This is a genomic window from Roseburia sp. CLA-AA-H209 (assembly GCF_020687575.1).
Lineage (GTDB): Bacteria > Bacillota > Clostridia > Lachnospirales > Lachnospiraceae > Roseburia_C > Roseburia_C amylophila.
This window is the reverse complement of record NZ_JAJEQU010000007.1, coordinates 1-57,671: the sequence shown is the minus strand read 5'-3', so window position 1 is coordinate 57,671 and position 57,671 is coordinate 1. Positions and strand designations below refer to the sequence as shown.

Sequence of the window (57,671 nt, the reverse complement as noted above, 5' to 3'; positions counted from 1 at the left end):
CCATCCACATGATATTCCATCACCCAGAAGCGCAGGGCTTCTAACATCAGATTCTGATTGATGGTATCAGGAAAATAAATTTCCATAATACATTCCATGTCATTTTTATGCAATGCCTTAATTAATGATTTCAAGGCATGCTCCGGCTGTCTGCTTTTGGTAAATGCAGCCTTCGGCGCAAAATAATTGCCTTCGGTATAGCCCCAGCAATTTATCTTCTCAACTTCCGGCAGCTTCTTTGTATCCGTCTTCTGTTCTTCCTTCCAGGTCACATAATCCGGCAGTTCACAGGTTTCCGGTATCATCAGCTCTTCAAATTCATAAAAAGGCATAAATTCAACGGTTGTAACGCCCATATCACGAAGATATCCTATCCGGTTCTCTACTGCTTCAAAAGTTCCTTTTCTTGCTCCGCCATTACTACCCTCCATGGTAAAATTTCTCACATGAAGTTTGTACATGACCATATCCTTTTTGGCAATTTCCGGTGCCACATCCTCTTCCCAGTCAAAAACATCTGTGGAGAAACCGCTTTTCACCTGATAATCCATACCAAAGCGTTCCTTTTCTCCCCACTTTTCCCTGCCTACAATTCTTCTGGCATATGGATCTGTCATAACCTTACCGTCTATTTCAAAATTATAATCAAAAGAAGCCGGTTCAATGCCCATTACCATAATTGAGCGCAGTGCACCCACATAGTAAGTATCCGGAACCGGTATTTTCCCAATTTTCCCTGTTTTCTTTTCATACAGTACAATACTGCATTTCTGCTCTTTTCTCCCCTCAAAGGTAAATACAACCCCATCACTACGCACAACTGCTCCCATGGTTCTGTAATCGCCTTCCCGAACATTGTATTTCATTTCATCATCCTGCACTTTCCTATATTCAAGTCTCTTGAAAAGATTATAACACGATTCATTGACAATTGATATGTAAATTTTTATAATTATAGTGTAGTGTATTGTTAATTAGTGATATAAGAGGTATATTCATGCATACAGTTGCAACAAAGGATTTACACCCTGGCATGGTGACTGCCACTCCTGTCATGAGCAGGCATGGGCAGATGATTGTAGAAGCACACAAAATGCTGACAACTCAGATGATTGCACACCTTGAGTTTTACGGAATTGAGAGTGCCAGAATAATAGACGGTGCTCTGCCTGTTGATGCCATTCAGTCAATGGCTGAAGAAAAGGAAGCAGTTGACCGGTATTCTGAACGGGTAAGAAACAGTAAAGAATTCAAAGTTTTTAAAGCAAATTACGAAAAAAAAGTACCTTTTTTAGAAAAATCCATCAATGATTTTGTCACAAAAAACATTCCTTTAGATCAGGAGGCTCTTTTATCCTGCGCTTTAGATCTTTTTGCCAGACATTCCACTACAATTTCCATGTTCGATATGTTGCACAATATGCGCAAAATTACCGATTCCACTTATGCCCACAGTCTGAATGTTTCTTTAATCAGCCGAATGATTGGTATGTGGCAGGATTATAATGCAGATGATTTAGAAACTCTGACTCTGGGTGGTCTCTTACACGATATAGGAAAAAGTAAAATTCCACCTGAAATCATTAACAAGCCAGGGCGCCTGACCCCGGAAGAATATGAACTGGTGAAAAAACATTCCGAATATGGTTATGAACTGCTGAAAAATCAGAATGTATCTGTCCGTATCAAAAAAATTGCTCTCACCCATCACGAACGCTGTGATGGAAGCGGCTATCCAATCGGACTTATCGGAGATGATATTGATGATTTTGCCAATATCGTTGCTATTGCAGATGTCTACGATGCCATGACTGCTGACCGCTGTTATCGCCGCGGCGTCTGCCCGTTTGAGGTCATTGCCACTTTTGAGCGGGAGGGTCTGGGTAAATACAAACCCCAGTTTATTACCAGCTTCTTGGAGCATATTGCCAATACATATATTAACAATGATGTCATGCTAAGTAATGGCATGACCGGTAAAATTGTGCTGATTAACAAGCATCGCCTGACCCGTCCGGTGGTTCGGTTAGAAGACGGTAAATTTATCAATCTGGAAAAACGTCCGGAACTCTACGTTCAGACAATTATATAAAGAAAGAGGTATTTTATGGAAAACAAACAGTTAAAAGATGAAGACGATATCATGGTAACATTGAATTTAGACAATGGGCAGGATGTGGAATGCAAAATTCTTACTATCTTTGAAGCAGGAAAACAGGATTATATTGCGCTGATGCCCTTAGATGAAATGGGAAATGAAAATGCAGATGGTGAAGTATATATCTATCGTTACTCCGAGGATGAGGATGGAAATCCTTCTTTAGATAATATTGACAGTGACGAAGAATACGAAGTTGTCTCCGACCGTTTTGATGAATTATTAGATGAAGCAGAATTTGACGCAATGGACAACTAATCATCCATTACGTTTCCTGCAATTCTTTTAAGAACCGGGATGGTTCTGCACTGTGATTATTCAACAGCTCTACCGAGAAGAGGTAGAGCTGTTTTTTTGCTCTGGTCATCCCCACATAGAACATTCTGCGTTCCTCTTCCAGATCCGCATCTAAAACAGCTTTCTTATAGGGCATGATTTTCTCATTTACATCAATCAAAAATACCACATCATACTCTAATCCCTTCGAGCTATGTAGGGTTGATAAGACAACGCCCTCTCCCTTCGTCCGCTGCTTCTCCATGGCACGCTGTAATTCTTTTAAATATTTCTCTTTCTGTTTCTGCCAGTCATCAAAGCTATCGAACTCTTTGGTCATATCGGTAAGCTGTTCTAGAATATCCAAAAGTTCTTCCTCATTCATACCTCTCTGATCTGCATATTCTTTGATATAGTCATCGTAGCCGATTCCCTTGCGGATATAATTCACCGCTGCAAAAGGCTTCATTCCGGCTAACATTTTGCAGTCATGATAAAGCCGGTCGATTCTTCGTGCAATCCAGGACTGCTCCATTTTATCATAATAATCTGCCCAGACATCAAATGCTACGGTATCCTCTTCCAGACTGTCCCGCCCAATATAACGGTTCGGCCGGTTCATAATCTGTAAGAAGTCTGCCCTTCTTCTGCTTCCATGGGCAATCCGAAGATAACTTTCCATATCTTTTGCAATCCAATGCTCATAAATATTAGGAATATTATCCCTTGTACGGAAAGGAATATTATATTCCATCAACTGCTGCATCAGAAGTCTTGGCTGTGTATTAGTGCGAAACAGCACCGCTGCGTCCGACCAGTCACCACCAGCTGCGGTATATTCCTTAAGTGCATGAATCAATCCTAAATTTTCTTCCCGCTGCGTCCGGTAAGTCTTACATACTACCGCTTCCTTTGCCGGATGAAATGCCTTAATATCCTTTGCAAACCGCCCTGTATTGTGGGCAATCAGTCTTCCTGCCGCTGCCACAATATTTCCATCGGAACGATAATTATAATTTAATACAATCCGCTTTGCATCAGCATAATCCTTCTCAAAGTTCAGCATAATCTCCGGTCTTGCCTGGCGGAACCTGTAAATAGACTGGTCATCATCCCCTACCACAAAGAGATTATTTTCCGGTGCTGCAAGCATCCTTATAATCTCATATTGTAATCCATTGATATCCTGAAACTCATCAATTAAAATATATCGGAACTTCTTCTGCCAGAGTGCTAAGATATCCTTCCGCTGGCTGAAAAGTTCATAGGTATAAACTAACATATCATCAAAATCAATCAGCCGGTTCTTCTGCAGCATCTTCTGATAATTCATAAATACATCCCGGAATGTATGCTCTGGAAAATTAGAAGAATAATAATGTTCAATGGGAATGTTCGAATTCTTTACACCGCTGATTTCAGATAACAGAGTCTGGATACATTCATTTTCATCTTCATAGTCAATCGGAAAATGACGTAAAAGATTCCGGATAAATACCACCTTCTGCTCATCTCTTATAATATTTTCTGCCCGATAATGATAAGCATACTTTAATACCGTAAAAAACACCGCATGAAAAGTACCAAAAGTAGCCGTTGTGGATGTCTGATTCGTCAGCGAAAGAAAACGCTCCTTCATCTCCATAGCGGCTGCTTTTGTAAATGTCACCACCAGAATCTCTGATGGTGACACCCCATATTTTTCTATCAAATTTTTCGTTCGATGGGTAATTACGGCAGTTTTGCCTGAACCGGGCCCCGCCAGTGTAAGGCAGGGACCCTGATAAAAATCAACAGCTTCCTGTTGTGCTTCATTAAATTGCATGAAATGCCTCGTAACTTTTATTTCTCAAGTGCTTTCGTAAGAAGTGCAATTCCGGTACGGATACGTTTTAAGGACTCTTCCTTACCAATAATCTCCATAATTTCAGTTGCACCTGCCGGTGTCATCTGTTTACCGGAAACCGCTGTACGAACCGGCCATAATACATAACCATTCTTGCAGCCCTTCTCTGCCACAAAATCACAAAGTGTCTGATATAGTGCATCATTACTGTAATCCTGTTGAGCCTCTAATACCGGAAGAATCTCTGTCAAGACTTCCAAAGAGCTCTCTTCTGTGGTCTTCATCTTCTTATGGGTATACATTGCGGTATCATACTCTGGAAGTTCCTCAAAGAAGTCAATCAGATTCTCAATATCCGGGAAGATTTCAATTCTGGTCTTCACCATCTCTGCAATCTTGCGGATATCATAATCCCTGGTAATTACTTTCCGGATATATGGCTCTGCCATTTCAAAGTACGAATCAAAATCCATTGCCTTGATGTATTCGCCATTCATCCATTTCAGCTTTGTATAGTCAAATACAGCCGGTGATTTGCTCATATGATGATAATCAAAGGCTTTTACCAGCTCCTCTAAAGAAAAGATTTCCCGGTTATCTGCCGGACTCCACCCCAGTAATGCCACAAAGTTTACAACTGCCTCTGTTAAAAATCCCTGTTCAATCAAATCTTCGTAGGAAGAATGTCCACAACGTTTACTTAACTTCTGATGCTCTTCGTTGGTAATTAACGGACAGTGTACATACACTGGCACATCCCAGCCAAAAGCTTCATACAGACGGTTATACTTTGGAGAAGAAGAAAGATATTCATTTCCTCTTACTACATGTGTAATTCCCATCAAATGGTCATCTACTACGTTGGCAAAGTTATAAGTCGGATATCCGTCTGATTTAATCAGAATCATATCGTCCAGCTCCGCATTATCAACGGTAATATCTCCATAGATTTCATCATGGAAGGTTGTTGTTCCTGTCTGAGGATTGTTCTGACGGATAACGTATGGGACACCTGCAGCAAGCTTTTCTTCTATTTCTTCCTTGCTTAAATGCAGGCAATGCTTATCGTAAACAATAATCTCTTTACCTGCAACAGTCTGACGCAGACTCTCTAAACGCTCCTTATCACAGAAACAATAGTATGCTTCTCCTTTTTCAATGAGTTTCTTCGCATACTCCAGATAAATTCCCTGTGCCTGACGTTCACTCTGCACATATGGGCCAACACCGCCATCCTTGTCCGGACCTTCATCATGTAACAATCCAGTCTTCTCAAGGGTACGGTAGATAATATCTACCGCTCCCTCAACATAACGTTCCTGGTCTGTATCTTCAATTCTTAAAATAAAATCTCCGCCCTCATGCTTTGCAATTAAATATGCATAAAGTGCTGTACGCAGATTTCCTACATGCATTCTTCCTGTAGGACTTGGTGCAAATCTGGTTCTAACCTTGCTCATTCTATTAACCCGCTTTCTTACTATTAATTTAATTCGATTTCCCGTAATTCCTTTGGAGGAAGCTGCTTGGTAGAAGCTTTCTTAATCTTCTCGATTTCCTGTTTTGCTTTCGGAATCGGAAGAATAGTTCCTGCTCCGGCGATACATCCGCCAGGACATCCCATTCCTTCAATCATACATCCATTCATCTTACCAGCCTTGGCAAGCATCAGCATCTTCTTACATTCAGCAAGACCTTCTGCATGTTCAATCTTAACATCCACATCCGGATAATATTCATGTACACATTTTTCAATGGCATCTGCAACACCACCGGCACATGCATATCCACGACCTGCAGCAGTTGCATCATGCATGGAGCTTTCACCCTCTGTCTGGTTCGGATCAATTCCTTTTGCTGCAAACATAGCGTCTAACTCTTCAAATGTGATTACAAAATCAACATCGCTTCGTACAGTTCTTCTGCTTGCTTCCAGTTTCTTAGCAGCACACGGTCCGATAAATACTACTTTTGCATTCGGATGTTCTTTCTTAATGCTTCTTGCTGTAGCAACCATAGGTGTAAGCTCAGAAGATACGCTCTCGATTAAATCCGGGAACTGTGTCTTTGCAAGCATGGACCATGCAGGACAGCAGGAAGTAAGTAAGAACGGAAGCTCTCCTGTTGCAACATGATTTGCATAGTGATGTGCTTCTGCTACTGCACCGATATCAGCTCCAAGTGCAACCTCTACAACCTCTGAAAAACCAAGTTCTAATAAAGCTGCCTTTACATGCTTTGGAGTAGCTCCAGGTCCGAACTGACCTACAAATGCAGGTGCAATTTCAGCGATAACTTCTCCGCCTTCTTTCATACACCGGATCAACTGGAAAATCTGTGATTTATCTGCAATTGCTCCGAATGGGCAGCTTACCATACACTGACCACAGGATACACATTTATCTGCATCAATCTTTGCTCTTCCGTATTCATCTGTTCCAATTGCTCCAATTCCACAAGCCATGGAACAAGGTCTTTCTTTCTTGGAAATTGCATCATATGGGCAGGCTGCTTTACATCTTCCACATTTGATACATTTCTCCTGGTCGATTACAGATTTGCCATCTACCTGGGAGATTGCTCCCTTTGGACATACCTCCATACATGGATGTGCAATACATCCCTGACACATATTGGATACTTCATATTTCTTTTCTTCGCACAGATTACATGCAGATGGAATTACCTGCATAAGAGGTGGCTCATAATATTTTTCTGCCACATTGCTCTCTTCGAGGCCACTGGTAACATGTACCGGTTTATCCTGTGGCCGTAAAGACATACCCATAGCAAGTCTTACTCTTTCTGCTGCAATCGCACGTTCTCTATAAATACTTTCACGGTATGTAGGAACATCTCCAGGGCAAACTGTATATGGAACTGCCTCAACGGCATCGTTCAGGTTTGCACTGTCTGCTTCATAAGCAATTTTTGCTACCTCCGTAAAAATGCTTTTTCTCAAATCTGATACTGGTGTACGTAGTCCTCTCATCGTTTCCTCCTAGAAAAAAATTGTATTATATCATTGTTCATAACCACGCACAGTATTATCAATATATAACACTATGCTAACAATAATCTAGCACACCACTTTCAATAATACAAGTAGCCTGCTCCTATGTTCTAAAATAAATACTTCTTACTACTTTTTCCTCTGGGAACATTCTTTGCAGACCGCATCCGTATCTGTCCTTCCACTACATCCGCTGCAGCCAATGCAGCCTCCCTCTTTTTTCTTTTTCATCATAGCATATACCGCAAAGGCGCACCAGCAAAGAATCAGTAATAGCAAAATAATATCATTAACGCCCATAATATCTGCCTCCTAAAAAATCAGGCTGCCAATCTGAAAGACAACAAATGCTGCAATCCATGCAACCACGCACTGCATTACCACAACACCAAGTGCCTGAAGCTTTGAACCCATCTCCCGTCTGATTGCTGCAATCGCTGCTACACATGGTGTATAAAGTAACGTAAACACCAGGAAGCTGACTGCTGATACCGGCGTAAACAGAGTTCCAAGGCTGTTGCCCAAAGCAGTCACACTGGTTCCAAGAAGTACACTCATGGTACTGATTACTGCTTCTTTTGCAGTAAATCCGGTAATCAAAGAAGTGGATACTCTCCAGTCCCCAAATCCAAGCGGCGCAAAAACCGGTGCAATCACACGGCCGATTAATGCCAGCAGGCTGTCTGCGCTGTCAGATACTACATTCAGTCTGGTATCAAAAGACTGTAAGAACCAGATAATAATCGTTGCAAGGAAAATAACGGTAAATGCCCTCTCTAAGAAATCCTTTGCCTTGTCCCACATCAGGAGTACCACGCTCTTTAAAGATGGCAGCCGGTAATTCGGAAGCTCCATGACAAAAGGCATCGGTTTTCCACGGAATGCGGAATGCTTGAATAAAAGTGCCACCAGAATTCCCATTACCATTCCACCAACATAAAGTGCAATCATAACAAGCGCCTGATATTTTTCAAAAAATGCTGCTGTAAATACCGCATAAATCGGAATTTTTGCCGAACAGCTGATAAATGGTGTCAGCATAATGGTCATTTTCCGGTCTCTTTCGGATGCTAAAGTTCTGCTTGACATTACTGCCGGAACCGTACAACCAAATCCAATCAGCATTGGAACAAAGCTTCGTCCGGAAAGTCCGATTTTACGCAGCAGTTTATCCATAACAAAGGCAACTCTTGCCATATAACCGGAATCTTCCAGAATAGACAGGAAGAAAAATAAAACCACAATAATCGGCAGGAAGCTTAATACACTTCCGACTCCGGCAAATACACCGTCAATAATCAGGCTGTGTACCACCGGGTTAATTCCATAAGAAGTCAACCCCTTGTCAGCAAGATTCGTTATGTATGCAATAAAAACTGCAAGATAATCACTTAAAAATGCTCCGATAACACCGAAGGTCAGCCAGAATACCAGCAGCATAATCAGAAGGAACAGCGGGATAGCAAGATATTTATTCGTTAATACGTTGTCTATCTTTACACTACGGATATGTTCTTTGCTCTCATGGCACTTTGTTACTGATTTACTGCACACCTTTTCAATAAAGGTATATCTCATATCCGCCAGAGCGGCATTTCTGTCCATATGATGGTCTGTTTCCATTTCTTCAATACTGTGTTCCATCATATCCAGTTCGTTCTGGCTCAGCTTCAGTCTGTCAATAATGTCTGTATCCTGCTCTACAATCTTCGTTGCTGCAAAACGTGGTGACATTCCGATATTCTGTGCATGGTCTTCTACCTGATGGGATACCGCATGAATGCAGCGGTGCACAGGACCTTTCTCGCAGAAATCCGTTACCTTTGGATATATCTTCTGTCCTGCCATCTTCATGGCGCTGTGTACCAGGTCTTCCACTCCCTCTCCCTTTACCGCACTGATTGGAATAACCGGAATTCCCAGTTCTAAAGACATCTGTTTTACATCAATACTTCCGCCGTTGTTACGCACCTCATCCATCATATTCAGAGCTAATACCATCGGAATATGCATTTCTAACAACTGCAGGGTCAGATAGAGATTTCGCTCAATATTTGTTGCATCTACAATATTGATAATTCCATCCGGCTTTTCATTTAAAATAAAATCTCTTGTTACAATCTCCTCACTGGTATATGGACGCAGAGAATAGATTCCCGGCAGGTCAACTACCGACGCATCCTTATGCTCTCTGATTTCTCCCATTTTCTGGTCAACCGTTACACCCGGGAAATTTCCAACATGCTGGTTGGAACCGGTGAGCTGATTAAATAATGTGGTCTTACCACAGTTCTGGTTTCCTACTAATGCAAATATCATTCTAGTTCTCCTCCGGTTCTACTTCAATTTTTCCGGCATCTTCTTTTCGTATGGTCAGTTCATATCCACGAATCCGGAGTTCAATCGGGTCTCCCATAGGTGCTACTTTACGCACCTGCACCTTTGTCTTTGGAATCAGCCCCATATCTAAAAATCTACACCGCAGTGCTCCTTCTCCCCCTACTTTGGTTATTACCGCTTCTCTTCCAATTTCAAGTTCATCCAGTGTCATCTATTTTCCTCTTCTCTTGTTATTGATATTTTTTCTCAATTAATTATTTTACCGCAGGATTCTTTTTTTCACAATATAAAATCTCACATTCCTTTTCATCTGCACATATATTAATATGAATATTTTTATTGAGGTCAGCATATGAACAACTGTAATTGTCAGCCACAAAGCAGCCGTCCGGCTGTTCCGACACCTTATACGAAACAGTTTGCCTGTAATCAGGAACTTGCCATGGCTTATGTTCCATGGCAGCAGTTCGGCAATCTGTACGAACCTGACCAGGCTCTGCGTAATGGCACAGTCTTTCAGGATTTAAATAAGCCTTTCCATGGTTCCATGAAAGGAGGCAGATTCTGATGAATAATATGCCAATGGACCAGTCCCAGCTTTTAGACTGGATTAATCAGGTCAGCTTTGTAGCTTATGATACTGCCCTTTACCTTGACACCCATCCTTATGATGAAGAAGCACTTTCCTTCTATAACCACTACCGTACCCTGCGGTTAAAAGCAGTGAAAATGTATGAAGAAAAATATGGTCCCCTGACTTTAGACGGTGCCGACACAGACGGTCACTGGAGCTGGGGAAGCATGAGAAATCCATGGGAAGGGGGAAATTGTTAAATGTGGCAGTATGAAAAAAGACTGGAATATCCGGTCAACATCAAACAGACCGATCCGAAAACCGCACAGTATATCTTAAGCCAGTACGGAGGTCCTGACGGAGAAATCAACGCATCCTTACGTTATCTCTCCCAGCGCTATTCCATTCCTTACCGTGAAGTAGCCGGACTGCTTACCGATATTGCGACAGAAGAAATTGCCCATTTTGAGATGATTGCAACCATCGTACACCAGCTTACCAGAGACCTGACTCCGGAGGAAATCAAAGCCTCTAACTTCGGTCCTTACTATATTGACCACACCCTTGCCGTATGGCCACAGGCTGCCGGTGGTGTTCCACAGAATGCCTGTGAATTCCAGTCCAAAGGCGATCCGATTACTGATCTTATGGAAGATATGGCTGCAGAGCAGAAAGCCCGCACCACTTACGATAACATTCTTCGTGTCGTAAAAGACCCGGACGTTGTAGATCCGATTCGTTTCCTGCGTGCCAGGGAGGTCGTACACTTCCAGCGTTTTGGCGAAGCACTCCGGATGGTACAGGAACACCTTGACTCCAAGAACTTCTATGCATGTAACCCGGCTTTCGATAAGAGCTGCGGCTGCAAATAAAACTGTGAGCGAAAAGAATGTGCCTTGGCACATTCTCGCGCCTGCGGCGGTTGCTTGCGACATCTACCTTATACGCCGCAGTGTGCATCCTCGCGGAGCGTTTTTAACTTTACAGGAAAGCAATTTCCTGTAAAGTTAAAAATAGCGTATCACCGATATTTTCTATCGATGATACGCTATTTTCATTCTCCGGTTCCGCAGAGCCGGTCCACAGAATTAATAATCTCACGGACTTCCGGGATTTCCTCATGATACTCTTTCATGAGTTTTTCAATTTCTTCCTTCTGTTCTAATACTACATCCATGTTATATTCAATGGATGCCCGGATTTTCTGCCGCCGGCTCAATAATTCATGCTTGATTTCCACCATTTCACGCTTATCTACCAGTGCATTGGGCTGACTAATCCAGACCTTTGCATCATAAAGTTCATATTTTTGCAGCATGTGTACTAACTTTCCATTAAAATATTCCAAGTCATCACTGTTCCGCTCAAATTTTTCTCTTTCCCGTTTGGCTTCTAAGTACTGCTCCCAGAGATAGGTCAATTCATAGGAATTATGCACATGGTATTTCTCGCAGGCATAATCCACCGCATTCGTAGAATTTACATACTTTATTTTAGTATGGTTCAAAAGAGTAATGGCATGATTCATGTTCACTTCTGCCCGCTTGATTTCTCTTGTATTATTCTGATTCCGGTACAGCATAAAGAATCCACTGGCTGCCGCAGCTACCATCAGAATCGTAAATAGAATCCGTACATCCATTTCCAATGTCACATGAAGAACCAATATGACTGCAAGGAATGCCAGTACCATGCCAAATACTACATAGGATGCCTTCCGCAGAATCTTCTGTTCTTCCATTAACTCTTCCCGGTAATAGGCCCATTCATTCTTCTCCCCTTCCAGGTAATTCATATCACGCTTTACGGCCGCCTGATACATCTCATTTGCCTGCAGGGTCCGGATGGATTCCGTCAGAGTCTCCTCTTCCTGTTCCATCTGTGCATACTGCGTATCTGTCAGCTTCTTGGTTGCTTTCAGATAATCGGAACGGGACTGATCCAGTGTAAGAATACTGTTTGCAGTATCTCTTAAAGCAGCTGCCTCATCTTCCGGCAGTTCTTCAATAATCTGGATATCCTTTAAATAAGAAGTCACCACACGATATTCAGACTTTTCATTTTCCAGGGTCTTTGTGGTGTCAATCATCTGTTCACAGTGACCCAGAACATAATGTTGTACTTTATGTTCATCCTTCCGGTCTTCTTCCGATAACGTATCCTCTGTGATACATTCTAAGACCTCTTCAATTGTTTTCTTTGGTTTCCTTTTTCTTCTAAAAAATTTAATCAATGTTATGCCCACCGTCCATTGCTTTCGTAAATATATTTTTTCTTATCCAGCACATCCCGAAATGCTTCCAGTACTTCTTCCTCATCATTCCATTGCTTATGAATATCCTCTAATGTCTTTTGCAGTTCTTCTGATACTTCATAAACCTGTTCCTTTTCATCCGGTGCTGCCATCCGCCATGCTTCTTCCATCTCCCGCATACATGCCGGATTGTTATTATAGTCATAAGCTTTCTTAAAGCATCGTGCCGCATCCCGGTACAGGAATAATCCGGTATGTGCAACTCCAATATTATTCCATATATTTCCTATGACAGAAGCAGCCAGCTTCCCCGCCTCTTCCTTCTGCAGCAGACGCATATATTCCCTGATAGCCATGACATACCGGTGATTCATAAGGCTTCTGTCTGCCCTGATTTTCATACATTCAATTTCTGATTTATTTTCTATTTCTGCCAGTGCATATTCGATTTCATCTTTTTCTTTCTTTGTGCAAAAGCCGCAGTCATCCATCAGAAGCCGGACTTTCTTTGCCAGCGTCATTTTCTTTCGGACAGCCTCTTTTAACTGCCCGGCTAACTCCAGGTCTTTTAACTCCTCTGCAATCCAGCTGATTAAATCATCCGACACAAAAGAATCGTCAAGATATTCCGTGTGGTTTAAAATATACCAGTTCAATTCCTCCAGGGAATAGATATTTATCATATTCTGTTCTAAATAATATGGCACATCGGTTTCTTTCCGATTGCATAAAATCAATTCTCCCATGAGTTCTCCTCCTACAGTTCCATTTTATATTCCCACACTTTTTCAGAGCTTTTATAAATCTCTCCAAATCCAAGGTCCCGTATGGTAACCTTTACAGCGGAATCCGACAGTGCTTCTGTCATAACAGAAAGTCTGGTCATACGTTCCGGCCGTTTGGGAATATCCGTAAGCTCTAAGGATTCTATCTTTGCTTCCCTGCTGTCCGGAAGCTGCAGCCAGAAATCAACGGTATTCGTACCTGCCAGTAAAATCTCGCACTGATTCTTTGCTTCATACCAGTTTTCTCCTGCACTTACCAGTGTATGGAAAATAAGTTCTTCCCGATCTTTTACTTTAAGGCTGATATTTACCTTCATCTCATTCTCGCCAATATAGACAAACTGCCATGGCTGCATTCCGGTATGGATGCAGGATGCATAACAGGCTCCCTTAGCATAAAGATTTTTGCCCAAGAAAACATGCCTTCCGTTGCAGAGAAATTTTAAGGATTCTCTCATCCATTCTCCATCAAAACTATCCCCGGTCAGATATACCGAAGAATAAATTTTACGGGAAACGGCATCTGTTACTACATCTAAAAACGCAGTGTCTTTATTGCCAATCAAAGGACCATAATCTTTCAGATAAATATGAACCAGCTGTGGTGTGGAATTCAGATTACGCTCCATGTAATAAAAGCGCATACTGTTCTTGGAATAATCAAAGAGAACTGCATCATGCAGCCACAGTTCTTCCTTCTGGCTTAAAGCATAGTAATAAAAGCTTTCTGCATAATCGATGACATGATACTGCTCTTTTGTCCACTTCATCCGTCCGGCTATTTTTTCAATCAGTTCCATCTTCTCCCGGTTTAAAGTATCCATGGTAATGGTAATTCTTGCCAGCTTCATGGATGTGCCGAATTTCTGCGGTACCGTAAGAATTTTACGGACAAAGAGACTTAACAGTTCTACCGTATCATAAGTTTCCCCTTCCACGGTAACCTGTTCGCCTGCCAGTGCCCGGCCAAAGAGCCGGTCACAGCCGCTTCCTTCGCCATTTTTCATGACAGTCTCTGCTTCTTTTCCGTAATACCACTGTCCGATTCCTCTCCGCTTACAAAGGCTTAATGGAATCTGGTACAATTCACTGCCTGCCACGGTACTGATGGTATCCGGCTCTGACATATCGGATGTACAATATGATACTAATGCGTATTTTTTTCCAAAATCAAGTCCTATTGAAAGGCTTTTTTCCTTCATACCATCACCCTGTTATTGTTTTCCCTGTTATTACATCAGTTGAAAACGTTCTTCATTCCTTTTCTTCATGCTGTCATATTTCCGTAAAAGCCGCTCTAACTTCTCATAATCCTTTAAGGTATATTCTAATTCCATTTCATTCAACATATCATAGGTGCTTCCGTTTTCCCTGCCACAGACATCCTTACAGGAAAGCCGTCCACTCTCAGTCACAACGGACTCCCGTGGTGCTTCCTCTGAAATATAATACGGAATTTCTTCTCCAAAGAATACGATAAATTCTTTTACGAAAATGCCCTCATACATCTCATTCATATCTTCATCCACATAGGATTCACCCTTCTGATAGTGAACCACCACACGCTTACTTGGGTTTGTCCGGTATTCCAAAAACTTCCGGTCGTAAAAATGAAATCGATAACGGATCTCTTCCGGCATCTGCTGATAAAATGCAAAATAAAGATTCTGTGCCAGCTGCTCCTGTAGAAGCTGCTCTGTCATCTCCATTACACCTTTTTCTTCTATGGACAAATCCCTCTTCGCCACTGCATAAAGCAGTGCCAGCTTCATCACCTGGCTTAATTCTTCCTGTTCCTCATAATTTTTCTTTAAGCCTCTAATGACATTTTCCGGTACAATGCCCTGATGCACAAAATAGAAATGTGCGAAATAATTTACATATGCTTTTTGCAGAAGATGAGGTGCTCCGTGTGACACAAAGCTTTCATAAATGCTCTGCACCTGTTCTACAAATTCTGCTGTATATAACATCTGCATCAATAACCGTTCTTCCAAGTCTCTGGTATCTATATCAAAAGTCTGCGCTGCTGACCAGACCGCCGCCATTACACGGGTCGGACCGCAGTAGAACTGTGCTAAATACTGCAGCATCTCTTTACTGTATTTCTTCGCCTGAAAAGTCACTGCACAAAGTGCCAGCAGGAAGTCATCACTTTCATAATCCACTTCTTCTATTTCATAAGTCAGAAGTGCTGTCAGTTTCTCCAGCCGGATGCCTTCCCAGCCAAATTCCCGGATATCCGGATATGCAATCTCATATAACCGGTATTCCAACATCAGATTCAAAAGATAGGCTCTGTCATCCCGCTTCATAGAAGAAAGCGGTGCATGACGCAGACACTCTTCCACCAGTTCCTGATTATCTTCCTGCTCATAGAAATGTACTGCCTTTGCATAAAGCTCTGCCCGGTAACTTTCCCGCAATGCTTCCTCTTTTAAGAAGATGCGTAAATACTCACTATCCTCTGGCATAAATGCAAGGTGGGTATCCCTGGATGTAAAATGATACAAAAGATACGAAATCTCATATGGTGCATATTCCATGCAGGTACGGTAAAAGGCACCAGGCCTCATCAGCTTTTCCAGCTGGTATGAAATCTCACTGCCATACCGGTATCCCTTCGTATCCTCAAATACAATGACATAGTCCTTGCTGTATAACTCAAAATAAGCACTGCCATTTACAATCGGCACACACTGCACTTTTCGCAGCTGGTCATGCAAAACATACATCCGCACAATATTCGGTGCAAAGCAGTTCATTTTATGGGTAAAGAGAATCTTCGCCAGTGGTCCTGCCATCTCTTTTTGTATCATGCCTTTATTTAATAAATCAGAATAGATAATCGCCAGATTATCATCAATATGACCTTCTTCTATCTGGGCAATTGCGAATTCTTCCATCCGCTTCCGGTAACTGGAATATACCTCCGGCTCTTTCTCCTTTAACGCTGCTACATTTGCAAGCAGAGCCGCCTTCTGTTTGTATGGAATGCTGCTGTTATACTGAAAATACATCTGTATCATCCGTGGAATTTTCTTAATGGCAAGTAAATCCATGGACATTAAATATGCTTCATTTAATCCTGCCAGCCGCAAATCTTCTTCCACGCCACGTTCAAACCAGATATGATAATGCAATCCAAAACGCTGTCCTCTTATCAGGTAAGCACAGATTGCTGACAACATCTGATTATTCTGAAATTTATCATATGCCACGCACATAGTCTTATAAAGCAGCGGATGAAATACCCGTTTTTCCGATACCAGCGTCGTAATCTGCATGGCAAGGTCACTGGTCAACACACCTTTTTTTGCCGCCCAGTAAAGAATGCGGATTTCAAAATCAGTAAGTCTCGTTAAAAGATACGGATTCTGCCAGTATAAATAGAATCCTTCGATATAGAAAAACGGACTGTTACAGCCGTCTAACATCTGGCTCTCAATTGCCCGGATTTTCCTGGTATCATTCTCACAATATTCTTTCTTTAAGAAAAGCAGCATCCAGAACACCCGGATATCATCGGTTTTCTGATAAATTTCTTCAATCTCTGCAGTCAGCCGGTTCACATAGGATTCTTCACGCTCCCACAACGTACGGAGATAGAGAAAATATGCATAAAGCGGTGTATCTTTTGCTTCCTCTTTCCGCCGGAACTCATCAAATAACCACTCTGCCTCCTGCTTCTGTCCGCTTACCAGTAATGCCTGTATTTTCATCAGAAGATACCAGTCATTTTCCGGCCGCATTGCAATCAGATGATTCAGTGCATCTAACATTCCTGATGCAAAAAGTCCTGCGCCAATCTTTTTCATACGATAATTGAGATAGATTCCGGTGATATGTGCAAGTGTTCTCTGCTCTTCCAGATAATCGATATGCTCCTGTTCTCTGCGCTCCGGCGTCCTGATTATGGTAATCTCATAAGTAAGATGCTGATAAATATTTTCTAAAGTAATTCTTCCATAATTTTTTCCGGTATGAAGTTCTGCCGGGTCAATATAATAAATAAGGTCGCAGATACTTCCGGTAAAATCATCTGAAGTATAAACATTCTTTTCCAGTTTTAAGAAGCTGCTGTCTGTCTGTGCTTCAAAGCTTATATACCCCCAGCCATTCTTCTGCACAAAAAGCGTTTCCTTCTGCTCCTCTTTGATATCCCGATAGGTAATTTCCTGTTCTTTTAACGCAAGTTCAATGCGTGGCTTGGCATTAATCGTAACCAAGAACTCCTCCATACCGGAAATCAATGCTCCCGGTCCGCCAAAGCCGGCATACCATAATAGTTCTTTTCCTTTTTCTTCTTTTAATACATGTTGAAAGCCCTGGGAAGCAAACAGATGGTAAGCTTCCATATAATCCGTCTGTGCCAGTTTGATAAAATCACTGAGATTTCGGATTCTTCCGGTAGACGCATTTCCATAAGGCCGGATTATAGACACAACAAAAGAAAGGCTGTATTCCAACTGATTACAAATAATACAGAATTCACCCTTTTGTATATCGCCAACCCGGAAACCCTCACTATGGAACTGAAATCCGATTCGGACTTCTTCCCCTTCAAATTCCGGTGTCAGACATTCCATATATGGATTAGAGGAATAAATCAGCCCCTTTACCGGAACATGGTTGGATACTTCAATCACAAATTCTCCCGTATAACCCTGTCCCTCTAATACCTCAATTTCAATCTTCTCTTCCGAAAGAGATAAAACCGGCTGTTCCTGTTCAAATTTTCCTGCTGCAAGTCTCTGAATCCGTCTACGCAAAATGTCACCTGCTTTTCCTTCTCCGATATGAGATTTTGTTGCTTTTTCCCTCATTACAGTTATAATAGATTATAAACTATTTAAAACACACATGCAACTTTCTTTCCGTTGTATTTTAACAGGAGGTCTTTTTCATGATAACACCAAAAGAACATTTTCACGGAAGTGATTTAGAGAAAATAGAAGCCGTTTACGGTATCAAAAAAGAGGATATTACAAGCTTTTCCGCCAATGTCAATCCCTTAGGCGTATCTCCGTTACTGCGAAGTACTTTGGCTTCCCATATTGATGCCATTACATCCTACCCGGACCGGGAATATACTTCTTTAAGAAAATGTATTGCTGCCTATACCGGCACCGATGCCAGCCAGGTCATTGTAGGAAATGGTTCCACGGAATTAATCTCTCTTTTTATTCAGATTGAGCATCCGAAAAAAGCCATGATTCTCGGTCCGACTTATTCGGAATATGAGCGCGAAATTTCCTTAGGCGGCGGTACTACACTCTACTATCCACTCCGGGAAAAGGATGATTTCGTCCTTGATGTGGATGATTTTACCGCTCACTTAAATGAAAGCATCGACCTTTTAGTACTCTGCAATCCCAATAACCCTACCTCATCCTGCATCAACCGGACGGATATGCGCCGGATTTTAGATATCTGCAAGCAATATGATATCTTTGTCATGGTGGATGAGACTTATGTGGAATTTGCCGATAACATGGATGAAATTACCGCAGTTCCACTGACCCACTACTATAACAATATTATTATCCTGCGTGGAACATCCAAATTCTTTGCTGCTCCGGGGCTCCGCCTTGGCTACGCTATCAGCGGCAATCAGGATTTAATCAAATCCATCAATACAAGAAAAAATCCATGGACCATTAACTCTCTTGCCGTAATTGCCGGAGAATTGATGTTTACCGATGAGGAATACATCCAGCAGACAAAATCTCTTATTTCTTCAGAGCGTGCCCGGATTTATGAAATCTTTAAAAATCACCCGGATTTCAAACCATACAAGCCATCCGGCAACTTCATGCTTCTTAAAATCTTAAGGGAGGACATTACTTCTGCGGATTTATTTGATAAAGCAATCCGGAAGAATATGATGATTCGCGACTGCTCTACTTTTCCTTTCTTAGATAACAAATACATCCGCTTCTGCTTTATGATGCCGGAGATGAATGATAAGCTGATTGACTGTCTTCTTTCGAAGTAATTTCTTATTTTTTCTCCGCTAATCTGTGCCAGCCGAAACTGCCACTGGCAGTTTCTATGGAATTCATGGCGACGTAAAAAGGCGAAACCAGTCTATTTTTGATTGGTTCCGCCTTTTCTTACTTTACAGAAAATTGCTTTCCTGTAAAGTGAAAAACGCTCTGCGAAGATACGCAACAAGTAGTTTTCTCATTTACTCCAGATTTAATTTCTTATGGGTAATCAATGCTGTTATGATATAGCATACAATTGATACACCGATGTAAAGTACCATGCTCTTTGAAAATATATTTCCATACATATTTGCAATCGTTATGCTAAAGAAGCTGTCATCTCCCATTGCAGCCTGTTTCTCAACAAATCCATTTGCTGAATTAATGGATATCACAAAAGATATGATCTGAAGAATCGCATAAAGCACACCATACATCACAATCGACATTGCAACTTTGTGGCGGAACAACTGACCGATTGCCATGCTGGCATATACCATAAGCATAGCGGAAAACGCAGAAATCACACTATATAATATTGCCCAGCCAAAGAGTGCCGGAATCGAAATTCCTATCATATCTCCCAGCTGCTGCAGTAATTCTTCCAGCTTGATTCTTTCCCCTTCATTACCCAGATTCAATCCAGCTGTCACTATCAATGAAAATGCCGAAACATAAACAAGTATTGATGTAATTGCATGCCAGAATACCGCCACCAAAAGCTTTCCATTAATCAAGGAAAAGGTGGTTACCGGAAGGGTATGTGACAAATAACCTTCTGCACCATACATGCTGTGGTAAAACCGAACCAGCAGAAAAATAAATGCCGTAACGCTCAATGCAATCAGCCCAATGATATACAAGAGAAGCATTGCCAGCCCGACCAAGGCTCCTATATCTGTTTCGAAAACCTGCATTTTCATCATCAGCATGCCAATTAACGTAACGCCGACCAAAACCATTGCCAGTGGAAATAATACTTTCCAGGTTGCTTTCATTTCATGTTTCATTACTTTTCCTAACATCTAAACACCTCCCGGAACAAAGCATCCACCGATTTACCCTGATTAATTCTAATATCATCTACTGATGAAGTCAGGCTGATTGTTCCATTCTGAATAAAGACTACCTCATCTAATACATTCTCAACATCTGCAATCAGATGGGTTGAAATCAGAATCGTTGCATTCTCATCATAGTTGGTAAGAATCGTCCGCAATATATAATCTCTTGCCGCCGGGTCTACTCCTGCAATCGGCTCATCCAGAACATATAAGTCCGCACGACGGCTCATTACTAAAATAAGCTGCACCTTTTCTTTGGTTCCCTTGGACATGGATTTTAATTTATCATTGGGATTAATGGATAATTTTGCCAGCATATCATAAGCTCTTACCACATCAAAATCCTGATAAAAATCTTCAAAATAATCTAAAATATCACGTACCCGCATCCCCATGTTAAGATATGTATGGTCTGGCAGATAAGAAACCACCTTCTTTGTCTCTACGCCAATCTTCATTCCTTCCACCAAAATCTCGCCCTCATCCGGAGTAAGAATTCCGTTAATCAGCTTAATCAGTGTTGTCTTTCCACTTCCGTTCGGTCCTAAGAGGCCAACAATATGTCCGCTCTCTAAGGTCAGGTTCAGATGGTCAAGCGCAGTTTTCTTTCCATATCGCTTGCATACATCTTTTACTTCCAATAATGTACTCATGCCTGCTCTCCCTCCAAAATCTCCTGAATCAAAGATAAGGTTTCTGATTTCTTATAGCCAAGCTTGCTCATATTTTCCAAAAATTCCTTAATCTGTTCCTGTGCCAGATTATTCTTTAACTCCTCAATCATTTTTGCATCCTCCGTTATAAATCTCCCGCTTGTACGCTGGGAATACACAAGTCCTGTCCGCTCTAACTCTGTCAGTGCTTTCTGCATCGTATTCGGATTTACTGCAGCTACCGCCGCCAGATCCCTGACAGAAGGTAACTTATCTCCCGGACTGTATTTACCGGATATTATTTCCATCTGAATCCGCTCCACAATCTGAATAAAAATAGGACGATCCGAATCCAATTCCCATGCCATGCAATCACCCCTTTCCGTATTTTTGTACTATATAAGTAATACAATATATTCTTACGACGGATTTGTCAAGAGGATTTTCATTACCAATCCTTAATTTATTCCTCATGTCAGAAATAGTGGCCACCAGGTGGACACCAGTAACAAATAAGGTGGTCACTTAGCCACCAGCTTATAAAAACTTCCCACATTGGTCCATCTTTTCGTAAAGTTAAAAATGAAATGTACACCAGACACGAAGACAACAAAACTGTTACTGAAACTATTCCTGCTTTGGGCTTCATCCAGAAACTGATTGTCCACATCCCTGAAAAACATTTCAAAATGCTTCGCTACTATGGGGTATATGCAAAACATCACAAACAGGAAAAGAAACTTCTGGTTTTAGAAATTTACCACAAAAAACTGCACTATTTGAACAATATCGAAAGGTTATGAAATATGGATAAATCCATGCTCATAATAATTCTTTCTCCATAGTCAGATAGTGCAGCTACCCTAAACCAAAACAAAAAACGTCATAAACAACGTCATGGCGAATCTAACATTCGCTCTTTTGTCATGTCATTTTTTATTTCCAGTTTATTATACACTATTTCTGACGATTTGAGAAATTTCCTATAAAGCAAGAAAAAGAGCTTCCCATGATGGAAAGCCCTTAAAATTTACACACTGATGCCCCTTGTTGCAAACTATGTCAAACAGTCGGTGGCCTTAGCTTAATCGTTAACTAGAAGTAAATCATACAGAATTATTCTACTGTGTATGTAAGATTATTACTTTCTGCATATTCTTTTGCATACTGTTCAGCATATGAACCTGCTTTTACAATAAGATGAAAATCTCTTAAATGCATTTCAGTAACACTTTCTGGTATTTTTAAATCCATACCAATATTTTTAGATGGTGCATCAACCGTATTATTTATGTCATCTTCGCCAATCTTTTGAAGTCCATCATTAAGAGTAACTTCCTGTATATTCGTATTAAGAAACGGATTACATCCAATCGTCTTAACAGAATCACCTAAAACAACATATCTTAAATTTTCACAATTTCCAAATACTCCCTCACCTAAATCCTTTATATTATTTCCAATTTTGATAGCAACTATATTCTTATCGTTAGCCAAAGCATACGTTCCTAAACTAACAACTTTTTTTCCATTTATTTCATCTGGAATAACCATTATCGGATCTTTTCCAATATACTTATCTATTACTATCTCATCTGTACCATCATTGAACTCAAAATCCTCTGCCGGTGTCTCATCATGACTCATCAAATCATCCATTGTGATTTCATCTGCTGATTTATAATTAGTATCATTCTTATCATCAGACTTATCACTTGAAGATGTGTCTTTCTGGCTGTCCTGCACATCTGCTGTTTGTTTTGTTTGGTCTGTCTTACCTGCATTGTCTGATGACGAACTGCCACAGCCTGCTGATGACACAGCCATTGTAAAAATCATTCCTAGAATTAATAGTCTCTTTTTCATTTCTTTCTCCTTTGAAGTTAATTATTTTATATTACTTTAGTAAATGGCGCAATAGGTCAGAATTACCATTAATCAGATAATTTCTGTAATAAATATGGATTTTGCTTACAGTAAAAAAGTGACTTCGACACGCTCAACACCCCTATTCTAGCACCATTATGAATATATTACAATCTATCTTTACCGATTATTATGAACATATCATTTACAAACTTCATCCTCGTCCTTCTGTTATCGAAAATGTCAACAAGATGATTCATTGTGGTGACTCTTCTCACGGTGGTGCCATGTATGGCTGTCCTCACTGTGGAAATCTTAAATTTGTTCCCTTTCGCTGTAAAAGCCGTTTTTGCCCTTCCTGTGGAAACAAATACAACCAGCTTCGTTCTTTTCATATGTCCTGTAAGCTTGTTTCTTGTGTTCATCGCCATTGTGAAATGGAATCCTCATATCCACGCTCTCATCTCCGAGGGTGGGGCTGGTAACATCACTCCCTGGCGTCCTGTCAAACACTTTGATTACAATTTCCTTCGTAATGCCTTCCGTAAAGTTCTCCTTGAACAGCTTACTTCCAGCATTGGTCCATCTTTTCGTAAAGTTAAAAATGAAATGTACACCAAACACGAAGACAACAAAACTGTTACTGAAACTATTCCTGCTTTGGACTTCATCCAGAAACTGATTGTCCACATCCCTGAAAAACATTTCAAAATGCTTCGCTACTATGGGGTATATGCAAAACATCACAAACAAGAAAAGAAACTTCTGGTTTTAGAAGTTTACCACAAAAAACGTCATAAACAACGTCATGGCGAATCCAACATTCGCTCTTTTGTCATGTCATTTTTTATTTCCAGTTTATTATACACTATTTCTGACGATTTGAGAAATTTCCTATAAAGTAAAAAAGGGACGCAGAAAAATCCTGCGTCCCTTAAGCATATATTATTATGCTTTATTCTTTATTTATTGCGTAAGAATTCATCAATTCCCTTTGCTGCAGTTTTTCCTGCACCCATGGCAAGGATAACGGTTGCTGCTCCGGTTACTGCATCTCCACCGGCGTATACGCCATCTTTGGAGGTTGCTCCAGTCTCTTCTTCTGCAATGATACATTTTCTGCGGTTGATGTCCAGACCCTTGGTAGTGGATGAAATCAATGGGTTTGGAGAGGTACCAAGAGACATGATTACGGTATCTGCCTCGATTTCGTATTCAGAACCTGGAATCTCTACCGGGCTTCTTCTTCCGGATGCGTCCGGCTCACCTAATTCCATCTTAATGACACGACAACCTTTTACCCAGCCGTCTTCGTCTACTAAGATTTCAGTAGGATTCTGCAGAAGGTCAAAGATAATGCCTTCTTCTTTTGCATGATGTACTTCTTCTTTTCTTGCCGGAAGCTCTTCCTCGCCACGACGGTATACGATATGTACCTCTGCGCCGAGACGTTTTGCGGTACGGGCTGCATCCATTGCAACGTTACCACCACCAACTACAACAACTTTTTTGCCGGCTTTGATTGGCGTATCATAGTCATCACGGAATGCTTTCATCAGGTTATTTCTGGTTAAGAATTCGTTTGCAGAGAATACTCCCATTGCCTGCTCGCCAGGGATTCCCATAAATCTTGGAAGTCCTGCACCGGAACCGATAAATACAGCTTCGAATCCTTCTTTTTCCATTAATTCATCAATGGTAACTGCTTTACCAATGACAACGTTGGTCTCAATCTTAACGCCTAAAGCTTTTACATTTTCTACTTCTGCTGCAACTACTTTTGACTTTGGAAGACGGAATTCCGGAATACCGTAAATTAATACTCCACCGGCTTCATGTAAAGCTTCAAAAATAGTAACATCATAGCCAAGCTTTGCCAAATCACCGGCACAGGTAAGACCTGCAGGGCCGGAACCGATAACTGCTACTTTATGTCCATTTAATTTTTCTGCTTTCTTAGGCTTGATTCCATGCTCTCTTGCCCAGTCAGCTACGAAACGCTCTAATTTACCGATTGCAACCGGCTCACCCTTGATACCACGGATACATTTTCCTTCACACTGACTCTCCTGTGGGCATACACGGCCACATACAGCAGGAAGTGCAGATGATTCACTGATAATATGATAAGCTTCTTCGAAGTTGCCTTCTTTCACCTGTGCAATAAATGCCGGAATATTAATGGAAACCGGACATCCTTTCATACACTGTGCATTTTTACAGTTTAAGCAGCGTTTTGCTTCTGCTACTGCTTCTTCTTCATTATAGCCAAGACAAACTTCTTCAAAGTTTGCTGCACGTACCTCTGGCTCCTGTTCACGTACAGGTACTCTTGTTAATCCTTCCATTATTTGTCACCTCCGCACTGACCGCATCCACCATGATGGGTATTGCCTTCCTGCAATTTTAACATTGCACGGCCTTCTTCTGTCTTATACTGAAGCTGTCTCTTCATTGCCTGGTCGAAATCTACCTGATGTCCGTCAAATTCCGGTCCATCCACGCATGCGAATTTTACTTCGCCGCCAACCACAAGACGACATGCTCCACACATTCCGGTTCCGTCTACCATAATCGGATTCATGGATACAACAGTTGGAATGCCAAGCTCCTTGGTCAGTTTACAAACGAATTTCATCATAATCATTGGTCCGATGGCAACACAATGATCGTAACGAACACCTTTATCCCATAATTCCTGTAACTGGTTGGTTCCCATTCCATGGAAGCCATAAGTACCATCATCGGTTGTTACATAAAGATTAGTTGCAACTTTACGCATTTCTTCTACCAGAATTAATAAATCCTTGGTCTTAGAACCCATGATAACATCACAGTCTACCCCATGTTCATGTAACCATTTTACCTGTGGGTAAACCGGTGCTGTTCCAACACCTCCGGCGATAAATACGATTTTCTTTTTCTTTAACTCTTCTATATCTTCCTCAATAAGGTCGGATGGACAGCCCAGTGGTCCAACAAAATCCTGGAATGCATCTCCTTCCTCTAAATATGCCATACGCTCTGTAGATGCTCCAACTGTCTGGAATACAATTGTTACAGTTCCGGCTTTCTCATCATAATCACAGATGGTAAGTGGTATACGCTCACCTTCTTCATCGATTTTCACGATTACAAATTGTCCTGGCTTTGCAGACTTTGCTACCCGCTCTGCTTTGACATCCATAAGATAAATCTTATCTGCCAGCTTTTCCTTTTTTATAATAGGATACATACTATACCTCCATACTTTGTTTACATCAACTTGTGGAATTCCAGACCACTAGATTTAATCATATAGGAAAAGTGTCAGAAAATCAACATTTTCCGACACTTGTTTCTTAAAAAAAATTTACCAATTTCTATTTTTACTGTGCTGACATTAAAATTCTGTCATTGTCAAGACGCTTTCCTGCCTGGATGCGGAACTGCTCTAAAAGGCTGTCTACCGTCATTTTCTTCTTCTCTTCATCCTTTAAATCAAGGACAATATTTCCGGAATCCATCATCAGAATCCGGTTGCCAAGCTCTAGTGCCTGATGCATATTATGGGTTACCATAAGACAGGTAATATGATGCTCTGCAATAATTTTTTTCGTCAGTTCCAATACTTTCTCTGCGGTTGCAGGGTCAAGTGCTGCCGTATGCTCATCCAAAAGAAGAATCTTCGGGGTCACCATCGTTGCCATCAGAAGGGTAAGTGCCTGCCTCTGACCGCCGGATAACAATCCCACCGGCTGCTTCATTCTGTCTTCCAGACCCATATCAAGCTGGGATAACAGTTCTCTGAATTTTTCTTTATCGGATTTACGGATTCTGCTGAAAAATGCATTTTCTTTTCCGGATGCACGAAGATATGCCAGTGCCATATTTTCTTCAATGGTCATATGTGGTGCTGTTCCCTTTAACGGGTCCTGAAACAGATGACCAATGACTTTACTGCGCAAAAATTCTTTCTTATATGTAATATCCTCTCCATCTAGAATAATCTGTCCTTCATCTACATAGAACGCACCTGTAATCGCATTAAATGTAGTTGATTTTCCTGCCCCATTACTTCCTACGATTGTAGCAAAATCTCCATCTTCAAGAACCAGGTTCAAATCACACAATGCTTTCTTTTCATTTACGGTTCCCGGATTAAATGTCTTAGATACATGCTTCATTTCTAACATTATCGGTCACCTCCCATTTCCTTTGTATTTGCTTCCGCCAGACGCATATTGTCTTTTAATTTCTTCTGTGCTGCGCTCTTCTGTCTGACAAACGCTACCTTCTTCTTTAAGAACGGGAATGCAATTGCAATTGCTACGATAATTGCAGAAACCAGTTTCAATGCCTCTGCCGGAACATTCAGTCTTAATGCAACGGCTACTAAGAAACGATAGAGACAGCTTCCTAATACAACGCCTAATACTCTGCGGAACATGGAGCCTTTTCCGATAATGGATTCTCCGATAATCAGGCTGGCAAGTGCGATGGTTACCATACCGGTTCCAAGGTTGATATCGCAGGATTTCTGGTACTGTGCTAATACACCGCCGGATAATGCAGTCATTGCATTGGCTACACAAAGACCTACGGTAATCGTAAAGGATGGATTAATGCTGGAGGCTTTTACCATGTCAGCATTATCACCGGTTGCCCGGATGGAAAGACCTAATCTGGTATTTAAAAATGCGGATAAAATCACGCCGATTACCAGTACGATTAATGCTGCCACAATCAGTTTATACCAGCCACCACCAATGGCATTTTTTGCCATGGTAAATATGGTATTGCAGTTAAACAGGTTCACCTGGGAAGCAAATCCCATGACTGCAATATTAATGGTATAGAGTCCCGTATTTACAATGATTCCTGCCAGAATTGATTCAATTCCAAGCTTTGTCTGCAGAAATGCTGTGATAAATCCGGAACATACACCGGCTAACATTGCTGCTGCCAGTGCCAGAATCGGATGACCCTGTATCGTTACCATGGCACATACGGCACAGCCTAAGGTAAAGCAGCCATCGGTTGACAAATCTGCAATATTTAATATGGAAAATGAAACAAACAATGCCAGTGCAACCAGGGCGTATATACACCCTAGCTCTAATGCACTTTGTAAAATGGATATTGTAAATATGGAGCCCATTCTTTAATCCCCCTGACTATCTTATCATACTATCGTTTTATCTTTTTATTCAAACTCTTCTGCGGTCTGAATCTCTACTACTTTTTCACACATACCGTCAAATACGCTGTAATCAATTCCAAGCTGGCTTGCCACATCTGTATTTACAGTTGCGATTCCGTTGCTCATGGTCTGTACTGCTGTTGTTGCAGGATCTTTCCCATTTACTAAAATATCTACTACAATATCTGCTGTTGCAGTACCAAGGTCAACATAGTTTACACCGAATCCACAGAAAGCTCCGTTTAATGCGAAGGAGTCAGCTCCTGCATAATGCGGAATGCCTGCTTCTACAAATTTCTCATAAATTGCAAGTTCTGCTGTCATTACGGTGTTATCGGTTGGTGTAAATACGGCATCTACACCGGCTGCAACTAATGCATCTGCTGCAAGAGAAATTTCATCATTGGTTGTTCCTGTTTTTTCTACATATTCAACGCCCTTTTTATCAAGATAATCTTTTGCGTCCTGAATTGGAACAGTGGAAGAATCCTGACTCTTATTATATAAAAGACCTACTTTTTTAATGTCTTTATTTGCTGCAAACATTAAGTCCATTACTGCTTCTGTATTTAATGCATCCGATGTTCCGGTGATATTGGAACCAGGTTTATCCATACTTTCAACAAGTCCTGCGGTAACCGGATCACTGACTGCAGAGAATACAACCGGAATCTGATTTTCTTCTGTTGCTGCCTGCATAATCATTGCGGTTGGTGTTGCGATTGGAATAATCACATCTACATCTTCTGCAACCAGGTCTGTTGCAATCTGGTTTAAGGTAGAAGAATCTGCCTGACCATTGTAAGTATAATCTTTATAATCAAAAGTAACACCGAGCTCTTTTGCTTTTGCATCCAGCTCTGCTTCTACTGCTTTCTCAATCTGATTTAAAGAAGCATCATCTACATACTGTACGATACCTACTTTATAAACTTTACCATCTGCTGCAGCCTTCTCTGTTGTTGCTGCATCATTGGATGCACTGTTGCTTCCGCATCCTGCCATTGCTGCTACTGCCATAGCCATTGTTAATACTGCTGCCATCATTTTCTTCTTCATAATTACTACCTCTTCTTTCTTATATGATTTATTGTTGTTCATAAGAGAAAGCGCTTTTACTGTTTTCCAACAGTAAAAAACCGCCTCAAGCTTATGCTTGAGACGGTAATAAAATCTTATTATCGCGGTACCACTCATATTGACGAATTGTCCACTCATTCATGTACGAATCATACATGCCGGATTGGTAACGGGTTCGGTTCCCGGTGACGCCTACTGTTAATTCAGGCCACCCTCGAAAGTCCATTCAGCAAAATCTTCCATACTGCAATTCCACCACCTGCAGCTCTCTTTGATTTCCAATCAAGCTTACTACTCTTTCTCAACGGTTTCTCTTATTGAAGTTAGAATAATACTTTTCTTTCACATTGTCAACACTTTTTTATGAGAAATATACCAGTTCATCTTCCGGCTTCTCTGCCGGCTCAATGGATACCGGATAAAGGACAGGTCCTTTTCCTCTGTATTCCTTGGCAAATTCCACATGAACTTCTGCGGTAATATTTATCCATGATTTGTGACCGATTTCTTCCGACTTCGGATATTTGCATTTAAATCCTAAGAACTGGACATCCTCTACACAACAGGTCATGGCAAAACGTCCCGGCACAAACATGCCCTTCCTGCTCATCTTTTCCGGATTATATACCAACGCAAGGAATTTGATTTTCTTGCCATCGTATTTCTTCGGATTATCCTGTGCATCCATATACCAGATTGCATAATCTGCATCCGTAATATCAATGACATCTGCATTGATGTCAAATGGCAGTTCTTCATCGGCACTCTCATCAATTGTTCCATCGGCACGCTCGTATACAATCTGTGCCGGACGGTTCTGTGCTTTTACGGCACGGCGGAACTTGCCCTTTGGTGTATTATCATCACAACGGTTAAAGATTACTACATCTGCCTTAAACAACTGCTCCATAATCATGGCACGCATATTAGCAAGATACATTTCAAATGTAGTGGCATCTACGGTTGCCAAGGACTGTACGATTACCCAGCCATCCGGCATCTTTGTTTCAAGCAAAGTAGCGATATCCCAGGTACCGTTATACTCAATAAAAATCTGCTCCGGTTTGTATGTCTCCTGAATTTTCTGCAAGGTCTCTGTTGTAAAATCTTCCTGCTCCTCAATCATTGCAACCTTCGCATTAATGGTATTTAATTTTGCTTCATCATATTCTTCATCACCGTCTTCACAGACAATAATTACCGTACGGTTGTCCCCGCCGAAATCATTTTCAAAGAGTGTTTCTTTGATTAATGTGGTCTTACCGCTGTCCATAAATCCGGTAAATAAATATACTGGAATCTCCTGCATGGTTTCCCCTTTCCTATCTGACGGGCATTATGCAATGCCGAATAATTCTTCAATCTTGTGTTCGTCAATCTTAGAACCAATGACACAGAGTCTTCCGGTGTAATCCGGCTCTCCATCTCTTAATTCATACTCGCCCGGAACCATATCAAAGTAAATCCAGGAACCATTGACATCCTCTACCATTCCTTTTGCGCGGAGAATCATGCCATACTCTTCGCTCTCGGATAAGGTCTTTAATACCTCTTCAATCTTCTCACGGGTAAATTTATGCGGAGTCTCTTTGCCCCAGCTTGTAAATACCTCATCTGCATGATGGTGATGATGATGTTCGTGGTCATGGTCATGGCATCCGCAGGTGCAGTTCTCGCCATGCTCATGATGATGTTCATGCTCCTCATGGTCGTGGTCGTGATGGTGTTCATGCTCCTCGTGGTCATGGTCATGATGGTGCTCATGCTCTTCGTGGTCGTGACCGTGTTCATGTTCTTCGTGGTCATGGTCATGATGGTGCTCATGCTCTTCCTCTTCTGCTTTATGATGTGCCTCTGCAAGAAGTTTCATCTCAAGAGAGTCCTGTCCTTCCATAACTTTGAGAATCTGTTCACCTTTGATGGCATCCCAAGGAGTTGTAATGATTGCAGCCTTGCCATTTAATTCCTGCATCTGTTTTACGCAAAGTTCTAACTGCTCCGGTGTTGTGCTCTGGGTTCTGCTTAATACGATTGTTGTTGCAAATTCAATCTGGTTATTGAAGAATTCGCCAAAGGCTTTCATCTGTTTGGATGCTTTCTTTGCATTTACAACTGTAACCAGTGCATTTAATTTCACATCCTGCTCTTTTTCTACATCAATAACAGATTTCATTACGTCAGAAAGTTTACCAACTCCTGACGGCTCGATTAAGATACGGTCCGGATGGAATTTAGTAATTACTTCATTTAAATTCTTTCCAAAGTCTCCTACCAGGGAACAGCAGATACATCCTGAGTTCATCTCGGTAATCTCAATGCCGGAATCCTTTAAGAATCCGCCGTCGATACCGACTTCACCAAATTCATTTTCAATCAGTACCAGCTTCTCACCAACAAAAGCCTCTTCTATCATTTTCTTGATAAATGTGGTCTTTCCAGCTCCTAAGAAGCCTGAAATAATATCAATTTTTGTCATTTTAACATCCTTCTTTCTAATAATTAAAGTGTATTTCACACTGAATTGATTTGTCTACCTATTGCAATATAGCAGAAAAAGTAAAATTTCTCAAGCAAACCGCGTGAACTTCATACAAATTTTATAAATAGCTTTTCTCAATATCAATGGGTATGATAAAGCCCTGCATAAATTCCATTCCGTGCAAGCAGCTCCTCATGGGTGCCCTCTTCTTCAATTCCCTGCTCAGTCAGCACCAGAATACGCCCTGCATTTTCTATCGTAGAAAGCCTATGGGCAATTACAAATGTTGTCCGGTTCTTCGCCAGCTTCTCTAGTGATTCCTGTACCACCTTTTCACTTTCGTTATCCAGTGCTGAGGTTGCTTCATCAAAAATAAGAATCGGCGGATTCTTTAAAAATACCCGGGCAATGGAGAGCCGCTGTTTCTGACCGCCGGAAAGTTTTACACCCCGCTGTCCGATATCTGTATCATAACCATCCGGCAGTGATAAAATAAATTCATGGGCATTGGCATTCTTTGCTGCCTCAATGACTTCTTGCCTTGTCGCATCCGGTTTGCCATAAGCAATATTTTCAAAAATGGTTCCGGCAAACAAATAAACATCCTGCTGGACAATGCCAATGTGGTCTCTTAAACTTTTTAATTTATAGTGGCGGATATCACAGCCATCAATTAAAATTCTGCCCTCTGACACATCATAAAATCTTGGTATCAGGCTGCAAAGTGTTGTCTTTCCGGCACCTGAAGTTCCCACCAGTGCCACGTAGCTTCCTGCCGGAACTTTCAGATTTATATGCCTTAAAACGCGGCTTAAATGTTCTTCATACCGGAAGGAAACATCCTGAAATTCTACTTCTCCCCGCACATTTTCCATGACAATGGCATTTTCCTCATCCGAAATATCCGGTTCAATGGAAAGAATCTCCATAAACCGTTCAAAGCCGGAATATCCATTCTGGAACTGCTCGGTAAAATCAATCAGCGTCTTAACCGGCTCGGTAAATACATTGATATATAAAAGGAACGTAATCAAATCTGTAATGCTCACACTGCCACCCGGAATCCACAGTGCTCCGGCAATCACCACTACTACGGTAATCAACGTGGTAAATGCAGTCAATCCCGCCTGATAACCACCCATAAAGAGATAGCTGTTCTTCTTGGCATCTAAGAAGCCTTTGTTTCCGCGGCTGAATTTTTCCTGTTCGACTTCTTCATTCGCAAAGGATTTTACTACGCGGATACCGGAAAGGTTGTCCTCTATCTGGCTATTGATATCCGCTATCTTAATACGGTTCTGCCGGAATGCCTTTTTCATACGCTTATTAAAGAAATATGCATACGCTATCATAAACGGTACCAGTGCAAATGTCGCCACTGTAAGCTTCGGACTGATTCCCATCATAATAACAAATGCACCAATTATCTTAATCAGGGAAATCACAATATTTTCCGGTCCATGGTGCAGCAGTTCGCTGATATCAAAAAGGTCCGTGGTAATTCTCGCCATCAGTTGTCCGACCTTCTGATTATCATAAAATGCAAAGGACAGTTTCTGATAATGAGCAAATATTTCTGCCCGCATATCATATTCTATTTTGGCACCCATTACATGACCATTATTAGAAATATAATAATTGCTGTAACACTGAATGGCTACCAACGCCACCATAAACAAAGCAAGCTTTCCGATTGTCTTTACTGCATCCTGCTCCGGCAGATATACCACTGTTGATGTAATATACCGTACAATCAGCGGAATCACCAGTGCCGCCACTGCTGCTAACAGTGCAAAAAACATATCGATAAAAAATACGCCAAGATATGGTTTATAATAAGAAATCATTTTCTTTAAATTCTGCTTCATCTGTCTATCCCTCTTGCCTTTACCAGCTTATTTTTCATCACAACTGTCCATCTTATACTGTTTCTTTTGCAAATGCAAGTTTCTTTATGCTACAATGACTTTTATAAACGTGGCGGATTGACACTATATAATCCTTGTTAAAATAATCCTGTTATCCAAAGGATATTTGTTTTGGATATAAAATACCGTAGTTCTAAGCTGCATATTTTGCTTTTGCCTGTAAAAACCGTCTTTCCAATGTTTGACAGTCTATCTGTACCGTCCGTCGAAGTGCGGATGCCTAAGAAGGGCTGTTAGGGGCACTTGGAATTTCGTCCGGCAACAGGCAACGCTGGCACATGGACGTGCCAGCGAGGTGCATATGAACATGGATGTGAATTTGCACCGGTTGCCGGACAAAATATTTTGCCTGTCGAAATTCCTAGTGCCCCTTACAGGTCTTATACCGCATCCGCACCCGGCGGACAGTGCAGATATCCGGTCAAAGCAAGCGGAAAGACAGTTTATCATCAAGCAAAACATGCAGCTAAGAACAACTGGCATTTTCCATCCCATAAACAAATATCCTCCGGATAACCGAAATTATTTTATGCAAGTATTTTGTCAATCCGCGCCTTCTATAAATTAATTGTAAGGAGAAGAAAACATGACACATGTACTTCTTGTAGATGATGATACAAGTATCGTTTCTAATTTACGCACTTTCCTGAATCAGGAGGGTTTTCAGGTTACTTCTGCGAATAACCAAAAGGAAACCATCGATTTATTAGATTCCGGGCAGTATCACTTTGACTTAGCGCTGCTTGATGTCTCCCTGCCGGATGGAAGCGGCTTTTCTTTGTGCAGTGCCATCAAGGCAAACTCTGATATTCCTGTCATTTTTCTGACGGCATCGGATGATGAATATAGTGTGGTTGCCGGGCTTGACCTTGGTGCCGATGATTATATTCCCAAGCCCTTCCGGCCGAGAGAACTGATTTCCAGAATGAACAGTGTTCTCCGCCGCTATCACCGTGGCAGCCAGCCGTTGGAATATCATGAACTGAAAGCTGATACCGTACGTGGACTGGTCTATAAGAATAATGTGGAACTGACTCTTTCCGCCCTGGAATACCGGCTGCTTTTACTCTTTCTTTCCAACCAGGGCATTGTCCTTACACGAAGCCGTCTCTTAGATGAACTTTGGGATATGGCAGGGGAATTTGTAAATGATAATACCCTTACCGTCTACATCAAAAGGCTCCGGGAAAAAATCGAAGCCGACCCGGCACACCCGGAATATATCAAAACCATCCGCGGACTGGGCTATAAGCTTGGTGACTAATTGAACTGCAAAAAACGCCTGTTATAAATATGAGTACCATAATAACCGATGAAAATGTATTTTCCCAAAGGAGTCTTTATGAAATTTTTACGCAATCCCGAAATCAAAAAATGCCTGTTTCTGCAACTGCTTGTATGCTTTATCTTTGCAGGTATCGGATTTTATTTTGATACCATCTGTGGTGTAATCATCCTTTTTGCATCACTTATTTTCATTCTTATTTTTATTATTTTCACCAGAAAACGTTACCGGAAGGTGGAATCCTTAAGTCAGCAGTTAGATGCGATGCTGCACAGTAACAGCAGTGGTGATTTCAGCGACTATATGGAAGGAGAACTTGCAATTTTACAAAATGAGCTTGCCAAGCTGACCAGACGCCTTGTGGAACAGAATCAGGCTCTTGAAAACGATAAAAAATATCTTGCGGATGCCATGGCTGATATTTCCCATCAGCTCCGCTCTCCCCTTACTTCCATCCGTCTTTTGCTGACTCTCTTAAAAGAGCCGGCTCTTTCCGATGAGAAGCGAAGGGAATCCCTGCGGGAATTATCCATGCTAATTGACCGGATGGACTGGCTCATTGAAACTTTGCTGAAATTATCTTCCATGGACGCAGGAACCATTACTTTTCACCAGACCGAAACTTCTGCCAAAGAACTGCTCTCCACTGCGGCTGCACCTTTGCTTATTCCATTGGAGCTTCGCGATATCCAGTATCATGAAACCATAGAGCCGAAGGATTTTTCTTTTTCTACGGATTTACGATGGACGGCGGAAGCCCTTGGAAATATCTTAAAGAACTGCATGGAGCACACGCCTTCCGGTGGCAGGATTGATGTTATGGTTACCGACAATCCAATCTATGTTTCTATCGTGATTGAAGACAATGGAAGTGGTTTTCTGCAGGAAGATATCCCGCATCTTTTTGAACGCTTTTACAAAGGAAAAAATGCCACCGGTCAGAGCATTGGCATCGGTCTTTCCCTCTCCCGTATGATTGTTTCCAAAGAAAACGGAACCTTAAAAGCAGAAAACCGTAAAGAAGGCGGTGCACGTTTTATCCTGAAATTCTATAAAAAGTGACAGAACTGTCACTGAAAAGTCATGCTCCTGTCATCCGGGATGCTTATACTTCTCATTAGAATCGCATCAAATGGAAAGGAGTTACTTATGGAAATCTTACGAGCTGAAGATCTCACCAAAATCTATGGAACAGGAGAAAATCAGGTGGTTGCCCTAGACCACGTTTCTTTTTCTGTCAACAAAGGCGAATTTCTCGCTATCATCGGGCCATCCGGTTCCGGCAAATCCACACTGCTTCACATTTTAGGCGGTGTCGATACACCAACCTCCGGCAAAGTCTATATGGAGGGCACTGATGTCTATGCGCAAAAGGAGGAACAGCTTGCCATCTTCCGCAGACGGCAGGTCGGGCTGATTTATCAGTTCTATAATCTGATTCCGGTGCTGAATGTCGTTGAAAATATGACACTTCCTGTCCGCATGGATGGACGCCCGGTCAACAAAGAGCATTTAAATGAACTGCTGGAAATTCTCTCTTTAAAAGGACGGGAAAATCATCTTCCAAACCAGCTTTCCGGCGGTCAGCAGCAGCGTGTCTCCATCGGTCGTGCATTAATGAACGCTCCTGCTGTGGTTTTAGCCGATGAACCTACCGGAAACTTAGATTCCAAAAACAGCCAGGAAATTGTGGAACTCTTAAAATATTCCAACCAGAAATTTAACCAGACCTTAATTGTCATTACCCATGATGAAAACATTGCCCTTCAGGCAGACCGCATCATTGCCATTGAAGACGGCAAAATTACACGGGATGAGGTGATTCGTGCATGAATATCTTCCACAAAATCACACTCACCAACTTAAAGAAGAATAAAACCCGTACCATCGTCACGATTATCGGAATTATTCTTTCTACTGCCATGTTTACCGCAGTTACCAGCAGCATCAGCTCTCTTCATGCATTTATGAAGGAATATACCATTGATACCGAAGGAAGCTGGCAGGGTGCCGCTTTTCGTGTCACCCAATCAGAGTCAAAAGATTTTCTCTCCCATGATGAAATCGACTCTTCTGTTTCTTTAAAATATATTGGATATGCCGATCTTAAAGATTCCGCCAACCAATACAAACCATACCTTTATATCTGCGGTGTAACGGATGATGTTACTACTCTTCTTCCGGTACACATCACGAAAGGACGGATGCCGGAAAACGATTCTGAACTTCTGCTTCCAGAGCACCTTGCCTATGACGGAGGCATTGCTTATAACTTAAATGATGAAATTACACTGGATGTCGGAGAACGTGTCAATGAAGAAGGTTTTGTTTTAGATAATAACACTTCACTGCTTGGTAATAAGTCAGAAAAAACAAAAGACGGAAAAGTAATTCCGTTAGAATCCATTACAAATACGGAGTCAAAAACTTATCAGGTGGTAGGTTTTTACAGCAGACCTTCCTTTGAAAGCTTTCATGCTCCGGGTTATACAGCACTGACTCTCTCTTCTGCCCGGACATCCTATCAGGATATCTACTTCTGTCTTTATAACAGCAAAGATGTATCCAGTTTTTTAGAGCAGAATGCACCATATTCTTATACCATGAACTATGATTTACTGCGGCTTGACGGAGCATCCATGGAGGATTCCTTAAACCGCACCGTCACCAGTCTCGCAGTTATTTTGATTGCAATTATCGTACTTGGGTCTATCTCACTGATTTATAATGCATTTTCCATTTCTATCAGTGAACGAACCAGACAATTTGGTCTGCTTTCATCCCTTGGTGCAACCAGACACCAGATGATTCACAGCATCCTGTTTGAAGCGGCTTTCCTGTGTCTTATCGGTATTCCGCTTGGAATCTTCTTCGGTTTAGTTGGAATTGGCATTACCTTCTATTTCACTGGTGATACTCTTGCCATACTGTACCGAAGTGACACCACACTGCACCTGACCCTGCAGCCATCCGTTGCCGGAATTGTGATTGCCGTCATCCTCGCTTTTATTACGGTATTGATTTCTGCTTACCTGCCGGCACGGAAATCCATGAAGTTATCTGCTTTAGAAGCCATCCGGCAGACCAGTGATATTAACATCAGTTCCAAAAAAGTGCATACATTTCCACTTACGGAAAAATTATTTGGCTTTGAAGGAATGCTTGCTGCAAAAAACTATAAACGAAGCCGCAGCAAATACCGTGCTACTGTTATCTCACTTTTCTTAAGTATTGTACTGTTTATTTCTGCCAGCAGCTTTTGTGCTTATCTGACACGTTCCGCCGGCAGCATTTATAACGGAAACGGCTATGAACTTTCCTGCACGATATATTCCGAAAATAACTATGACCCGGATACGCTTTTAACAAAAATCCGTGCTTTAGATGGTGTAGATAAGGCTTCTTACGGTGCCAGCTTCGCTGCCTGCTTTACAGTAGCCAAAGAAGACTGTTCGAAAGAATTTGAAAGTTTCTATTCTGATTATGAACAGGCTTATTACAGCAATACACTCCCGGCAGATGACTCCTACGAGCTTACCGCTTTGATTTATTTTGTGGAGGATTATTTATTTGAAGATTATTTAAAAGAAATCGGTGAAAATCCTTCCGATTATCAGAATTCTGATCATCCAACGGGTGTATTGATAGACCGGCTTCATGTATTCAATGACAAATACTATGACATTAATATTTTCGCCAATCCTTCTTCGCAGGATATTGTATTATCCGCTTTAGACGAAGATGTGAAAAATACCTGCACCGTCACCGCTGGTGCTTTCAGTGATACAATTCCTTTCGGTGTCAGTGCTCCTTCCGATTATGCGAAATTTATTTTCCCATATTCCTGTAAGGATATTCTCTGGCAGGCACTCAGCCAGAACCCGGATAGTTCACTGGAAAATTCATACTATATAAAAACAGATAACCACAAACAGGTACAGACAGATTTAAATACGCTCTTTGACAGTGAAAATATTTCAGCTGATATCTATGACTATATGGATTCCATTGAAAATGAGCGTGCCATAATTACCGTTATCAATATTTTCTCTTATGGATTTATTACATTGATTTCGCTGATAGCGGCAGCCAATGTATTTAACACAATTTCTACCAATATTATTTTACGGAAACGTGAATTTGCCATGTTAAAATCCATCGGTCTTTCTCCGAAAGGCTTCCGCAAAATGATGCAGTTTGAATGTCTGCTCTATGGCTGCAAAGGGCTTCTTTACGGACTTCCGGTTTCCATCGGAATCACCTGGCTTATTTATCAGGCAGTCAGTGATGGCATTGACTTTGGTTTCTTTATTCCATGGTACAGCTTCGTGATTGCTATTGGCAGTGTATTTACAGTGGTTGCTGCAACTATGATTTATTCCATGCGTAAGCTTTCTTCTGAAAATACCATGGATGCATTAAAAAATGAAAATTTATAAAATCTCTTTTTCTTTCAGATTATAAAAGGTAAAATCACCGGTATTTAAAAGCATTCCATTGGAATCCATAATTTCAAATGATACTACCGTAATATTTCTTCCGGGTTTTACCACTTTGGCGGTGCATGTAACATATTCTGTTGCACGCGCCGCTTTTAAATAGCGGATCTGTCCGTCCACAGTAGTCACATAATATCCATAGGTTCCTGCCGCAATTCCGCATATGGTATCCACTGCCGAATACAGTACTCCACCATGCAAATCTCCATAGATATTTGTAAACTCTTTTTTGAATGGCAGTTCTGCCTTTACCCTTCCAAGCTCTGCCTCTTTTATCTTCATCTGCAGCAGACTTCCAAAGGGATTCTGCTCTAATAATTTCTGGCATTCTTCTATTGTAATTTTATTTTCGTTTTGCATTAGATTCCTCTTTTCTTACATGTATCTTTTATCCTTTATTTGTACCCATTTTGTGCTCATTTATGTTTTTTGTCAATGAAACAATCTATCTGACTTTTCGGATTGCCAAATCCCCATCCTATGATGTAATATATTTTGTATGGTGTATATTAAGAATTTTTCTCACCATACACTTACGCATCAAGGAGGTATCTTTATGGATCCAAAGAAACAATTTTATGAAACACTCGCTACGTCCATGATTGAAAAATTCAAGAAAAGACAGATTGACGCATATTACTGTGCCACCAAAGAAGAAGCCGTTGCACTTGCCACTTCCATGCTGCCGACACAGGCAACCGTTGGTTTTGGCGGTTCCATGACTTTAACCGAAAGTGGTATGATGGCTGCTCTGCAAAATAAGACTGACATCACACTTTATGACAGAAGCAAAGCTGCCACACCGGAAGAAACAACTGCAATTTATCATCAGTGTCTGAATGCAGATTATTATTTTATGAGTTCCAATGCAATCACTTCTGACGGACAGCTTGTCAATATTGACGGAAATGGCAACCGGGTTGCAGCACTCATCTATGGCCCGAAGGAAGTCATCGTTATGGCCGGTATGAATAAGGTTGTAAAAACAGTTGACGAAGCTCTTGACCGGGTACATAATACTGCTACTCCTGCCAACTGCATCCGTCTTAATAAGAAAACACCATGTGCACTCACCGGAATGTGCGCAGACTGCCTCTCACCGGAGTGTATCTGCAATCAGGTTGTTATCACAAGAAGAAGTGGTATTCCGGGAAGAATTAAAGTAATTCTCATCGGAGAAGAATTAGGATATTAATGCGATTTCATCAAAAATCCGCATACCAGATATACTCTGATATGCGGATTTTTATTTTATCCTATGCTCCTGCTGTAAATGTCGGCAGTTTCTCAACGACTTCCTGCAACGGACTCCAGTTCATCAGTTCTTCCTTTTCATCCTCTCTCTTGAAAGAAATCCCATTTTTCTTTTTCTGTTTTCTCTTTTCTGCACTTTCCTGAGTTCCCGGCAGTCTGCTATAGGCACCGGATTTATGAAATTCATCTGACACTCTGTTTACCGCAGCCACAATATATTCCTTATCCGGGTCATCGTCCGATATACCGGAAACAGCGGTGGAAACAATACGATTTGCTTCTTCTTTGCTCTTTGCAGCTTTCAGTTCTTTCTCCACTTCCTCTGCAATCATCTGAACACGTATTGCATGGGCATAGGCAATGGGGTCATTTCTTTGAAGCCAGGAAAGTTCTTCTTTGGTCAGTTTCTTTCCTGCCTCTAATTTCCGCTTGATTTTTGCCATTTTTTCCTGCTTTGCTTCTTCACTTTCTTCTGCCACATTATTATCATAAATGCATTTCAGCATATACTGCGGCAATTCCTCCACCGTAGATACCTTCTTTGTATCCTGCTCCGTATTGGAAAATAAATTCAGTCTGACTGCCATCGCATCTCCTCCTGATTTCGTAATCTGTTCCTTGCATTTTATCTTACACTTATATATCGGAATATTTCTTCTTTTTCCATAGTCATTTGTAAATGCTTGACAGCAAGTAGCGAGAAACACGCTTTGCGAGTTTCTCGAGTAAAAAAAGACATCCGCACAGGCATTTTCCCGGATACGAATGTCTTTTCTGGTTACTTTTCATGATACTTTTCTATTTCTTTATTTCCAAGTTCCTTTTCAACTTCCTATCTGTCCCACTTATCTGCCAAAGAATTAATCTGGTCAGCAAATTTCGCAAGTTCTTTATTTGGGATACCTTCATTCTTCTGAATGACACTAAGCAGCCTCTGACCCGCCGCCAGCAGTCTTGCAAACACATTAGAGGATGCCTTTGCCGGTTTGTCTTTCTTCTTTTCAACCAGTTCACGGTTTCCTTCATGAACACAGACATTTTCTAATAAGTCATAGGTATCACCACTATATGGTGCAACCGCCTGATAGCCTAATTCCGTATGCAGATGCTCTGCAAATTCATCACAGACCTTATCCTCACCATGTACCACAAAGACACGCTTTGGTGGATTTTTAAATGCTGATGCCCATTTTGTCAGCATATCACGGTCTGCATGGCCACTGATACCAGGAAGATTTAAAATTTCTGCATGTACCTGAATATTTTCACCGAAAAGTTTTACTTCTTTGGCTCCATTCAAAAGTGCATGACCCAAGGTTCCAGGTACCTGATATCCTACAAACAGAATCGTGCTTTCCGGTCTCCACAAATTATGTTTTAAATGATGGCGGATACGGCCAGCCTCACACATACCGGAAGCAGAAATGATAACCAATGGTTTCTTGCTGAAGTTAATCATTTTGGATTCATCACTGGTAACAGACGTTTTCAGTCCCGGGAATCCAATCGGATTAATACCCTGCTCCACTAATTTCTTTGCTTCATCAGAGAAGCAGTCCTCTACACTCTTATGGAAAATATTTGTTGCCTCCACAGCCAGCGGGCTGTCGATATAGGCCTCAAAATCTTCAAACTCCGGCAGCAGATGTTCTGTCTTAATCCGTCGCAGATGATATAGCATTTCCTGTGTACGACCTACAGAAAATGCCGGAATGACAAGATTACCACCTCTTGCAAATGTCCGCTTAATTACTGCCGCAAGTTCCGGTGCATAATCCGGCGGATCTGCATGTATCCGGTCACCATAAGTTGATTCAATCAATACATAATCTGCTTCATCGATAAACTGCGGATTTTTAATCAATGGCTTATTGCCATGACCGATATCTCCGGAAAATACAATTTTCACGGTCTTATCTTCTTCTGTCAGCCATACCTCAATGCTGGATGAACCAAGAAGATGTCCTGCATCTACAAACCGGATTTTTACTCCATCACAGATTTCAATGATTTTATTGTAATCACATGGTACAAAATGCTCTAAAACCCCCTGTGCATCATCCATATCGTAAAGAGGCACTACTTCCGGTAATCCGGCTCTCCTAGCCTTACGGTTTCTCCACTCTGCTTCAAACATCTGGATGTGTGCACTGTCCTTTAACATGATATTACAAAGTTCGCTGGTTGCTGTTGTCGCAAATATCTGTCCCCGGAATCCATGACTATACAGCAATGGAAGTAAGCCTGAATGGTCGATATGGGCATGTGTTACAAACACATAATCAATATTGGATGCATTCACCGGAATCTCCTGATTCACATATAAATCCGGTCCCTGCTCCATACCACAATCCACCAGTATCCGCTTATCCTGACATTGCAGAAAATGACAACTTCCAGTTACTTCATGTGCAGCCCCTAAAAACTCCAATAACATAATACCATCTCCTCGCCATCTCTTTATTGTCGAACTTATGATAGTATTATTTTATCATATTGGACAAAAAATGTATACATTTTATTCGTTTTTTATTCAAATCGCACAATTTCTTTTTTCAATCGTTTCATAATCTTTTTCTCCAGCCTGGAAATATAGGACTGGGAAATTCCTAATAAATCCGCCACCTCTTTCTGGGTCAGTTCATTATCATTTTTCGAATTGATGCCAAACCGCAGTTCAATAATCGTCCGCTCCCTGCCGCTTAAATGCTCAATTGCTTTATTCAAAAGCTTCTTTTCAACCTCAGTCTCAATATCCCGGTAAATGACATCTTCATCTGTTCCTAAAATATCCGAAAGTAGTAATTCATTTCCGTCCCAGTCCACATTTAACGGCTCATCAATGGATACCTCTAATTTCGTCTTATTATTTCTACGCAGATACATCAGAATTTCATTTTCAATACATCGGGAGGCATAGGTTGCAAGCTTGATATTTTTTTCCGGATTAAAAGTATTAATTGCCTTGATTAATCCGATGGTTCCAATAGAAATCAAATCCTCCACTCCTACTCCCGTATTGTCAAATTTCTTCGCTATGTATACTACAAGCCTCAGATTGTGCTCGATTAATTTCTTTCTTGCAGTCTCACTCTGCTCCTTCACCAATTGTCCGATACATTCCATTTCCTCTTTCGCCGGAAGCGGTGGCGGCAGCACTTCTGCCCCTCCGATATAGTGAATCTCCGTCTCCTTACGAAGCAGCATATCTTTTAAACTACGCACAATGCGAAACTGAAAATGCTCCGGTATATCTACTTTTAAATACATTACAACTCCTCTTTCCTCTCTTATTCACATTCCATCCTATAGCAGATGGCAATTTAAAATCATCTGATATTCCTTCTTTTGAAACAACGATGGACTTCCAAGTGCAATCACCGCCTGTAAAATCTGCCGCTCTTTTTTTCCTTCTTTAATATAAAGTTCTTCTACGGTAAGTGCTTCTACCAAGCCGTTTTTCTCTCCCATACTGCTAAACGGCAACAGTCGTACTACCGGCTCATCTTCCCGGAAAATCGGCATCAAAAGCTCTTTATCTATGATACTGACCGGTTTTCCCACATAGGGGTCGATCAGCAGATTTCCGGTATCATAATAGGCTTCTAACAGCAATTCATGTTCATGATAACAAAGACGCACCTGATAAAGATGCCGGCTTCTCTCCTTTCTGCTGCGCCATATTATGGATGCTGACACAGCAATTCCCGCCGTCAGCACCATTGCCAGATAAAAATGCCGCCCATAAAAAAGGCTCTTATTGAGCCACTGCATGCAGCCTCCTGTCAGAATCGAAAACAAAAAACAGCCAAGCCAGTTTTTTATCAGAAAAGCGACTCTTTGTGTCGTATGTTTCCTCGTAAAAAATGCAATCATAACCATGCCAAGCGGAACCGGTACATACATAATCAGCCGATACAATCTATAGGATGAAAGCATCAGAAAACAAATGACTCCCATACCACTTCCAAATAAGGCAGCAAGCAGTATCCTGCCCTTATGTATGAGATTCCGCAAAAAAATGCCTGTCAGGAACAGATTCAGCACATCCATCAGGAAATTATTGACAAAAAGAACATCTAAATATATCTCATAAATACATGCCACCTCCCTTCCTTTCCTGCATTATACAAACTTTCCTCTGCATATTTTGTCAAAACAGATGCCGCCATTCTTTCATTTCATTGACAGAATCCGACTGCCCGGCAGGGAAGTTGCAAAAGAAACGTAATGCACTCTGCAAATCTTACCTACAGAAACTGCCACCGGCAGCTTCTTACGGATGCCTGACAACGCAAAAAAACGCTTAGAACAATGGCTGTCACCAGTATCTGGTACATTTCAAATGTTCTAAGCGTCGTATCATATAGGAACTTCAAATTCCTTTTCTACTCTTACACTATAATTTTATTGCTATCCTTTTCAAAATGATAGTTCTTATTTTTTGGTACTCTTTAAGAACTCCGGAATTTTAATATCCTTCTCATGAACAGTGCTTTCCGGTCTCTTTGGTTTGGTAATTCCAATAAATGGAGAAGCTGCCGGAGCCGGCTGCTGTGCAGCAGTCTGTCCCAGAGTAGATGTTGCTCCGAAACTGCTGTTGGTTGTAACATTAGCAGTACGGTTTACAAGTCCGGAATTAATGACCGGTCTGGTGGTTGCTGCTGTATTTGGATATTTCAATCCGGACATAAGATTAGAAGATGCAGTGGTTTTTGCTGCATTCTCTTCCAGTCCTGTTGCAATTACAGTAATCGTTGCAGCATCTGTCATAGTCTCATCATATTTTGCACCAAAGATAATATTTGCATTATCGCCAGCAAGATCTTCTACATAGCTTGCTGCATCATTGGCATCCATAAGAGAAATATCACCGGAAATATTGATAATAACATGGCTTGCTCCATTGATAGTTGTCTCGAGTAATGGACTGGTAACAGCCAGTTTGACTGCCTCAATTGCCTTATCATCACCCTTAGCCATACCGATACCGATATGTGCAAGACCCTTGTCCTTCATAACAGTCTGAACATCTGCAAAGTCAAGGTTAATCAATGCCGGCATATTAATCAAGTCTGTGATTCCCTGAACTGCCTGCTGAAGCACCTCATCTGCCTTCTTTAATGCATCCGGGAAGGTTGTTCTGCGGTCTACAATCTCTAATAATTTATCATTTGGAATTACAATCAAGGTATCTACATTCTCACGAAGCTTGTCAACACCGCTTAAAGCATTTACCATTCTTGCTTTTGCTTCAAATTTAAATGGCTTAGTTACAACACCAACGGTAAGAATTCCCTGATCCTTTGCAATCTTTGCCACAACAGGAGCTGCTCCTGTACCGGTTCCGCCACCCATACCACAGGTTACGAATACCATATCTGCACCTTCAATAGCTGCTGACAGTTCTTCCATACTCTCTTCTGCAGCTTTGGCTCCAACCTCTGGCTGTGCTCCTGCTCCAAGTCCTTTGGTAAGCTTCTCACCAATCTGAATCAACGTAGGTGCTTTACATAAAAGTAATGCCTGTTTATCGGTATTTACTCCAACAAACTCAACACCACCAATATTTTCATCAATCATTCTATTTACTGCATTATTACCTGCGCCACCAACACCAATTACAATAATTTTAGCACTGGATTCTGCTTCTGTTGTTTTAATTTCAAGCAAGGTAGTTCCTCCTTCTCTCCCTCATTCTATATGTAATTTATGAGAAATCTGCTTTACAGATTTCTCATAAAAAGTATGCTTTTATTTACTCATATACTCTATCATATAATTTTTCGTAAAAATAATCAACCTATATTTTCTGTTTTTTTGAAAAAATTACGCCGTCTTTTCAAAAGTAATATCTGTGGTATCTTCTGTCCAGTCTTCCAGATGAAGAATGCCTGTAAGTCCTTCCAGATTTGGCATGATTTTCTCCATACGAACTACTTTTTCCGTAAGGCTGGTTGCCTGTCCAAGATTCACCGTAATCGTTCCGTACTGCAGGGTTACATTTCCCTGGTCATCATAATTGATGGTATCCGGAACCAGATTATACTTCTTTAAGGTCTGGGTTACTGCCAGCAAATCCTTTAGGGTATCTTTTCCGCTTACGTCAAGCTTTTCATAAAGTACTGCATCCCCACAAGTCAGTCCGGTAATCTGCGGTACTCCTTCGATGACATCTGTAGACATTTCCACTACAAAACCATCTTTGTCAAAATAGACATTCTGTCCCAGAGAATCCATATATAAGTAGCCCAGCAGTCCTTTTTCATATACTTCTACATGAAGGGTATGCGGTGATTTGACACTCACCTCCATCGTATCAATAAACGGAACTTCCTGTGTATCAAAGAAACGATATTTAAAATATACATATAATGTATTCCAGGAATAGTCATCATTTAAGACCCATTCCTTAATCTGCTCATCACTGTATAATTTATTGCCTTCTACTTCGACATTTTTTACGGTAAATACCTTGATTACAATGAGTGCTGCCAGTGCCAGAATCAACAGTGTAGTCAGAAATCCAATCAGGATATGTTTTCTTCTTCTCTTCTTTCTGCGCTCTTCTCGTATCATATCCTATCCCTCCAACTGAATTCCTCTGGAAACACTTAACGCAAGTCCCATTTCTGCTAAGAGGAATGATGCCGAAGTACCACCATAACTGATAAAAGGAAGTGTGATACCGGTATTTGGAATACTGTTGGTTACAACGGCGATATTAAGGATTACCTGAATGGCAATGTGAGCCATAATACCAACCACCAGCAATGCACCATATAAATCTTTCGCATTATTGGCAATTACCATAAAACGCCACAGCATTAAGATAAACAGCAAAATCAGGCAGATTGCTCCGAATAATCCAAGTTCCTCACAGATGATGGAAAATACCATATCATTCTGTGCTTCCGGTACGAACCCAAGCTTCTGCATACTGGCACCAAGTCCTTTTCCAAAAAGTCCTCCAGAACCAATGGCGTATAAGCCCTGCATGGTCTGATAACCTTTATCATAATTCTCTGGATGGAGCCAGATTTTGATACGTTCTGCACGATAGCTTGCCAGTACAATAAAGACTGCTCCGAAAGCGAATACTGCGATTGCCATTCCCACAAACTGCGCATATTTCGGGCTTGCCACGAACGCCATTGCCACTGCGATACCCACAATGATAATCGCGGTACTTAAGTTCGTATAAGCAACCGGTCCAACCAGCGGAAGCAGTAAAACCATTACCTTCATCAGTTCCTTCAGATTGCCAATCTTCTTTTGCATGCGGCTGATTACCGTTGCAAGAAAAATAACGACAGCAAGCTTTGCAAACTCAGATGGCTGGAAAGAAAGCGGACCAAGGCGGAACCATCTGGTAGAACCATTTCCATTCGATCCTAAAAAGATAACGGAAACGCACAGTAAAAATGCGCCTATGTATGCCACACCATACAGCCTCTTCCACACATGATAATCAATCTTGGAAATCACAAACATGGCAGCAAATCCAAGGCAGCATGCAAATGCCTGCCGCTTTAGATAATGAGTTCCATCGCCATACTCAATCTGTGCATTATAAGAACTGGTGCTGTACAGCATAACCAGACCAAAACACACTAAGAAAATAATAACAAACAAAAGTGTATAGTCAAAATATTTAATTGTCTTTTCTTTTGTGCCTGATTTTCTTCCCGGTCTGCGGCCCATAAATCACTACTCCTTTAAATTGCGCACCAAATCCTTAAATATTCTTCCTCGTTCTTCGTAGCTTTTAAACATATCCCAGCTTGCACATGCCGGTGATAATAATACGGCATCACCGGAAACCGCATTGTCATAGCAGATATTTACGGCCTCTTCGAGACTGTCTGCGAATACATAATCTGTAAATCCATGTCTCTTTGCACAGTCTGCAATCTTCTCTTTTGTTACTCCGATTAATACTAATTTCTTTACTTTACCATCGAAGCTTTCTATCCATTCATCATATTCAGACTGCTTATCATAGCCACCGCCAATGAGAAGTGTCGGACGGTTCATTGCCTGAATTCCCTTAATTGCTGCATCCGGGTTTGTTCCCTTTGAATCGTTATAGAATTTTACGCCACGTTTCTCTGTAACATATTCAATTCTATGCTCTACTGCCTGGAACTCACGCAGTGTTTTTACAATGACATCCATCGGTACTCCGATACTTATGGTCATGGCAACTGCCGCCATAACATTTTCATAATTATGGGTTCCAAGAATATTTAGCTCATTGACATCAATGACTTCTTCCTCTTTGCCCTCAGAGACATAAATAATCTTCTCACCATTTAAATAACATCCATTCTGTACCGGCTTTTTACTGTCAAACCAGAGCACTTTCATGGATAAGGATTCCCCAAATTTGCGAAGTACTTCATCCTCATAATTTAAGACGCAGACATCGTTTGCTTTCTGATTCTTTGTAATATCCTCTTTTGCCTTAATATAATTTTCCATGGTATGATGACGGTTCAGATGATCCGGTGTAATATTTAAAATAGCAGATACATCCGGAGCAAAATCTACAATTGTCTCTAACTGGAAGCTGCTGATTTCTGCTGCTGTTACCGTTTCTTCTGTGGTATCTGCCGCTACCGATGTATATGGAATTCCAATATTTCCTACGACTTTTACATCCTTAAAGTAATTGGATAAAATTTCTCCCACCAGTGTAGTGGTTGTCGTCTTGCCATTCGTTCCTGTAATTGCAAGGATTTTTCCTTTTGCCACCTGATAAGCAAGCTCAATCTCACCAATAATCGTAATTTTCTTATCACGCATGGCATTTACCAATGGTAAATCGGTTGGAACACCCGGACTTAACACAACAAAATCCAGTTTATCCATCACTTCTTCCGGAAGGGTGCCCACATAGATTTCTGCCTTGGCAAAGCTCTCCGATTTTTCTTTGATTTCTGCTACACTCTGCTTTTCATTTCCTTCAAAAACGAAAATATTCGCATTCTGTTTTTCTAACAGCTCTGCTGCAGCAATTCCACTTTTCCCAGAGCCAAATACCAGTACATTTTTCTCCTGAAATTCCATTTTATTCACTCCTGTCTCTTTATAATCCAATCAATGCAACCAGACATAAGATTGCTGTTACAATTGAAAATACTGCCACTACCCTGGTCTCTGACCATCCACCTAATTCAAAGTGGTGATGAATCGGAGCCATACGGAAAATTCTCTTTCCACCTGTTTTTTTAAAATAGGTTACCTGAATGATAACAGATAATACTTCTACCAGATAAATCAGTCCCACAATCAGAAGGAAAATTGGCATCTGAAGCATATATGCGGTAGCTGCCACAAATCCACCCAGTGCAAGAGAACCGGTATCTCCCATAAATACACTTGCCGGATATACATTAAACAGAAGGAAGCCCATCAATGCACCTACTACAGCACAGGTAATCGGTTCGATTCCGCTGTTGGTTCCCACTGCAACTACAGTAAAGAAGGTTGCTACGATAATGGTTACGCTGGTAGCAAGACCATCTAAGCCATCGGTAAAGTTGACTCCGTTTACAGTTCCGATTACTGCAAAATACATGACCGGAATTGCAAGCCAGCCAATATTCCAGTATTTTCCACCGGAAAATGGAAGCAGCATCGTAAGGGAAACATCTGAAAACTTCACCATGTATACCACAAAAACAGTGGTCACTACAAGCTGGCATAACATTTTCTGCCATGCAAGCAGTCCATCCGACCGTCTCAGTACAACCTTCAAATAATCATCTAAAAATCCAATTACGCCAAATCCTACTACCATAAAGAGAATCGGAATAATCTTCGGATAATCTTTTACATAAATCAGACTGGTTACAATAATACTTGCGATAATCATCAATCCACCCATGGTAGGGGTTCCCATTTTCTTCTGATGGGATTCAAGCTCTTTCCGCTCCGTCTGACCAACTTTCAATCTTCTTAAAAAAGGAATTACGACCGGTCCTAACAATGCACTCACTGCAAAAGCGATAATAACCGGAAGAATAACATGATACGTCATAACTGCACCTCTTTTTATTTTCTTTTTGTATATCATTTCAACTTATCTAGTATACGTTATTTAGAGCTTTCCTGCAAGATATCTCCCCAAAGTTTCACGGATTTTCCTGAATTTCCGCATCTTCTGTAACCGGTGCCTGCTCAATGCCAAGATATGGCAGAATATTGGAAAACAAATCCCGGCAGACCGGTGCTGCTATGGTTCCACCATAATAAACGCCTTGTGGATTATTGATAATAATTAAGGCAAGTACCTGCGGATCGTCAGCCGGAGCAAAGCCTAAAAAAGAAGAAATATACCTTTTTTCACTACGTGGAAGCGTCTGGGACGTTGCGGTTTTGCCGCCAATAGAAAAGCCTTCAAGAGCCGCATTCTTTCCACTGCCCTCAGATACTACTTTTTCCAGCAAATAGCGCATGGTGGCGGAAGTTTCTTCGCTTACAATATGTTCCTTTTGTCCGTAGACAAAAGTATGTGTCACTTCTCCTTCTGCATTTTTCGTCTCCACGCCAAAATGCGGCGTCACACGGTTTCCTCCATTTATAATAGAGGAAACCGTAGTTGCAAGCTGAATCGGTGTAATCTGGAAGGACTGCCCAAAGGACATGGTTGCAAGCTCCACCTGACCGATATTTTCTCTTTTATGCATAATAGTGGATGCTTCCCCTGGTAAATCTATATTTGTCCTGGATAATAAACCAAACTGTTCAAAATAATCGCAGAAGCGGTCGGAACCGATACGAAGTCCGATTTCTATGAATACCGGGTTGCAGGAATTCATAATGCCATGGGTAAAATCCTCTGCCCCATGCCCTCCCACTTTATGGCAGCGGATTCTCCTGTCCTCCACAATCTTATAGCCCGGACAGTTAAACTGGTCAGAAAGACTTACTTTTCCCTCTTCCAAGGCTGCGGATGCTGTTATTATCTTAAAAGTGGATCCCGGTTCATAAGTGTCATTGATGCACTGGTTTCTCCACATTTTATTTAAAGCATTCTGCTTCTCCTCTTCACTCAATTCCGTGTCAATCTCCGTATTTAAGGCAAACGGTTCATTCAAATTAAACTCCGGTTCATTTACCATGGCAAGGATTTCGCCATTCTGTGGATTCATCACAAGGATGCTGACACTGTCTGCCTGTTTTTCCTCCCGCACCTTTACTGCCGCCTGCGCTGCATACATCTGGATATTATAATCAAGACTTAAATAAAGGTCATCTCCTTCTACCGGCTCACTCCGCCGCTCTCCGGCATTTTTGATCTCTACGCCTCTGGCATCTGTCAATGTAAGTATCTTTCCATTGATGCCCTCCAGATATTCATCATATTTTACTTCTATTCCGATAATTCCCTGATTGTCCCCGCCAGTAAATCCGATTACTTTAGAAGCCAATTCATTATAAGGATAATACCGTTTATAATCTTCATCGATCTTCACGCCCGCCAGTTCATAAGATCGAATCGCATCTCCGGTTTCTTTCTCCACATTCATCTTAATCCGTTCAATGGAACTAACCTTCTCTACCCGCTTCCGCACTGTCTCTTCTGACATGCCAAGCTCTTTTGTTAAAACTGCAATTACCTTTTCCGGGTCTTCTATCTGGCTGTGAATCACAGAAATCGTACATACCGTCTTATTTTCTGCTAAAACCACACCATTTCTGTCATAAATATTTCCTCTTGCCGCCTTGATATCCCTTTCTCTTTCATGGAGGTTCTCCGCCCGGACCCCATAATATTCTGAACAGAATATCATAAGATACACCAGTCGTCCCATCAGAAATACCATCAGCAGTAATACTGCCACAAAAATAATCATAATTTTTCGTCGGTTAAAGGTTTTATTCCGATAGATGCAAAATCTGTTTTCTTCTTCCTCCTGCATTTTTTGCTGAAACATAAAAACATAACCTCATAAAAGCAGTTATTATAATCTATTACAACTTTTACAAGGTTATGTTGTTTTCTCTATTGTGCTACATCCTGTGGCTGTAAACCATCCTCCGGTGGTACTGTTTCCTCTGCAATATCCGGTGTCTGGTCTACCATAGAATCCTCCGGTGCAGAATCCGGAACATCTGTTGTTCCATCTGCCGGTGCTTCTGCCGGGTCTGTCTCTTCTGTTACAACAATGTCCTCATCCGGATAAATATTAAGATAAGGCAGTGTCTCTTCGAAAATTCCCTTTGCGATTTCCTGTGCAAAGGTACTGTGAAACTCTTCTTCTGCGTTTGGTTCGTCTACTACTACATATACCAAAAGCTGCGGATTGTCTACTGGTGCAAAACCAATAAAGGAAACCAGATAATTTCCCTGTCCTCGAGGAAGCTTCTGTGCTGTTCCGGTCTTTCCACCCATGGAGTATCCCGGCACTTTTGCATATTTTCCGGTACCATCGGAAACCGTTGCATAAAGATACTGTTTTAATAATTCACTGGTAGATGAAGACACTGTTTTCTTTAACAAGGTTCCATTGTCTTCCTGTATGACATTCCCATTTTCATCTGTTATTTTCTTTACCACATGTGGCTGATAATAGTTACCACCATTAATAATGGAACAAAAAGCACTTGCCACCTGTATCATGGTAACATTAAAGTTCTGTCCAAAGGAATTGGTAGCCAGGTTAATGGTGCTTAGCTGGTCTTCGGTATAAATTAAGGAATCGGTTCTTGCCTCTCCCGGTAAATCAATATTTGTCTTGGTACCAAAGCCGAAAATCTGCTGATACTTAGAGAAATTCTCAGGTCCGATATCATAAGACATCTGCATCAGGGCATCATTACAGGAATTCTTTAAGGCATCTTCTACTGTTTCAAGTCCATGTCCGTTGGTATTTACACAGTGAATGTCATGACCGGAAATCGTCTCGTATCCATCACAGATAAAAGTACGGTTCGGGTCTAAAGTTCCGGTATCCAGACCGCAGGCTACGGTAAAAGGTTTTACGGTAGAGCCCGGTTCATAAGTATAAGTAATGCAGAAATTAGACCATAACTGGTTTAAAGCATCCAGTTCTGCATCGTCATCCATAGCATCAATTTCTTCCTGGGTATAATAGGCAGACAAATCCCTTGGATTACTACTGTCATAATTTGGATAATTTGCCATGGCAAGCACTTCAGCATTCTGGGGGTTCATTACAATAACTCCCACATGTTTACTTCCAGCACCTTCTCTTGCTGCATCCCTGTATTCTTCTTCAAATGCAGCAATCTTATCTTCTACGATTTTCTGGATATTTGCATCAATGGTCAGTGTAACATCATTACCATTCTGGGCATCGATTACTGTCTTCTCAAAATTACTGTCGGAATTCAGATAACCATATTCTCTTCCGTTGGTTCCATTCAGAACACTGTTATAGGAATTTTCCACTCCATTCATTCCCAGATTACCGCTGGTAGTAAATCCTACTACCGCACTGGCCAGAGAACCATATGGATATTCTCTCTGGTATTCTTTTTCAAACCAGACTCCATTAATTTTTCCTTTTTTCTCTGCATCGCCGCTCTTCTTATCGGAAGCTTCCTTTTCTGCCGCCTGCATATCTTCAAACGCCCGAATCTCTTCATAGCTTAATTTCTTTGCCAGAACATTGTACTGGCTCTTTGGCTTATCCGTAATCAGATTACGTAAATCGGTTTCATTCAGCTGTGGGAAACAGGTTATCAGTGCATCGATGGTCGGGTCAATATCTGCCGAATCACTGTTTAATACCTTACAGTCTAATATCACATTGTATACATCCACGCTGGTTGCCAGTATCGTTCCCTTGCAGTCTGTAATATTTCCACGCTGATAAGGAATGACCGTACTGTCATATTTCTGCTGGGATAATACTTTCTTTTCGTATTTCTTTCCACTGGTGTGTTCAATATACATCAATCTTACAATTAATCCCAACAAAAGTAGTGCTATTATTACAAACAGCACTACAAGTTTCTTTTGCATTTTCTTACTAAATTTTGCTATTTTCTTTCCGCCGCGTCTCTTTCCTGCCATTTTACCACCACGTTTGTTTCCTACTTATTCGGAATATCCTCAAACTGATTCATATAATCTTCTTTATCAACCGTATAATGTATAATCTGGTCCGGTCCCGCATAGCTCATGCCAAGCTGGTTCATTGCTATATCCTTGATGGTTGAAAGATCTACTGCTGTCTCGATTCTTTTTTCTGCCGCATCATTATCTGCCTTTAATTCAGCCACCTGGCTTTCTAATGCAGAAATTGTCTTTAAATGCGTTGTAATTCCAGACTGCAGACGGATATACAGCACTGCTGCCACACACATAACCAGCAGCGATACAGATAAAAATGCCACATAACCCAAATCCATATGTGCTGACTTCTCCTGATTCTTCTGCGCCATACGTCTGTTGCGCTGTCTGATTTCCTCCCGCTGCTTTTCTTCCTGTTCTCTGCGGTAATCCGGTGCAGCTTCTAATTTACGGACAGTGTTTCCATCTATGTAAGTCTGTGTTCGATAATTTCTTCTTGTCTTCTCCATTTTCACGTCTCTCCCTAGTCATTGATATGCCGTTCAAATACTCTTAATTTTGCGCTTTTTGCTCTCGGATTCTCTTCCATTTCAGATTTCGTTGGAAGAATCGGTTTTCTAGTGATTACTTTTCCTTTTGGTTTTTTGCCACATACACACACCGGAAATTCTTTCGGACAGGTACATGGATTTTCATTTTTGCGAAAGATATTCTTTACAATTCTGTCTTCCAGGGAATGGAAGGTAATGATACAGATTCTTCCATCTTCCTCTAAAAGGTCTATCATCTCATCCAGGGTATCCGATAAGACTTCCAGCTCACGATTCAGTTCAATACGAATTGCCTGAAACGTTCTCTTTGCCGGATGTCCGCCAGTACTCTGCACTTTCATCGGTATGGATGCCCGGATAATTGCGGTCAGCTCTCCGGTTGTCTCAATTGGTTTCTTTGCCCGGGCTGCGACAATATGCTTTGCAATATTCTTTGCGAACCGGTCTTCCCCATAGTCTCTTATGATACGATACAGCTCTGATTCACTGTAATCATTTACAATATCTTTTGCCGTTAATGTCTGACGCTGATCCATTCTCATGTCCAGTGGTGCATCTTCTTCCCGGTAGGTAAATCCACGCTCCGGTGTATCTAACTGAAAGGAAGATACTCCCAGATCAAGAAGGATTCCATTTACCTTCGTCACTCCGATACGGTTCAATTCTTCTTTCATATTGCAGTAATTGCTGCGGATAATGGTTACTTTATCAGAATAATCCTTTAACCGCTCACTGGCTGCTGCAATTGCATCTTCGTCCTGGTCAATTCCTATCAGCCTTCCGTTCTCATTCAGCCTTTTTACAATTTCGGAAGAATGTCCCGCTCCACCGAGCGTTCCGTCTACATAAATTCCGTCCGGGCGAATATTCAGATTGTCTATGGTCTCATGCAAGAGAACCGATGTGTGTTTAAATTCCATGTTCACTCCTTTAGATACTCAAGCCAAGTTCTGCCATGTGTTCTGCAACTTCATCCATGTCATCATAAGTATTGGTATCCTGCCATCTGTTCTTGTCCCAAATCTCAATTCGCTTTAAGACTCCGACTGATACGACTTCTTTCTCTAATCCGGCAAATTCTCTTAACACTGCCGGAAGAAGAATTCTTCCCTGCTTGTCCACTTCACAGGTTGTTGCTCCTGCAAAGAAGAAACGTGAGAATTTTCTTGCATCTTTTGAGGTAAGTGGTACGTTGCGGAATTTTTCTTCAATGTTCTGCCATTCTTCATTTGGGTACACAAAAAGACACCCATCCAAACCCTTCGTTACTACAAACTCATCACCGAGCTGTTCTCTGAATTTGGAAGGAACAATCATTCTGCCCTTGGCGTCTATGTTGTGACTGTACTCTCCCATGAACATTGTCAAACACCTCAGTCCGGTTGCTATTTATCCACAAAGTTATCAACTTATCCACCACTTTGTGCCATTTTCAACCACTTTCCTCCACTTATGAATACATATTACCCCACTTTTGGGAAAAAATCAATATACTACACATAAAAATGCACAAAAAAAAGAAGCACATTTCTCAATGTACTTCTTTTCACTTACTCTTTACTTTTATCTTATTGGTACAAGTTCTTTTTGCTCACATAGCGATACATAGTTCTCAATCAGTCTGTCCACTTCCAGGCTCAGGTCATAGCATTCATCCATACTTTTCGCTCGTTCCAGTGCTTCATCCAGTCGGATTCTTGCACGTTCAATCGCAATGCGAAGTGCTTCCCTTTCATCCATAAGCATTTCTCCTATGCTGTGTCCCATCTCTGTGTTGTTCTTTGTAAATTCATTTTACTCTGCTCATCACCAAAAATCAAACAAAATATAACATCTTTTTTCGTCAATATTCGACAGCAAGCGGCATTTTTTCCTTATGCTGTGTTTTATAAAACAAATCGGCAATGGCCTCCACCAGCATCCGGTTGGTTGCTACTATATTCCGAATATCTGTTTCTATATTAATTTTTCTTCCAAGATACTGTTTATGCCTCTCTAAAATATATTCATACAGTGCCTCTGCATCAGAAAAATCAGCCTGCACTTTTTCCCCTGCTTCCATATTCCGGCTCATGATATAATTTTTAAGGCTTCGTTTCAATTGTTCTTCATAGGAACAATGATCCTTTAAGTTTCCCGGATAAATCTTGTTATGCGGATAAGTAAAATAATCAGCTACATAATGCGTTACCTGCCCGAGATTCATATAATACCGGCGTTTACGGGTCAGTTTTCCCTGCTGTTTACCAAAAATCAATTGATTCACCATCTTTTTCACATCCGGAAACGTCCCATTGATTTCATGTTTCTTATATACAAAAGATGGTTTGCAATCCGGCAGGATGCTGCCAATATAAAAAGACAGTCTATGTTTCTTAAGTTCTTCATCCTCTGTATTCTTTGCAATATAACGTGCCAGCAAAATATGTGATTTTTTTCTCATTTGCTTCCTCCTGTTTACCATCTAGGTAGTGTCAAAAGACTACCTCTTTTTTGTTCTAAAACCTTTATTTTAGGGAGTTTGCAAACAAAAAGAGCAATCCC

General features: G+C 41.2%; 49 protein-coding genes, 3 pseudogenes and 1 other annotated feature (1 of these 53 running past the window's edge). Of the genes and pseudogenes, 13 read left to right on the top strand and 39 right to left on the bottom strand.

Going from position 1 to position 57,671, the window contains the following annotated elements:
- Positions 1–866, bottom strand: partial view of a glycogen operon protein GlgX gene (locus LKD41_RS08230; protein WP_227700906.1) — the 5' portion only. 982 nt of this gene lie to the left of the window's left edge; only the first 866 of its 1,848 coding nucleotides appear in the window; its start codon is at positions 864–866; its stop codon lies off the left edge, out of view.
- Between the two features lie 131 nt (positions 867–997).
- Between LKD41_RS08230 and LKD41_RS08225 the strand changes: the two genes are divergently transcribed.
- Both LKD41_RS08225 and LKD41_RS08220 read left to right on the top strand, forming a co-directional pair.
- Entirely contained in the window at positions 998–2,092 is a 1,095-nt protein-coding gene (locus LKD41_RS08225; RefSeq protein WP_022243328.1) for an HD-GYP domain-containing protein, read from the top strand.
- 15 nt (positions 2,093–2,107) lie between these two features.
- Entirely contained in the window at positions 2,108–2,416 is a 309-nt protein-coding gene (locus LKD41_RS08220; RefSeq protein WP_227700905.1) for a DUF1292 domain-containing protein, read from the top strand.
- A gap of 7 nt (positions 2,417–2,423) precedes the next feature.
- Here the strand turns inward: LKD41_RS08220 and LKD41_RS08215 are convergent, their stop codons facing one another.
- The 5 genes and pseudogenes from LKD41_RS08215 to feoB form a co-directional block, all read right to left on the bottom strand.
- Positions 2,424–4,259, bottom strand: a complete 1,836-nt coding sequence (locus tag LKD41_RS08215) for an ATP-dependent helicase (protein ID WP_117841178.1) — start codon at positions 4,257–4,259, stop codon at positions 2,424–2,426.
- A 17-nt stretch (positions 4,260–4,276) separates the two neighbouring features.
- Positions 4,277–5,740 carry a glutamate--tRNA ligase gene (gltX, locus tag LKD41_RS08210; protein WP_022243331.1) on the bottom strand — a complete coding sequence of 488 codons (1,464 nt, stop codon included), beginning with the start codon at positions 5,738–5,740 and terminating at the stop codon, positions 4,277–4,279.
- Between the two features lie 23 nt (positions 5,741–5,763).
- A complete protein-coding gene (locus LKD41_RS08205; protein WP_117841180.1) occupies positions 5,764–7,272 on the bottom strand; it encodes a 4Fe-4S dicluster domain-containing protein in 1,509 nt (502 codons plus the stop codon).
- A 150-nt stretch (positions 7,273–7,422) separates the two neighbouring features.
- On the bottom strand, positions 7,423–7,593 hold the full coding sequence (locus LKD41_RS08200) for a FeoB-associated Cys-rich membrane protein (RefSeq protein WP_227700904.1): 171 nt from the start codon (positions 7,591–7,593) through the stop codon (positions 7,423–7,425).
- A 12-nt stretch (positions 7,594–7,605) separates the two neighbouring features.
- A pseudogene (feoB, locus tag LKD41_RS08195) lies at positions 7,606–9,844 on the bottom strand (ferrous iron transport protein B).
- A 141-nt stretch (positions 9,845–9,985) separates the two neighbouring features.
- On the opposite strand from feoB, the gene LKD41_RS08185 reads away from it, so the two are divergent.
- From LKD41_RS08185 to LKD41_RS08175, 3 genes are read left to right on the top strand one after another with little or no spacing between them, the layout of a single operon-like run.
- Positions 9,986–10,201 carry a spore coat associated protein CotJA gene (locus LKD41_RS08185; RefSeq protein WP_022243335.1) on the top strand — a complete coding sequence of 72 codons (216 nt, stop codon included), beginning with the start codon at positions 9,986–9,988 and terminating at the stop codon, positions 10,199–10,201.
- The gene (locus LKD41_RS08180; RefSeq protein WP_022243336.1) at positions 10,201–10,467 is read left to right on the top strand and encodes a spore coat protein CotJB; all 267 of its coding nucleotides are present in this window, start codon (positions 10,201–10,203) and stop codon (positions 10,465–10,467) included. The genes LKD41_RS08185 and LKD41_RS08180 overlap by 1 nt, the downstream gene beginning before the upstream one ends.
- Positions 10,468–11,079 (top strand): manganese catalase family protein, encoded by a 612-nt coding sequence (locus tag LKD41_RS08175; protein ID WP_022243337.1) that lies wholly within the window; start codon positions 10,468–10,470, stop codon positions 11,077–11,079.
- Between the two features lie 182 nt (positions 11,080–11,261).
- On the opposite strand, the gene LKD41_RS08170 is transcribed toward LKD41_RS08175, so the two are convergent.
- Genes LKD41_RS08170 through LKD41_RS08155 form a run of 4 tightly spaced genes read right to left on the bottom strand, consistent with a single transcriptional unit; the run spans position 11,262 to position 18,018 of the window.
- Positions 11,262–12,440, bottom strand: a complete 1,179-nt coding sequence (locus LKD41_RS08170; protein ID WP_227700902.1) for a hypothetical protein — start codon at positions 12,438–12,440, stop codon at positions 11,262–11,264.
- A gap of 2 nt (positions 12,441–12,442) precedes the next feature.
- A complete protein-coding gene (locus LKD41_RS08165; RefSeq protein WP_227700901.1) occupies positions 12,443–13,207 on the bottom strand; it encodes a hypothetical protein in 765 nt (254 codons plus the stop codon).
- An 11-nt stretch (positions 13,208–13,218) separates the two neighbouring features.
- Positions 13,219–14,448 (bottom strand): DUF5716 family protein, encoded by a 1,230-nt coding sequence (locus LKD41_RS08160; RefSeq protein ID WP_227700900.1) that lies wholly within the window; start codon positions 14,446–14,448, stop codon positions 13,219–13,221.
- Between the two features lie 30 nt (positions 14,449–14,478).
- Complete coding sequence (locus tag LKD41_RS08155) at positions 14,479–18,018, bottom strand: DUF5717 family protein (RefSeq protein WP_227700899.1); 3,540 nt, start codon at positions 18,016–18,018, stop codon at positions 14,479–14,481.
- Positions 18,019–18,152: 134 nt separating this feature from the next.
- Between LKD41_RS08155 and LKD41_RS08150 the strand changes: the two genes are divergently transcribed.
- Entirely contained in the window at positions 18,153–19,244 is a 1,092-nt protein-coding gene (locus LKD41_RS08150) for a pyridoxal phosphate-dependent aminotransferase (RefSeq protein WP_227700898.1), read from the top strand.
- A 192-nt stretch (positions 19,245–19,436) separates the two neighbouring features.
- Here LKD41_RS08150 and LKD41_RS08145 read toward each other — a convergent pair whose 3' ends face one another.
- From LKD41_RS08145 to LKD41_RS08135, 3 genes are read right to left on the bottom strand one after another with little or no spacing between them, the layout of a single operon-like run.
- The gene (locus LKD41_RS08145) at positions 19,437–20,261 is read right to left on the bottom strand and encodes a hypothetical protein (protein WP_227700897.1); all 825 of its coding nucleotides are present in this window, start codon (positions 20,259–20,261) and stop codon (positions 19,437–19,439) included.
- Entirely contained in the window at positions 20,255–20,953 is a 699-nt protein-coding gene (locus tag LKD41_RS08140) for an ABC transporter ATP-binding protein (RefSeq protein WP_022243344.1), read from the bottom strand. The genes LKD41_RS08145 and LKD41_RS08140 overlap by 7 nt, the downstream gene beginning before the upstream one ends.
- Positions 20,950–21,321: a GntR family transcriptional regulator gene (locus LKD41_RS08135; RefSeq protein WP_022243345.1), complete on the bottom strand. Its 372-nt coding sequence runs from the start codon at positions 21,319–21,321 to the stop codon at positions 20,950–20,952. The genes LKD41_RS08140 and LKD41_RS08135 overlap by 4 nt, the downstream gene beginning before the upstream one ends.
- Before the next feature lie 177 nt (positions 21,322–21,498).
- Here LKD41_RS08135 and LKD41_RS15975 point away from each other — a divergent pair.
- A pseudogene (locus LKD41_RS15975) lies at positions 21,499–21,767 on the top strand (transposase); the annotation flags it as partial.
- A 302-nt stretch (positions 21,768–22,069) separates the two neighbouring features.
- Here LKD41_RS15975 and LKD41_RS08125 read toward each other — a convergent pair.
- Positions 22,070–22,819: a leucine-rich repeat domain-containing protein gene (locus LKD41_RS08125; RefSeq protein ID WP_227700895.1), complete on the bottom strand. Its 750-nt coding sequence runs from the start codon at positions 22,817–22,819 to the stop codon at positions 22,070–22,072.
- Between the two features lie 158 nt (positions 22,820–22,977).
- Here LKD41_RS08125 and LKD41_RS16045 point away from each other — a divergent pair.
- Positions 22,978–23,584: pseudogene (locus tag LKD41_RS16045) on the top strand (transposase zinc-binding domain-containing protein); the annotation flags it as partial.
- A 197-nt stretch (positions 23,585–23,781) separates the two neighbouring features.
- On the opposite strand, the gene gltA reads toward LKD41_RS16045, so the two are convergent.
- The 8 genes from gltA to LKD41_RS08075 form a co-directional block, all read right to left on the bottom strand.
- Positions 23,782–25,167, bottom strand: a complete 1,386-nt coding sequence (gltA, locus tag LKD41_RS08110) for an NADPH-dependent glutamate synthase (RefSeq protein WP_022243346.1) — start codon at positions 25,165–25,167, stop codon at positions 23,782–23,784.
- Positions 25,167–26,054 carry a sulfide/dihydroorotate dehydrogenase-like FAD/NAD-binding protein gene (locus tag LKD41_RS08105; RefSeq protein ID WP_227700893.1) on the bottom strand — a complete coding sequence of 296 codons (888 nt, stop codon included), beginning with the start codon at positions 26,052–26,054 and terminating at the stop codon, positions 25,167–25,169. The genes gltA and LKD41_RS08105 overlap by 1 nt, the downstream gene beginning before the upstream one ends.
- Positions 26,055–26,187: 133 nt before the next feature.
- The gene (locus LKD41_RS08100) at positions 26,188–26,994 is read right to left on the bottom strand and encodes an ABC transporter ATP-binding protein (RefSeq protein WP_022243348.1); all 807 of its coding nucleotides are present in this window, start codon (positions 26,992–26,994) and stop codon (positions 26,188–26,190) included.
- Entirely contained in the window at positions 26,994–27,959 is a 966-nt protein-coding gene (locus LKD41_RS08095; protein WP_022243349.1) for an ABC transporter permease, read from the bottom strand. The genes LKD41_RS08100 and LKD41_RS08095 overlap by 1 nt, the downstream gene beginning before the upstream one ends.
- Before the next feature lie 45 nt (positions 27,960–28,004).
- Positions 28,005–29,060, bottom strand: a complete 1,056-nt coding sequence (locus LKD41_RS08090; protein WP_118087541.1) for an ABC transporter substrate-binding protein — start codon at positions 29,058–29,060, stop codon at positions 28,005–28,007.
- 95 nt (positions 29,061–29,155) lie between these two features.
- Positions 29,156–29,395 (bottom strand) — a binding site (T-box leader).
- A gap of 47 nt (positions 29,396–29,442) precedes the next feature.
- Entirely contained in the window at positions 29,443–30,390 is a 948-nt protein-coding gene (locus LKD41_RS08085; protein ID WP_022243351.1) for a TIGR03943 family putative permease subunit, read from the bottom strand.
- A 27-nt stretch (positions 30,391–30,417) separates the two neighbouring features.
- On the bottom strand, positions 30,418–31,557 hold the full coding sequence (locus LKD41_RS08080; protein ID WP_227700892.1) for a CobW family GTP-binding protein: 1,140 nt from the start codon (positions 31,555–31,557) through the stop codon (positions 30,418–30,420).
- A 143-nt stretch (positions 31,558–31,700) separates the two neighbouring features.
- Positions 31,701–33,428: an ABC transporter ATP-binding protein gene (locus LKD41_RS08075; RefSeq protein ID WP_227700891.1), complete on the bottom strand. Its 1,728-nt coding sequence runs from the start codon at positions 33,426–33,428 to the stop codon at positions 31,701–31,703.
- A gap of 646 nt (positions 33,429–34,074) precedes the next feature.
- Between LKD41_RS08075 and LKD41_RS08070 the strand changes: the two genes are divergently transcribed.
- The 4 genes from LKD41_RS08070 to LKD41_RS08055 all read left to right on the top strand — a co-directional run bounded on the left by LKD41_RS08070 (position 34,075) and on the right by LKD41_RS08055 (position 39,212).
- Positions 34,075–34,752 carry a response regulator transcription factor gene (locus LKD41_RS08070; protein WP_118087546.1) on the top strand — a complete coding sequence of 226 codons (678 nt, stop codon included), beginning with the start codon at positions 34,075–34,077 and terminating at the stop codon, positions 34,750–34,752.
- 78 nt (positions 34,753–34,830) lie between these two features.
- Entirely contained in the window at positions 34,831–35,835 is a 1,005-nt protein-coding gene (locus LKD41_RS08065) for a sensor histidine kinase (RefSeq protein ID WP_227700890.1), read from the top strand.
- Positions 35,836–35,922: 87 nt separating this feature from the next.
- Positions 35,923–36,606, top strand: coding sequence for an ABC transporter ATP-binding protein (locus LKD41_RS08060; protein WP_227700889.1), 684 nt, complete (start codon positions 35,923–35,925; stop codon positions 36,604–36,606).
- Positions 36,603–39,212: an ABC transporter permease gene (locus tag LKD41_RS08055; protein ID WP_227700888.1), complete on the top strand. Its 2,610-nt coding sequence runs from the start codon at positions 36,603–36,605 to the stop codon at positions 39,210–39,212. Before LKD41_RS08060 ends, LKD41_RS08055 begins: the two co-directional genes overlap by 4 nt.
- Here LKD41_RS08055 and LKD41_RS08050 read toward each other — a convergent pair.
- Entirely contained in the window at positions 39,207–39,632 is a 426-nt protein-coding gene (locus LKD41_RS08050) for a PaaI family thioesterase (protein WP_227700887.1), read from the bottom strand. The genes LKD41_RS08055 and LKD41_RS08050 overlap by 6 nt on opposite strands.
- A gap of 196 nt (positions 39,633–39,828) precedes the next feature.
- Here LKD41_RS08050 and LKD41_RS08045 point away from each other — a divergent pair, with 196 nt between their 5' ends.
- Positions 39,829–40,467, top strand: coding sequence for a lactate utilization protein (locus tag LKD41_RS08045; RefSeq protein ID WP_022243359.1), 639 nt, complete (start codon positions 39,829–39,831; stop codon positions 40,465–40,467).
- Between the two features lie 61 nt (positions 40,468–40,528).
- Here the strand turns inward: LKD41_RS08045 and LKD41_RS08040 are convergent, their stop codons facing one another.
- The 16 genes from LKD41_RS08040 to LKD41_RS07965 all read right to left on the bottom strand — a co-directional run bounded on the left by LKD41_RS08040 (position 40,529) and on the right by LKD41_RS07965 (position 57,570).
- Positions 40,529–41,113: a hypothetical protein gene (locus tag LKD41_RS08040; protein ID WP_227700886.1), complete on the bottom strand. Its 585-nt coding sequence runs from the start codon at positions 41,111–41,113 to the stop codon at positions 40,529–40,531.
- 245 nt (positions 41,114–41,358) lie between these two features.
- Positions 41,359–42,963 (bottom strand): MBL fold metallo-hydrolase RNA specificity domain-containing protein, encoded by a 1,605-nt coding sequence (locus LKD41_RS08035; RefSeq protein WP_227700885.1) that lies wholly within the window; start codon positions 42,961–42,963, stop codon positions 41,359–41,361.
- A 92-nt stretch (positions 42,964–43,055) separates the two neighbouring features.
- Entirely contained in the window at positions 43,056–43,796 is a 741-nt protein-coding gene (gene sigE, locus LKD41_RS08030) for an RNA polymerase sporulation sigma factor SigE (RefSeq protein ID WP_022243362.1), read from the bottom strand.
- A 36-nt stretch (positions 43,797–43,832) separates the two neighbouring features.
- On the bottom strand, positions 43,833–44,633 hold the full coding sequence (locus LKD41_RS08025; RefSeq protein WP_117947022.1) for a sigma-E processing peptidase SpoIIGA: 801 nt from the start codon (positions 44,631–44,633) through the stop codon (positions 43,833–43,835).
- A 330-nt stretch (positions 44,634–44,963) separates the two neighbouring features.
- Positions 44,964–46,199: a cell division protein FtsZ gene (gene ftsZ / locus LKD41_RS08020; protein ID WP_022243364.1), complete on the bottom strand. Its 1,236-nt coding sequence runs from the start codon at positions 46,197–46,199 to the stop codon at positions 44,964–44,966.
- Between the two features lie 156 nt (positions 46,200–46,355).
- Positions 46,356–47,105 carry a cell division protein FtsQ/DivIB gene (locus tag LKD41_RS08015; protein WP_022243365.1) on the bottom strand — a complete coding sequence of 250 codons (750 nt, stop codon included), beginning with the start codon at positions 47,103–47,105 and terminating at the stop codon, positions 46,356–46,358.
- Between the two features lie 3 nt (positions 47,106–47,108).
- Positions 47,109–48,230, bottom strand: coding sequence for a putative lipid II flippase FtsW (ftsW, locus tag LKD41_RS08010; RefSeq protein WP_022243366.1), 1,122 nt, complete (start codon positions 48,228–48,230; stop codon positions 47,109–47,111).
- Between the two features lie 6 nt (positions 48,231–48,236).
- A complete protein-coding gene (murD, locus tag LKD41_RS08005; protein ID WP_227700884.1) occupies positions 48,237–49,598 on the bottom strand; it encodes a UDP-N-acetylmuramoyl-L-alanine--D-glutamate ligase in 1,362 nt (453 codons plus the stop codon).
- A 19-nt stretch (positions 49,599–49,617) separates the two neighbouring features.
- Complete coding sequence (gene mraY / locus LKD41_RS08000) at positions 49,618–50,571, bottom strand: phospho-N-acetylmuramoyl-pentapeptide-transferase (RefSeq protein ID WP_117698314.1); 954 nt, start codon at positions 50,569–50,571, stop codon at positions 49,618–49,620.
- Between the two features lie 94 nt (positions 50,572–50,665).
- On the bottom strand, positions 50,666–52,471 hold the full coding sequence (locus tag LKD41_RS07995; protein ID WP_227700883.1) for a peptidoglycan D,D-transpeptidase FtsI family protein: 1,806 nt from the start codon (positions 52,469–52,471) through the stop codon (positions 50,666–50,668).
- Positions 52,472–52,539: 68 nt separating this feature from the next.
- A complete protein-coding gene (locus tag LKD41_RS07990) occupies positions 52,540–54,576 on the bottom strand; it encodes a peptidoglycan D,D-transpeptidase FtsI family protein (RefSeq protein WP_022243370.1) in 2,037 nt (678 codons plus the stop codon).
- 20 nt (positions 54,577–54,596) lie between these two features.
- Positions 54,597–55,085 (bottom strand): hypothetical protein, encoded by a 489-nt coding sequence (locus tag LKD41_RS07985; protein ID WP_022243371.1) that lies wholly within the window; start codon positions 55,083–55,085, stop codon positions 54,597–54,599.
- A 14-nt stretch (positions 55,086–55,099) separates the two neighbouring features.
- Positions 55,100–56,047 (bottom strand): 16S rRNA (cytosine(1402)-N(4))-methyltransferase RsmH, encoded by a 948-nt coding sequence (gene rsmH, locus LKD41_RS07980; RefSeq protein WP_022243372.1) that lies wholly within the window; start codon positions 56,045–56,047, stop codon positions 55,100–55,102.
- A 10-nt stretch (positions 56,048–56,057) separates the two neighbouring features.
- The gene (mraZ, locus tag LKD41_RS07975; RefSeq protein WP_022243373.1) at positions 56,058–56,489 is read right to left on the bottom strand and encodes a division/cell wall cluster transcriptional repressor MraZ; all 432 of its coding nucleotides are present in this window, start codon (positions 56,487–56,489) and stop codon (positions 56,058–56,060) included.
- Positions 56,490–56,690: 201 nt separating this feature from the next.
- Entirely contained in the window at positions 56,691–56,867 is a 177-nt protein-coding gene (locus tag LKD41_RS07970) for a hypothetical protein (protein ID WP_022243374.1), read from the bottom strand.
- 103 nt (positions 56,868–56,970) lie between these two features.
- Complete coding sequence (locus tag LKD41_RS07965; protein WP_022243375.1) at positions 56,971–57,570, bottom strand: zinc dependent phospholipase C family protein; 600 nt, start codon at positions 57,568–57,570, stop codon at positions 56,971–56,973.
- Positions 57,571–57,671: the final 101 nt, after the last annotated feature.

Coding starts and splice junctions, on each gene's coding strand:
- gltX (WP_022243331.1), bottom strand. CDS start 5,740: ATGAGCAAGGTTAGAACCAGATTTGCACCAAGTCCTACAGGAAGAATG.
- LKD41_RS08185 (WP_022243335.1), top strand. CDS start 9,986: ATGAACAACTGTAATTGTCAGCCACAAAGCAGCCGTCCGGCTGTTCCG.
- LKD41_RS08095 (WP_022243349.1), bottom strand. CDS start 27,959: ATGGGCTCCATATTTACAATATCCATTTTACAAAGTGCATTAGAGCTA.
- mraY (WP_117698314.1), bottom strand. CDS start 50,571: ATGACGTATCATGTTATTCTTCCGGTTATTATCGCTTTTGCAGTGAGT.
- LKD41_RS08060 (WP_227700889.1), top strand. CDS start 35,923: ATGGAAATCTTACGAGCTGAAGATCTCACCAAAATCTATGGAACAGGA.
- LKD41_RS07995 (WP_227700883.1), bottom strand. CDS start 52,471: ATGTTTCAGCAAAAAATGCAGGAGGAAGAAGAAAACAGATTTTGCATC.
- LKD41_RS08135 (WP_022243345.1), bottom strand. CDS start 21,321: ATGGCATGGGAATTGGATTCGGATCGTCCTATTTTTATTCAGATTGTG.
- LKD41_RS08070 (WP_118087546.1), top strand. CDS start 34,075: ATGACACATGTACTTCTTGTAGATGATGATACAAGTATCGTTTCTAAT.
- LKD41_RS07970 (WP_022243374.1), bottom strand. CDS start 56,867: ATGGATGAAAGGGAAGCACTTCGCATTGCGATTGAACGTGCAAGAATC.
- LKD41_RS08085 (WP_022243351.1), bottom strand. CDS start 30,390: ATGCAGGAGATTCCAGTATATTTATTTACCGGATTTATGGACAGCGGT.
- LKD41_RS07985 (WP_022243371.1), bottom strand. CDS start 55,085: ATGGAGAAGACAAGAAGAAATTATCGAACACAGACTTACATAGATGGA.
- gltA (WP_022243346.1), bottom strand. CDS start 25,167: ATGGAAGGATTAACAAGAGTACCTGTACGTGAACAGGAGCCAGAGGTA.
- LKD41_RS08080 (WP_227700892.1), bottom strand. CDS start 31,557: ATGACAAAAATTGATATTATTTCAGGCTTCTTAGGAGCTGGAAAGACC.
- LKD41_RS08055 (WP_227700888.1), top strand. CDS start 36,603: ATGAATATCTTCCACAAAATCACACTCACCAACTTAAAGAAGAATAAA.
- ftsW (WP_022243366.1), bottom strand. CDS start 48,230: ATGGGCCGCAGACCGGGAAGAAAATCAGGCACAAAAGAAAAGACAATT.
- LKD41_RS08125 (WP_227700895.1), bottom strand. CDS start 22,819: ATGAAAAAGAGACTATTAATTCTAGGAATGATTTTTACAATGGCTGTG.
- LKD41_RS08175 (WP_022243337.1), top strand. CDS start 10,468: ATGTGGCAGTATGAAAAAAGACTGGAATATCCGGTCAACATCAAACAG.
- LKD41_RS08180 (WP_022243336.1), top strand. CDS start 10,201: ATGAATAATATGCCAATGGACCAGTCCCAGCTTTTAGACTGGATTAAT.
- LKD41_RS08215 (WP_117841178.1), bottom strand. CDS start 4,259: ATGCAATTTAATGAAGCACAACAGGAAGCTGTTGATTTTTATCAGGGT.
- LKD41_RS08200 (WP_227700904.1), bottom strand. CDS start 7,593: ATGGGCGTTAATGATATTATTTTGCTATTACTGATTCTTTGCTGGTGC.
- LKD41_RS08160 (WP_227700900.1), bottom strand. CDS start 14,448: ATGAAGGAAAAAAGCCTTTCAATAGGACTTGATTTTGGAAAAAAATAC.
- murD (WP_227700884.1), bottom strand. CDS start 49,598: ATGGAATTTCAGGAGAAAAATGTACTGGTATTTGGCTCTGGGAAAAGT.
- LKD41_RS08050 (WP_227700887.1), bottom strand. CDS start 39,632: ATGCAAAACGAAAATAAAATTACAATAGAAGAATGCCAGAAATTATTA.
- LKD41_RS08220 (WP_227700905.1), top strand. CDS start 2,108: ATGGAAAACAAACAGTTAAAAGATGAAGACGATATCATGGTAACATTG.
- rsmH (WP_022243372.1), bottom strand. CDS start 56,047: ATGGAATTTAAACACACATCGGTTCTCTTGCATGAGACCATAGACAAT.
- LKD41_RS08065 (WP_227700890.1), top strand. CDS start 34,831: ATGAAATTTTTACGCAATCCCGAAATCAAAAAATGCCTGTTTCTGCAA.
- mraZ (WP_022243373.1), bottom strand. CDS start 56,489: ATGTTCATGGGAGAGTACAGTCACAACATAGACGCCAAGGGCAGAATG.
- LKD41_RS08090 (WP_118087541.1), bottom strand. CDS start 29,060: ATGAAGAAGAAAATGATGGCAGCAGTATTAACAATGGCTATGGCAGTA.
- LKD41_RS08105 (WP_227700893.1), bottom strand. CDS start 26,054: ATGTATCCTATTATAAAAAAGGAAAAGCTGGCAGATAAGATTTATCTT.
- LKD41_RS07965 (WP_022243375.1), bottom strand. CDS start 57,570: ATGAGAAAAAAATCACATATTTTGCTGGCACGTTATATTGCAAAGAAT.
- LKD41_RS08040 (WP_227700886.1), bottom strand. CDS start 41,113: ATGGCAGTCAGACTGAATTTATTTTCCAATACGGAGCAGGATACAAAG.
- LKD41_RS08150 (WP_227700898.1), top strand. CDS start 18,153: ATGATAACACCAAAAGAACATTTTCACGGAAGTGATTTAGAGAAAATA.
- LKD41_RS08140 (WP_022243344.1), bottom strand. CDS start 20,953: ATGAGTACATTATTGGAAGTAAAAGATGTATGCAAGCGATATGGAAAG.
- LKD41_RS08075 (WP_227700891.1), bottom strand. CDS start 33,428: ATGAAGCAGAATTTAAAGAAAATGATTTCTTATTATAAACCATATCTT.
- LKD41_RS07990 (WP_022243370.1), bottom strand. CDS start 54,576: ATGGCAGGAAAGAGACGCGGCGGAAAGAAAATAGCAAAATTTAGTAAG.
- LKD41_RS08015 (WP_022243365.1), bottom strand. CDS start 47,105: ATGATACGAGAAGAGCGCAGAAAGAAGAGAAGAAGAAAACATATCCTG.
- LKD41_RS08100 (WP_022243348.1), bottom strand. CDS start 26,994: ATGTTAGAAATGAAGCATGTATCTAAGACATTTAATCCGGGAACCGTA.
- LKD41_RS08045 (WP_022243359.1), top strand. CDS start 39,829: ATGGATCCAAAGAAACAATTTTATGAAACACTCGCTACGTCCATGATT.
- LKD41_RS08035 (WP_227700885.1), bottom strand. CDS start 42,963: ATGTTATTGGAGTTTTTAGGGGCTGCACATGAAGTAACTGGAAGTTGT.
- LKD41_RS08205 (WP_117841180.1), bottom strand. CDS start 7,272: ATGAGAGGACTACGTACACCAGTATCAGATTTGAGAAAAAGCATTTTT.
- LKD41_RS08165 (WP_227700901.1), bottom strand. CDS start 13,207: ATGGGAGAATTGATTTTATGCAATCGGAAAGAAACCGATGTGCCATAT.
- LKD41_RS08225 (WP_022243328.1), top strand. CDS start 998: ATGCATACAGTTGCAACAAAGGATTTACACCCTGGCATGGTGACTGCC.
- LKD41_RS08145 (WP_227700897.1), bottom strand. CDS start 20,261: ATGTTAGGAAAAGTAATGAAACATGAAATGAAAGCAACCTGGAAAGTA.
- sigE (WP_022243362.1), bottom strand. CDS start 43,796: ATGTATTTAAAAGTAGATATACCGGAGCATTTTCAGTTTCGCATTGTG.